Raw genomic sequence first — 56014 nt, 5'->3', positions numbered from 1 at the left:
AGGTGCGTCACCAAGACGAGGCGAAATCCACGCTTGGCGTGATCGTGGTGTGGATTTGAAAACGCGACCTGCGCAAACACGGCTGCAAATCCACACCACGCACCAACACATGTGGTTTTGCGGCACAGGGCCTGCCCCACCAGTGCTGAGCGAAGGCCGGCAAAACGCCTGCTGTCGTTCCCACCGGGGAGATGCCGGCCTTCGCAGCCCATAGTGAACCAAGCAGCCCCTGAAGCAGGGGTGTGCCGCACCCGCGTCGGGCAACACCCTCGCCTACCCGCGAAGCCTCTGTCAGTTGCTATCGGGACGCTTTTGCTCCGGGGTACCAATCCGCTCTAGCGAGACGCTGTGCAGAACCCGTGCAGCTATAGGGACGTTTATCGAGACGGTGTCTCGCAAAAAGAAAACCTGGCCAGAGGAAATATCCTCTGGCCAGGCACTTAGTAGCGGGGGCTGGATTCGAACCAACGACCTCTGGGTTATGAGCCCAGCGAGCTACCGAGCTGCTCCACCCCGCGTCGGGCGTTTATGTGATTATCGCCTGTCGCCGTAACCGGCAACGTGGAATTACTATACATACACCAACTAATAGCGCCAAACCTCCTGTTCAAAGGCGGTTTGGCGCTATCGTTTTTGTGATCGAGTGGCGCGCTGGCGCGAGCCGTGCTTAGTCCTCGTTACTGGGCCCGCTGGTACTCGGCCACGGCGCGGTCCAGCTGGTCCAGGGCGCGGCCGTACTCCTCGAAGGAGCCGTCGCGTGCACTCTCCAGGTTTCGCAGGGCGTCGTTGATGTTGTTCATCGCCTCGTCCTTGTTCACCTGCGGAGCGTCCTGGTTCTCCTCCGGCTGGGCCTCGCCCTCCGGCGTCGCCTCCTGGCTGTCACCCTCCGGCTTGGCGTCCTGGTTCTCATCCACAACCTCGATGTCCTGGGCGGCCGAGGAGTGGATGCCCACCTGGTCAAGCGCCTGGGAGATCGTCGGCGCGTAGCCCACCTGGCCGCGGTAGAACACCAGCACACGAAGCAGCTTCGGGAAGGCCGAGGCCTGGTCCTTACGCTGCGAGTAGATCGGCTCCACGTAGAGGATCTCGCCGCCGCCCACCGGCAGGGTAAGCAGGTTGCCATTCTTCAGATCGTTGGTGCCCTCCCACAGGGTGCGGTCGCGGGCCACCTGGTCGGAAGACATCAGGGCGTCCTGCGCCTGCTTCGGGCCCTGGGTTTGCTTGTTCGTCGGCAGCACGCGCACGGTGATGTCGCCGTAGGTCTCCGGGTCGGAGGACACCGCCATGTGCGCGGACAGGAACTCGCGGTTCAGGCCGCGGAACGGGGTGATCAGCTGGAAGGAGGCCTTGTCGGTCTCCGGGTCGGCCGCCACCACGTAGTACGGCGGCTGGTTCAGCTGGCCGCGGCCCTCAGGCGCGGTCGGGTCGTTCGGCACGGACCAGAAGGCGTCGTTGTTGAAGAACACGCCCGGGTCGTCCACGTGGTAGCGCGCCAGCAGGTCGCGCTGGACCTTGAACAGGTCCTCCGGGTAGCGCAGGTGCTCGCGAAGCGACTCCGAGATGTCGGACGCCGGGCGCACCGTGTCCGGGAACACACCCTGCCATGCCTTGAGCACCGGGTCGGACTCGTCGAAGGCGTACAGCTCCACGGAACCGTCGTAGGCGTCCACGGTGGCCTTGACGGAGTTGCGGATGTAGCCGACGTTGTCGGTGATCAGGCGCTGGGTGGTGCCGTCCGGGTTCAGCGCGTCCTGGGTGGTGTCCTGCAGGGATTTGCGCGTGGAGTACGGCATCTGCGACAGCGTGGTGTAGCCGTCCACGATCCACTTCACGCGGCCGTCCACCACGGCCGGGTAGGTCTTGGAGTCCGTGGTCAGCCACGGGGCGACCTTCTCCACACGCGTGCGCGGGTCGCGGTCGTAGAGCACCTTGGAATCGCCGCCGACGCGGTCGGACAGCAGGAAGTTCAGCTCCTGGTACTTCACCGTGTAGGCGAGGCGGTTGAACATGTTGCCGATGTCCACGCCGCCCTTGCCGTCGTAGGTGTAGGTGGAGTTATCCGTGTCGTACTCCACTGGGCCCTGGCCGGTCTCGCCCACAATGGCGTAGTCCAGGCCGTCCTTGGCGGAGGCGATGACGGGTCCGTAGTAGATGCGCGGCTCGTCGACCTTGATGCCCAGCTCTTCTGCGTCCTCGGAGGCCTTGGCTGCGGCGTTGGACTGCAGGTCGGACACCGTGAAGATGGGCAGGCCGCCGCGGGTGGAGCCGGCGTCCTGCGCCGCCTCGTCCACGGTGTTGGCCTGGGCTGCGATGAAGCCGTTGCCGTGGGTGTACACGGTGTGGCGGTTAATCCAGTCGCGCTGGTTCTCACTCAGCGAGTTCGGGTCCATCTCGCGGGCGGCGACCACGTAGTCGCGCAGCTCGCCGTCCACGTCGTAGCGGTCCATGGCCAGCTGGTCCGGGAATCCGTAGAAGTTACGCAGCTGCTGGTTCTGGGTGAACGTCGGGGAGATGATCTCTGGGTCCAGAAGTCGCAGGTTGGAAATCGTGGCCGCGTCGGAGGCGACGTCCGAGTTGGAGGTGTTGCCTGCGCCCCAGTCCTCCAGGTAGGTCACGTTGTCGTCGGTAAGCCCGTACGCCTCGCGGGTGGCCTCGATGTTGCGGCCGATGTACTCGTACTCCTTGGCCTGGCGGTTCGGCTTGACGGAGAACTGCTCCATCAGCGCCGGCCACACGTTGCCCACCACCAAAGAGGACAACAGCATCAGCACAGTGGCCAGCACCGGCACGCGGAAGTCGCGGTAGACAATGGAGGCGAAGAACGCCGCCGCGACCAGCACGGCGATGACGGTGAGGATGATCTTCGCCGGCAGCATCGCGTTGACGGTGGTGTAGGAGGCACCGGTGAAGATGTCGTTTTCGCCGTAGAGCAGGTAGTAGCGCTCCAGCCAGTAGCTCACGGCCTTCAGCAGCATCCACAGGCCAGCGGTGACGGCGAGCTGGATGCGCGCGTCCTTGCTAATAAAGCCGGAGATGCCGGAGACCTTGTTGCCGATGCGGATGCCGCCCAGCAGGTAGTGGCCCACCGCGGCGACCAAAAACGCCACCAGCAGCAGCATGGAAAGCGTGTCCACCACCGCGGAGATGCCGGGCAGCGTAAACGCGTAGAAGCCCAAGTCCTTGCCAAACTGCGCGTCGGTGGAGCCGAACTCGCCGCCGTTGAACCAGAGCATGAACACGCGCCACATGCGCTGGCCAGCCAGGCCGGACAGGATGGCGACGACAACCGGCACCCACACCAGCATGCCGCGAACGGACCGCTGCACCTGCTGGCGGTACTGGGCGGCCTGGTCGAACGGCGCGGCCTGCTCCTGGGGCCTGCCGCGCCACGCCAGGCGCGCGGCGATCCAGGTGATCGCACCGCCGATCAGGGCGAAGATGACAAACAGCACCACGCGGACCAGGATCACGCGGTTGAACACGCCTCTAAAGTCCACCTCCCCGAACCACAGGAAGTCGGTGTACAGCCCGACTGCCATAGGCAAGAGGAAAAGAATGATGGCCAAGACACCGATGGTGGTCATCAACCCCGTATTCGGTTTCTTGGCGCGTGGTTGTGGCCGATTGAGGCGGGTAGCCAAGCCTGCTCCTTAGGAATTAGTGTGTGCAACGCAGTTAAGCTTCAAGCTTAAATAATCCAACGTCAAACTTGCCCGGAGGGTTCCCGTGCGCGAACAGCAAGCATTAAATAAGGCCATGATGGAGGCCGTCGAGTTCGTCCACGCGGAGGGGTGGGACGCTCCCCCAACCTTGTTCGGCCTGGTGCCGACGCAATTGCTTGTCGACGAGCTGGGCAACCTGGACGACTCTTCCCCGTTAACACTGGTGGTCCAGGACCTCCCAGAGCACATCCTGCCCGGCTCCGAGGAACTGGGCGAGTACGTCTCACGCATCGCCTGGCCGCGCGAGGTCCAAGGCGTGATCCTGGCCCAGGAGATCGTGTTCAAGGACGCCTCCGCCGGCGAGGACGCCGAGCCGCGCCCGGCGCGCCTGTTCTCCGGCGTGCTGCGCGAAGAAGACATTGAGCAGACGCTGTTGCAGCTGCGTCTGACCGATCAGGAGCTTGAGGAGCGCGGCGCGTTCACGCAGGACGACATCGAGCTGCGCGGCGGGCCCGGCGTGGCCCCGGGCGTTGTGGCGGCGCTGCGCTACGGCCTTGAGCAGGACCCGGACGAGCTGGTTTAGGATGTCGGTTGTGTCTACTTCCCGTTCCGTCTCCCTCATCGCCGCCGCCACGGCCGCGGCACTGACGCTTGCGGCGTGCTCCAACGATTCCGACTCCGAGGATCCCGATACCCGCGCGCCGGAGATCACCTCCACGGAAACACCGCCGAGCGAGCCAGAGCAGACCGATACTGAGCCAGACGCGGGCACCGAGACTGAATCAACGACGGCGACGTCGACGCGAAGCGAGACCGCTTCCACGTCGGCTACCTCTGGCACGTCCACGAAATCGTCGTCGAAGAAGACTGCTGCGGGCACGGCGGATGCGACGTCGACAAGCGGAAAGAAGCGGGAGGCTGACGCGCTGGCGGAAGTACGCGAGCGCTTCGCCACCTTGGCCCCTGAAGAGTTCTTCGACCAGTTCGACGACTGCGCCGCGGGCGGCTTGAGCGGCTCCTTCGACTGCTCCGGCGAGGGCATCGGCCAGTTCCAGTTCTTCGACTCCGACTCCAAGGCCGCCTCGACGACGCAGCTTTTAACGGAGCTGCGCTCCTCGCGCGTGGTGGAGGACAACGGCGACCGCGTGGTGGGCTGGTCCACGCTCGGCACCTCCGCGATCATCACCGTGGTGGACAACGAGGCCGGTCAGGTGATGCAGCAGCTGATCTCCACCGACCAGGATGATCCGCGCCAGCGCATCTACGACCTGGGGTTGGCCAAGCAGTAGCTACTCGCAGGCGGGCACGTCGCGGCCCGCGGCGAAATCCTCCATCGCCTCGACGGCCTCGGCGAGGTTGTCCACCTTTGCCACCGTCATGTGCTCAGTGTGCACGCGTTTCACCGCGTCGCAATTGCCGCCGGGCGCCAGGAAGAGCTCGGCGCCGTCGTCTTCGGCCGCGCGGATCTTGTGGGTGATGCCGCCGATGGGGCCGACCTGGCCGTCCTCGTTTATTGTGCCGGTGCCCGCGACGAACTTGCCGCCGTTGAGCGCGCCCGGGGTGAGCTTGTCGATGACGGCCAGTGAGAACATCATGCCCGCGCTCGGCCCGCCAATGTCGTTGAGGTTGTAGTTCACGGTGATGCCGCCGGCCGGTTCGGAAGTCATGAGTATGCCCAGCATGGGCTGGCCCTTCTCGTGCGGGTTCTCCCCCAGCTCCACCGACTCGGTGTGCTCGTTGCCGTCGCGCTCGACGGTGATCTCGATCGTCTCGCCGGGTGTCTTCGCGCGCACTGCGTCCTGGACCTCCTGCGGTGTTTCCACCTTCTCGCCGGCGACAGCGGTGATCTGGTCCTGCGGCTGCAGGAACCCCTCGGAGGCACTGTCTTCCATCACGTCGTGCACCACCACCGTGGTGGGACGGTGCAGGTAGTGCATGGCCGCCACCGTCGCAGATGCTTCGGAGGCGACAAACGCCTGCTGGTTGACCTCGCGCACCTGGTCCTCGTCCAAGTCCGGCGGCATGATCTGCTCCACCGGCACGATCGTGTCGTCGGTGGCGATCCAGCGCCCCAGTGCCTGGCCGAGCGTCATGTTTGTGCGCACGGACACGGTGGTCATGTTCAGCTTGCCGCCGGTGTCCAGCGTCTCCGCGCCCTCGATGTCAACGACGGGCTCGCCGCCGACCTCGCCGAGCGTGTCAAAGGTCGGCCCCGGCCCTTCCGCCGCGTACGGCACGGTCAGGCGGATATCGGTGCCCGGGATGTGGTCCGCGGTCAGTGCACCTGCCAACAGCACGACGGGGATGGACCCCCAGACCAGGGTCGACCACCGCCGGTTCCGTGCTTCACGTGCTTTGGACATGGGCGCAGATTCTAGCGCAGGAGGCGTGAAGTACTGGTGCTGGACCGTTGCTGGCTCTCAGCGAACCCATGCGTTCGCGGGCTGACTGTATTCTGGCTGGCATGACTAACGGATTCGGCTTTTCCTTTCCTAACGACTCGAACGATGACGGCGAAAACGACGGCAACAATCGGGGCGGCGACGGAAACGGCCGCGGCGACGCGAACAACCCGTTTGCTGCGTTCGGCTTCGGCGGGGGCCAGCCCGGCGGGGGCGGCTTAGGCGACGTGTTTAACCAGCTGGGCCAGATGCTCTCCGGCATGGGCTCGTCCATGAACGCCCAGGGCGCGGGCGACGCGGTGAACTTCGAGCTGGCCGCGCGCATGGCGCGCCAGCGCATTGCCGGAGCAAGCCCGGTCTCCGCGGCGGACACCCGCGCGGCGGAGGAATCCCTGCGCTTAGTGGAGCTGTGGCTGGACGAGGCCACGGACCTGCCAGCAAGCGGCGCGAAGGCGCAGGCGTGGAACGCCGAGCAGTGGCTGAACCAGACCATGCCGATGTGGAAGCGCCTGGTTAACCCCGTAGCCGAGCACATGAACCGCGCCCAGCTGGACTCCATGCCGGAGCAGGCCCGCGAGATGATGGGCCCGATGGCCGGGATGATGAACCAGATGAACGCCATGCAGTTCGGCATGAAGCTCGGCCACGCGCTGGGCGATTTGGCGCAGCAGGCTCTGACTGGCACCGACTTCGGCCTTCCCGTCGCCCCCGCCGGCACCGCCGCGGTGCTGCCGCGCAACATCGCCGAGATTTCTAAGGGTCTGGACCTGGCCGGGCAGGAAGTGATGGTCTACATCGCCGCCCGCGAGGCCGCCCGCCAGCGCCTGTTCCGCCACGTGCCGTGGCTGGTGGAGCGCATCGTCTCCTCCGTGGAGGAGTACGCCGCAGGTCTTGAGATTGACACCTCCCACATCGAGGAGGTCGCCCGCAACTTGAACCTGGAAGGCGGCGACCCGCAGCAGATCCAGGAGGCGCTACAGAACCTGCAGGGCGAGGACCTCTCCCCGCGCGTGGGCACCCGCAACGCCGGCGCCACCTCCCGCCTAGAGACGCTGATCGCACTGGTGGAAGGCTGGGTCGACGTGGTAGTCGCCGAGGCGCTCGGCGAGCGCATCCCGTCCACCCCGCAGCTGGCCGAGGCGTGGGCGCGCCGCCGCGCCACCGGCGGGTCCGCCGAGCAGGCCTTCGCCAACATCGTGGGCATCGAGCTGGGCGCCCCGCGCACCCGCGATGCCGCCGAGCTGTGGCGCCGAATCGACACCGCCGTGGGCACCGAGCGCCGCGACCAGGTGTGGAACCACCCGGACTTTATGCCGTCCGCGGAGCACCTGGACAACCCGGCGGCCTTCATTGACACGCTTCTCGATGATCAGCCCGACACCGATTTCGACGACGAATTTGCCAAGCTCGAGCAGGAGCTGCGCGACAACCCGGAGCTCAAGCGCGAGGACGGCGACGGTAAGGACGACGGCCGCGAGGACGGCACCGAGCTCTAGGCCCCTGAGCTCTAGCCGCCGAAGCGCTGGTAGGCCTCCAGGTAGCCGCGGGCGCGCTCCGCGTACGGCACCTTGTCCGCCCACTCGTAGAACTCGGCGCTGTGGTTGGGGATGAACGTGTGCGTCAGCTCGTGCACGATCACCGCGTCCAGTACGTAGTCCGGCACCTGCTTTAACCGGTCACTGATGCGGATGTCGCCGGTGGACACCGTGCAGGATCCCCACCGGGAGCGCTGGTTGGACACCCACCGGATTGAACCGATGCGCGCCTGACCGTCCAGGACGCTCGCGTTGAGGGAGTCGGCGCGCGTGCGCAGGGCATCGTCGTCAAGCGGGCGCGCTTTTGTCTTGCGGTCGAGCTTGGCCAGCATCTCGGTGACCGCCTCGCGCTCCTGCGCATCGGTGAAGTGCGCGGGGATGCGGATCTCCGCCACCCCGCCGACGAGCCGCGCCTGCACCGAGCGCGTCCTGCGCGCCGAGCGGATCACGCGGTACGGCGTCGAATTGTTCTGCGTTTGCCTGCCAGCCATGGCAATGCATTGTAGGATCCCGCATCGGGGGTGGATGCAGGGATGATCAACAACAACTCACGGGTGAAACTCGCCCAAGGCGCGCACCCGTTTCTGCGTGCAGACAACGTGATGCAATTCGGCACCGACGCCACGCGCACAGGGTTAGTGACCACCGAGCACGCCGAGGACGTCGCCGCTCTGTTGGGTGTGCTCATGCGGCCGCGGCGCCTGGGCTGGGTGGTCGAGCAACTCACCGAGCTCATCGGCGCCGAGGCCGCGCGCAGCCTGGTGGACGACCTGCTCAGCTACCGGGTGCTCGTGCCGGCTGTGAAACCGGAGGTGCTGCTGGTCGGCCACGGGCGTTTGGCCGCGGCGGTGACCGCCAGGCTTCGCGAGTGCGGTCTGGACGTGCGCACGCAAGCGCGCAACGAGGCGCTGTCGAAGTTCCTCCTGCGCGGCGACACGTGGGTGCCGGTGGCGGTGGTGAACACCACTGCCCTGCTCGGCGAGCTCGCCGCGCTGACCCGGCAGCGCCAGGGCGCGGTGCTGCCGGTGACGCAAGTAGACGCGCGGGTGGTGGTGGGCCCGGTGTGCGCGCGGCCTGGCCCGTGCCCGTTGTGCGTGCGCCTCTACCTTCTGGACCGGGACCCGAACTGGCCCGTGGTGGAACAGCGCGCGCCGCTGAGCGTGCAGGGCGAGCCCATCGCCGCCGCGGCAGGCGCTGCCTTCGCCGCGATGTCCCTGCGGCGTTTGGCGGGCGCGCCGGACCCGCCCGGGGTCTCCGCGCCGAAGCCGGGCGCTGGGCTGCTCACCGTGGTGGACCCGTTCGCACCGCACCCAGTGTCCACGGCGACGCTGCCGCCGCACCCGGACTGCGCCATGTGCTTCTAGGGGGCTTCTAGGGGTGCTTCTAGCGGAACTGCCCCAGCACCTCGAGCACGCCGGCGCCGTAGTTGTCCACCTTCACCGGGCCGACGCCGGAGACGCCGAGCAGCTCGCGCTCGTCTGCAGGCATGGCCTCCGCAATCGACATCAGCGTGGCATCGGTGAACACCACGAACGCCGGCTGGCCAGCGGCGCGTGAGACCTCCAGGCGCCAGCGCTTCAGCGCGGCGTAGACGGCCTCGTCGAAGTTCGGCTCACACTCCTCGTGCCGGCCCAGGGACTTCTCCGCGGGCGTGCCCAGCTGGTTGCCGCACACCCGGCAGCGCTTCGCGCGCTTGAGCCGCTGCGGAGATTTTTCCACCTCCAGCTCCGGCACCAGCCCGTCCAAGAAGCGCGAGCGGGTGCGGCTTTTGTGCCCGCCCTCCTGGCGCGCCAGCGACCACGACATGTGCAGATGCTCGCGCGCACGGGTAACGCCGACGTAGAACAGGCGGCGCTCCTCCTCGATCTGCTCGTCGCCGGCTTTCAGCGCGTGCGAGATCGGCAGCGTCTTTTCCACCAGGCCGACCAAGAACACCGCGTCCCACTCCAGGCCCTTCGCGGCGTGCAGGCTGGCCAGCGTCACCCCGTCCACGGCCGGGGGCTGCTTCGCCTCCGCGCGGCGGCGCAGCGAGCCCAGCACCTCCGCCATGTTCGACGCCTCGCGGGTGCGCACGATCTCCTCGATCAAATCCACCAGCGCGTTCAGCGACTGCCAGCGCTCGCGGGCCTTCGCACCCTCCGGCTCCTCCGGCGTCAGCCCCAGCGGGGCGAGCGCGGCACGCGCGATGCGCACCGGATCATCCGGCAGGTCCGTGCGCTTGGAGGCGCGCAGCAGCTGCGCGAACGCCTCGCGGATCTCCGCGCGCTGGAAAAACCCCTCGCCGCCGCGGACCTGGTAGACGATCCCTTCGTCCGCGAGTGCGGCTTCAAACGCGGCGGACTGCGCGTTGATGCGGTACAAGATGGCGATCTCGCGGGCGGGCACGCCGTCGTTGAGCAGCTTGCGCACCTTCTGCGCCACCGCGCGCGCCTCCGCAGGCTCGTCGTCGTAGCCGTTGAACTGTGGCTCCGGACCGTGCCCGCGCATGCCTTGCAGTTCCAGGCGGGTGCCGGCGATGCGGCCGGAGGCCTTGCCGATGACGGTGTTGGCCAGGTCCGTGATCTCCACGGTCGAGCGGTAGTCGCGCTGCAGCTTCACCACGGTCGCGTGCTCGTACGTCCTTGAGAAGTTCAGCAAATAATCCGGGGTCGCGCCGGTAAACGAGTAGATGGTCTGGTTGGCGTCGCCGACCACCGTCAGGTCGTCGCGGGTGCCCAGCCAAGCCTCCAGCACGCGCTGTTGTAAGGGGGTGACGTCCTGGTACTCGTCCACCACGAAGGACTGGTACTGCGCGCGGAACTCCTCCGCCACCGCCGGCGCGTTTTCCAGGGCGCCGGCGACGTGGATGAGCAGGTCGTCGTAGTCGATCAGCATGCCCTCCGGGCTGGTCTTCGCCTCCTCGTAGAAGCGGTAGACCTGGGCGACCTTCTGCGCGTCCGCCGGAGGGGTGCGCGGGGAATCGGCGATGCGCTGCACGTAGTCCTCCGGGCCGATAACAGAGGATTTGGCCCACTCGATCTCGCTGAGCAAGTCGCGCACCATTTCCTTGCCCGTGTCCAGGCCTGCGGCGCGGGTGGCGCGGGCGACGATGGGGAACTTGTTGTCCAGCACCCGCCACGGCAAATCGCCCGCGATCTGGGGCCAGAAGTACTGCAGCTGGCGCATCGCCGCGGAGTGGAACGTGCGCGCCTGCACCCCGCCGATGCCCATGGCGGTAAGCCGGTCGCGCATCTCGCCGGCGGCGCGCTTGGTAAACGTCACCGCCAGCACGCGGTTGGGGGCGACCTGGCCGCGGTCGATCAGGTTGGCGATGCGGTAGGTGATCGTGCGGGTTTTGCCCGTGCCCGCACCCGCGAGGATGCACACCGGCCCGCGCGGCGCTTCCGCCGCCACACGCTGGTCGTCGTCCAGCACGCTGAGGTCTATCGCCATGGGTGTGCTCCTTCCGGGTTCTTTGTTTGTGGTGTGTCAGCCCAGTCATCGATGAGTGCGCGGGCGATGGTGCCCTCCGCCGCGAGTGTGAGAGAGTCCAGTTCGCCGCGGCTCGCCCACACGGTGCGGGTCAGCTCGCCGTCGGTGGGCGCTTGCGCATCGACGTCCGCCGTGCGCGCCGCCATGCCGAGCATGAGCGCACCCGAAAGTGGCCACGGCTGGGAGCGCAGGTAGCGCACGCCTGTCACGCGGCGGCCGGTTTCCTCCCACACCTCGCGGGCGAACGCCGCCTCGAGGGTCTCGCCGACGTCCACATAGCCTGCCACCAGGGTGAGGTAGCCGGGACGGCGGGCGTTTTCCACCAGCAGGATCCGCTCGCCTGCCGGGTCCTCCACCAGGCCGATCACGCACGGGTCCAGCCGCGGGAAGATCGGCCGGCCGGTGGCGCCGCGGGCGACGATGCCGCCGTCGCCCCAGCGCACCTCGGAGCCGTCCGCAGGGTCGAAGCGGGTGCGCTCGCGGGCGTTGACCAAACCGACCGCGCGGGCCGCCAGCGGGTGGCTGGCGTGGGTGCGCGCGTCCCCGGTGGCCCCGCCTGGCCCGGCAAGGCCTGCCGCGTCGACGCCGTGCACCCGGGCCGCGGTGACCTCCCGGGTCACGTGCACGTGGGAGGTGATTTCGGTGGCCGCCGGAGGTGCGTCGAAAAGCTTGGGCTCCCCGTCGTCGCCGAGTGGGAAGCGCCCGGCAGCATCGATGAGCAACAACATCCGGCTAATCCCGGTTGTGAATCGCGCCGTTCATGCGCACGTACAGCAACCGGTCGCCCGGCTCGACCGTTTCCGCCTCGGGGGAATCGATGCGGTAGAGCTCGCCGGAGCGCACCACGCCCAGCACGATGTCTGCGAGGTGGCGGGGGTTCGCGCCGACCTCGTCGTCCGCGATCTGGCGCTCGGCGACGGCGAAGCCTTCGTCCGGGCTGAGAAGGTCCTCCATCATCTCCACCACCGGCGGAGTGACGGTGGCGATGCCGAGCAGGCGGCCCGCGGTTTCGGAGGAGACGATCACCGAATCCGCGCCGGACTGCATGAGCAGGTGCTGGTTCTCGCTTTCTCGCACGCTGGCCACGATCATCGCGCTCGGCGCCATCTCGCGCACCGACAGGGTGATCAGCACGGCCGTGTCGTCCGACGACGGCGCGACGATGACGGAGCGGGCGCGGCTGACCGCGGCCACGCGCAGCACGCCCGACTTCGTTCCGTTACCGTGCACGGTGATCAGGCCGCGCTGCTCCGCCACAGAGAGGGCGGCCGGGTTCGGGTCGATGACCACGATCGACGACGGCGCGGTGCCGCCCGCGATCAACGCGTCGATTGCGGAACGGCCCTTGGTGCCGTAGCCGATGACAATGGTGTGGTTGCGCACGCTATTCCTCCACTGTTGGATCTGGAGTGTCTTGCGGGAATCCTCCGTCAGCACCGACAAGGTGGTGCCGACGAGGACCATCAGGAAGGCCACACGGGCCGGGGTGATCAGAAAGATGTTAATCAGGCGGGCGGACTGCGTCACCGGGGTGATGTCGCCGTAGCCCGTGGTGGACAGCGTCACCGCGGAGTAATACAGCGCGTCGATGAACGTCAGCGGCTCGGAGTAGCCGTCCCTGTCCAAATACGCCACGAACGCGACGACAATGATGAGCAGCAGCGCGTAGCCGAAGCGGCGCGCTATCAACGACCACGGAGTCGCGCGCTCCGACGTGGGGATGTTCACCACGTCCAGCAGGCTGTGCACCGGGATCTCGGTGAGGTTGGTCGCGTCTGCGCGCAGCGACAACAGGCTCCGAAGCTTCATCCTTGCCGCTCCTCGCTTTCTCGTGCAATGTCTTCGCCGGGCGTGCCGGTGCCCGCGCCTCCGAGCATTGTCTCCAGCTGGTCAAGATCCGGCAAGGCGCGCGGCGCGAACGTCTCGCCCGTTCGCACGTAGAAAAATACCGCCCGCACCGGCTTGCCGTCACCTGCGATCCGGCGCCACGCCTCGCGGTAGACCGCGAGCTGCAGCTGCGCCGATTCCATCGCGTCGCGGCCGGGCTTTTCGCCGGTCTTCCAGTCCACCACGACCCAGCCGTCGTCGTCGGCGAACACGGCGTCCATGCGCCCGCGCACTACCGAATCGCCCAGTGCCAGCTCGAAGGGGTGCTCGACGTACTCGGGTGTACGACCGGCCCACTCGCTGGCCTCGAAGTTGCGCTTCAGCCGCTCCAGGACGGCGCGGTCCACCTCTGCCTCGTCGTTGCCTGGCAGCTCGTCTTCTGTCAGCAGCGGGCGCGCGCCGTAGAACTGCTCCAGCCACTCGTGGAACGCGGTGCCGCGCTTGGCGTAGGTGTTCGGCTTGAACGGCACGGGGCGGCGGGCACGGCGGGCGAACTGCTCCGGGTCCGCCTTCAGCGCCACTACGTCGGAGGCGGTGAGCTCGCCCGGCATGACCACCGGCACGTCCGCGGCCTGGGCGGCACCGTGTTCCTCGATCAAGGCTGTGGCGTCGCGCTCCCAGAGCGAGAACAGCTCGCCGTCGGCGTAGTCCGGCAGCCTGTCCATGGCGGCGCGGACCGCTTCGGCGGCCGCGAGGTCGCGCGGCGTGGGCGCGTAGTGGGGCCAGCGGCCGGACTCCGGCGCTGTCGCCTCCTGCGCGGCCTCTTCTGTGTCTTCCTCGGGTGCGGTGCCGTCGTCCCAGACCACCACGCACTCCTCGGGCACCCGCTCGCGCATGGCGGCGAAGTGCTCGTAGGGCTCCGCCTCGCGCCCAACACCTTCGCGGCGGCGCGAGCCGGTGACGATGAGTTTCTTCCCGGAACGGGTCACCGCCACGTAGAACAGCCGGGCGGCCTCCTCGGCCAGATCCCCGGCCACCTCCTTGAGCCAAGCCTTGCCGGCTTTTTCAAAGTCCGTGCGGTTTTCCACGTCCGCGAACACCGGGTAGACGTCCGGGTCGCCGAAGGTTTCCGTCGGAAGGTACCGCGGGAAGGTGAGGAAGGTTTCCGTCTTAGACTTGTACGTGGCCGCGTCCGCGTGCAGCACCGCCACGGTGTCCCACTCCAGGCCCTTGGCCTTGTGCGCGGTGAGGATCTGCACGCGGTCCTCCTTCACCGCCACCGAGCCCGGGGCCAAGCCGTCCTCGAAGTTGCGGGCGAGCTCAAAGAAGTGCAGCAGCCCGTCCAGGCTCGCGCCCGGGTACGCGGCGACCTCCTCGAGCAGCCGGTCCAGGTGCACGGCACCCGTGGCGGAGCCGCGGGCGAGCACTTCCGTGCGGATGCCGAAGACATGAATGATGTCGGCGAACAGGTCACTGAGTCTCTTGCCCAGGCTGTGGGTGCGCAGCCAGCGCAGCTTCGCCGCGGTGTCCCGCATGCGCGCGAGGCCTTCCTCGCTGTAGCGCCCCGGCTCGCCCAGGTCCGCCAAAGCGTCCGTGAGTCCTTCGGGTTTGTCGGAGCTGGCGGAGATCTCCTCGGCGCGGGCCACGAGCTCCTCCAGCTGGGCGTGCAGGTGCTCCGTCGCGTCCGCCGGGGCGGCCTGAGGCTGGGTATCAAGGCCCGAGCCGTGCAGGTTGTTCGCGCGCGACGCCAACGCCTTAAGGTCAGCCAGGCCCAGGCCGACTGCAGGTCCGCCGAGGACGCGCAGCGCGGCGGCGGTGTCGTCCGGGCGCACCAGCATCGTGGCGATGGCAACGGTGTCGGCGACCTCCGGGACGTCGAGAAGCCCTGCAAGTCCCACGATTTCGTAGGGCACCCCGCGCTCCTCCAGCGCCGCTGCCAACACCGGCGAGTGGCGGTTCTTGCGCACCAGCGCGGCCGCTGAAAGCGCGCGTCCTTCCTGCGACGCCGTCTGGTATTCCTGCGCGAGCGCGTCGGCCACGTAGGCGATCTCCGCGTCCTGGTCCGGGAAGAACCCCAGGGTCACATCACCCGCATCCGCGGCCGGCCGCGCCTGCAACGCAGCCACGGCCCTGTCCTCGGCGGTGCCCAGCACTGCGTCGGAGACGCCGTTAGCCAGGTCCAGCACCTCGGGCGGGTTGCGCCAGGAGGTGGTCAGCTGCTTCTTCGGCGCCGGGCCTGCAGGCGACGGGAAATCCTCCACAAACGCGGCCAGGTTGGCGGCGGTCGCGCCGCGCCAGCCGTAGATCGCCTGCATCGGATCGCCCACTGCGGTCACCGTCAGCGACGGGTCCGCGCCCTCGCCGAACAGGCTGCGCAACAGCACGCGTTGCGCGTGTGAGGTGTCCTGGTACTCGTCCAGCATGACCACGCGGTAGCGGGAGCGCTGCGATGCCCCCACCGTCTGGTGGTCGCGCGCCAGTTTCGCTGCCACGGACATCTGCTCGTTGAACGTGACCACGCCGCGGCGGCGCAGCTCCGCCGCCAGCTCCTCCACCAGCGGCAGCATGTTCACGCGCATTTCCTGCTTGGAACGCCATTTCGTGAGCACGTCGGTGAACTCCACGCGGGCGCGCGGAGCCATTGGGTATGACTCGGTTTCTGCGAGGAAGTCGTGCGCGTGCTCGCGCACCCACTCGGGCGAGGCCAGCTCGTTGCCCATCGCGGTGGCCAGCGCGAGCAAGTCCTCCACCACGGTGGACAGCGACGGGTTGGAGCCCAACTCCGTGATCAGCCCGCCGGAGTAGTTGACCACCACATCGGTCGCGATTGCGTGCAGCTCCGCATCCGTGATCAGCCGGGCGTCCGGCTCCACCGGCACCAAAAGGCCGTACTCGCGGATCAGCTCGCCGGCGTACGAGTCGTAGGTGGACACCGAAGGCGCGATCACCTCCAGGTTTTTCGCCAGCTCGCCGGACGGGTCCAGGCGGCGCACCAGGTCGGTGTTGGCTGCGAGCGAGCCCAACCGGTCCCGGATGCGCTTGCCCATCTCCTGGGCGGCCTTGCGGGTAAACGTCAGGCCCAAGACTTCGTCCGGCCGGGCGTAGCCGTTGGCCACCAGCCACACCACGCGCGCGGCCATGGTTTCGGTTTTGCCGGCACCGGCGCCGGCGACCACCAGCAGCGGGCCTGGCTCCGCGCCGATCACGGCCGCCTGCTGGTCTGTCGGCGGGTACTGCTGGCCCAGGTAGCGCGACAGCAGCACGGGAGACATTGGGGTGGGGTTAGACATGGTGGATCGTCGCTCCTTCCGGCTGGATCGGGCACAACGCTCGCACAGCGCAGCGGTCGCACTGCGGGCCGACCACGGCGAGCAACGTCGGTCCTGCGGTTTCCTCGGGCAGCCCGTCGAGTGCGGCGGCGAGCGCGTCCAGCTCTTCGCCGGTTTTCGCCGCCTGCTCACGGGTGCTTAGCGTCTTCTTCTTGGCGTTCGGGTACACCAGCACCGCCCCGCCCACCGAAAGCGCATTCGCGCCGTCGCGCGCGGTGACCACCTTGCCGCCGGCGAACTCACCGTGTGCCAGCGCCAGCTGGTAGGTGGCCAGCTGGGGGTTGTCCGCGGTGGCGTCCTTGGTCGGCGGGTACGCGCTCGTTTTCAGGTCCACAATGTGCACCGCACCGCTGCTGTCGCGCTCGAGGCGGTCCAGCCTGCCGCGGATGCGCACATTGTCGCTGACCTGGACGTTCACATCCGCCTCCACTGCAACCTGCTCAAACGCCCCGCGGCTGGCCTCAAGCCAGCCGTGGGTGCGCTCGAGCATGGCCCGAAAGTCGGCGATGTCGCGCTCAACCTTCCACTCCGGGGCGTTATCCGCGGCCCGGCGCGCCGCCACGGTGGCATCCAGCGCCTCGTCGGCGTCCATGCCGTTGCCCAACGCTTCGAAGTAGGCGTGCGCCATGGCGCCGTAGATCATGTCCAACGATTCATCCAGGCCCGACATCCGTTCCAGCACGGCCTGCATCGGGCATGCGAGCAGCTTTTCCACCCGCGACGGCGACAGCGCCGGCGAGACGTCGAGCGGCTCGCTTGTGGACGGCTCCGTGGTCGTCCACCACTGCTCCGGGTCCGCGCCCAGCACGCCGGCGGCCGCCAACCGCGCGAGTTGGCGCGACGCCTGGCTGCGCTGTGCCTCTGTGGATGCAGGGTCTGTCAGCACACGGCGGAACTCGGCGATCAGGTCGTCGTGCGCGAGCACGCGCACCACGGCGCTGTCGCCCTCGGCTCCAGCAGCGCCCGCACTCTGTCCAGCGACTCTGGCGGCGTCCGCAGACGTGCCCGCGATGCGCACCGAACGCGGCTGCACGTCATAGTCCCTACAGAACTCCTCTACGAACCGGGAGCGCTGCTCCACCTCCTCGCCGTCGTCGCTTTCCACGGCGGTGACCAACAGCTGCTCCGTGGCGCGGCTGGCCGCCACCGTGAACAGGCGGCGCTCCTCCACCAACCGCTCGTTGATATGGGAGACGGGCACACCGGGGTCCACGTCCTTGTCGATGAGGTCCACCAGGTCCTCCTGGCGGAACAGCGACCCGGTCTCCCCCAGGCTCGGCCAGGTCAGCTCCTGCACGCCCGCCACGACCACGCGGCGGAACTCGCGGCCCACCGCGCCGTGGGCGGTGAGCAGTGCCGCGGCGTCCGGGGTGGCGTTGCGGCGGTCGCGCACGCCGGTGGGCAGCTCCTGTTCGGTGATGGACGCGACGAAAGATTCGATGCCCGCGCTGGGCCTGCGCTCCGTGTGGTCGCCGGCCGCGTCGAACAGCGCCATCACGGCATCGAGGTCCCGATCCGCCTGCGAACCGGTCGCGCCGCCCCGCAGCGCTGATGCCAGCAGCCGGTTGGACAGGCCGGTGGCGTGCCAGAGTGCCCACAGCACTTCCTCCACCGTGCCACCGTCTGCAAGCGCGCTGCGCCCGGCGTCGAGCACGTCGCGCACGCGGTGCAGGATGTCCAGCTCGCGGTCCGTGAGCACGGTGCCAAAGTCCGGCAGCCCGGCCGGGGTGGCCAGCAGCTCGCGCAGGCTTTCCTCCGCGCGGGTCTCCGGCGACCAGCGGCGCAGTCCGCGCAACAGCCTGCGCAGCGTCACCGGGTCCGCGCCGCCGACGGGGCTAAGCAGCAGGTCGCGCCATTCAGTGGCCGAAAGTTCCTCGTACAGCGCGCGCACGCCGAGCAGTAGGGCCGAGACGATGCGCTGCTCCCCCAGCACCAGATCGGTGGGGTTGAGCGAGACCGGCACCCCGGCGCGCAGAAGCGCACGGCGCATCGGCTCCAACAGCGGCGTGGAGCGCACCACCACCGCCATATCGCGGTAGGCCACGCCCTCCTCCAGGTGTGCGCGGCGCAGCGTGTCCGCCACCAGAGAAAGCTCGGCAGCGCTGGAATCTGCGATCGCCGCGGACCGCGCAGGTGTTCTGCGGGTGGCGCCGAGGTCGATCACCTCGTGATCCAACCCGCCCAAGTCTTTGAAGAATGCCGGGGAGGCGCCGCGGAAGTGGAACACGGATTGCTCCAGGTCCCCGCCGACGACGCCGAGGTCCGCCTGCTCCAGCAGCCGTTGCACCAGCGCCGCGGATGCCGGCGCCAGGTGCTGCGCGTCGTCCACAATCACGGTGTGCCACGTGCGCGGCAGCTCCACCTCCAAGGCGGCCGCAATCAGCTCGGATGCCGAGAGGCGGTGCGCGCCGGACAGCGCCATCACCTGCTGGTACTCCCGCAAGAAATCGCCCGAGGCGGACCAGATGCCAATGCCGTGGCGCTGGCCCAGCTCCACCAGGTCCTCCGGGCCCAGGCCGCGCTCAATGGCGCGCAGCAAAAAGTCCCTCAACTGCCGCGCAAAACCGACCATGGGAAGCGCCGGGCGCAGCTCCGCGGGCCAGGTGTCGCCGCCGTCTTCAGCGTGGCCCTGCAGCAGCTGGCGGATCACCGCGTCCTGCTCCGCGCCGGAGATCAACCGCAGCTCCTCGTCCATTTGCTGTCGCACCAGCGCGAACGCGAGCGAGTGCACGGAGCGCACCACCGGTTCGTCGGAGACAAACCCGGAAGCGGCCAGCGTGTCCGCCAGCTCCGCGCGCAGCCTCGCGCCGGTCTCCTTCGAATCGGTAAGCACCAGTACCCCGCCCGGACCGTGTTCCGCCTCGCTGCCCGCGTGCCTGCGCATCGCGGCCGCGGCGGTGTCCAGCAGGAAGCTCGACACCCCGGAACCCGGCTCACCGGTGACCTTGTACAGGCCTTGCTGGGGCAGCTCAACCGGCCATTCGCGCCGCGTGTCCGGTCGTGTGCGTGGCACGAGGTAGGCCTTCGGCTCGAGTGCGGCCGGGGGCACGGGAGAGGGTCTGGTGGAAGTCATGCCGTTGATTGTGTCACTCACTCCGACACGAGCGCCCGACCAACCCCCTCAGCTATCGAACGTATGTCCGAACCTGCAGCTCTCGCGCAGGCCAGGCGGTACTCCAGCGCGCGCCGCGCCAGCCCCCGCAGCCCCGGCACGTGCGCCCACCGGTCCAGCACGGCAGCATCGCAGGCCTTCGCCAACAGCCCGTCCACAATCACCAGCGCCGCGGTAAAGCCGCGGGGGCGTTTGCCTGAAGACGGCACAAGGTCCGTCAACGTCGGCACCATATCCCCGGAAAAGAGCAGGCAGGACGCAAAATCCATGTGCGCCACAACGTCGTCTGGCTGCGGCGTGTAGTCGCGCCACACCGCGCGCTCTGCCGTAGCGAACGCGTCGCCGCGGTCCGCCGCCGGCGCCTCGACCCCGGCCATCGCCTCGTCGTAGCGCAGGGCGGCGGACACGGCCTCGTCGATACGCGCGCGCACCTGGCCCTCAACAAACTCGCTGGCCTTGAAGCCACCGACGACCAAGCGGCCGTCAGTGGCGCGCACCGGGCGCGACACCGCGATGCCCGCCCCGAACTCGCCGGCATGATCGCGGGCCTTGCCGGACCAGGCCGCAGTGTCGCTGGCCTCGGAGACCACCACCCGGCCGAAGCGCACACCGTTGTCCCACTCCGGGCCCAAAGGGATGCCTGCCCGGCCGTCGAGCTGGAACGCCGACAACACATGTCCGGGAATCTGCCGTGCCGTTTGCTCCGCCACCTACAGCCCCCTACAGCGCCGCGGGGCGCGGGTAGGGCCACGGGTTCGGTCGGCAGGTATCCGGGTTGTCCGGGTAATTGTCCTCCGGGCTCATCTCCCGCAGCTGCGCGTTGTTCAGGCTCAGGGTCTGCTGCATCATGATCGGCGCCAGCGCGTTCGGCTCCGGGCACGGCACGTGCTCCGCAAAGCCCACGGCGTGGCCCACCTCGTGGTTGATCAGGTACTGGCGGTAGCTGCCCAGATCGCCCTGGAACGGCACGGCGCCGCGCACCCAGCGCGACTCGTTGAGCAGCACCGTGTCCTCGCCCGTGATGCGGGTGCGGCAGCTGGTCTCGGTGCCGATCTGCACGCCGCACAGCTCCGCCGTGGTGTCCAAAGAGGTCAGACGGATTTTCAGCGACGGGTTGTCGTTGACGCTGACGTGCTCGAAGCGGAAGCGCGGGTCGTTGATCCAACCGCGCGGATCGCTCAACGTCGCGTCAACCATGTGCGCAAACGCCTCATCCCCGCCGTAGCCCGAGGTGTCGATGCCATGCTCGACCTCCACGGCGAAGCGCACCACCAACTCGGTACCTTCGCCTGCGGTCATGCCTGGAGCACCCACTTCGTAGAAGGTGCCGGCTCCGGTGGTGGTGTACGGCCCGCCCGGCGGCAAGTTGTGCGGATCAAACTCGCCTTCGGCGATCTTCGCCGGCTCCAACGGCTCCACACCGCCGTCCGGGTCTTCCTCGCGCTGCGCGGGCGAAGACGCTGCGGATTCCTCCTCCTCAGCAGAGGAAGCGGTGGAACCAACGGCCAGGTCCTCCGGGTTTTGGAACATGTTGATCAGCACAAAGACCGTGATCACGGCCAGCACGGGGATGGCGTAGGCACGCCAGCCGTACTCCTGCGCAAACGCGGCGAGCTTGCCATCACCAGCCTCGGCGTGCTTCGAGGAGGTTTTGGGCCCCCATGAGGCACCGTGAAGCTTGGCGCTTTTGCGCGTGCGCTTTTCGTCACTGCGACGGCGCGGGCGCGCGGGCTCCGAATCTTCGGATTCGAGATCCCAGCTATCGAACCAGTCGCCGAAATCATCGTCGCCGGTTTCACGGGCGCCGAATTCGCCATCGCCAGGGCGGCGGTGCGCCCCGTGGCCGCCCCCGGTGGAGCCGCCGCGGGCGTCCCGCTCATGTGCGCCGTGCCGTTGTGCCATAAATGCGTAATTTAGCGCATGAACCCGACGGATCGGGCTGCGGCAGTACCCTGCTCCACGTACACAATGCGGTCGGTGCGGATGAGGTAAACGCGGCCCTTGTCGTCCTCCACCTTTAGGGTGGCCTGGCCGCCGTCAATGGCCTGCTCCACGGTGGAGATGATGTCGTCTTGGCCCTCCGGCAGCTTGATCGTCAGTTCGCGGGGGCTGTCTGCAAGACCGATCTTGATATCCATGGCGCCATTGTAACGGCCTGTAGTTAAGATAAACGCGTGCCCTATTCAGCTGAGAGTGAACACAACCGCGCCTCAACTGGCGCCCCGGCTGGCGACAAATCGCTGCCGCCGACGTTTGTTCAGCTGGGCGTCGCCGCTGAAATCACCGATGCGCTGGCGCAGCGCGGCATAGTGCGCCCCTTTTCCATTCAGGAGCTCACGCTGCCCCGCGCGCTGGCGGGCCGGGACATCATCGGGCAAGCCCGCACCGGCATGGGCAAGACGTTCGGTTTCGGTGTCCCGCTCTTAGACCGCGTGTTTGACGACGCCGACATCGACGAGCTCGACGGCACCCCGCGCGCGCTGGTGATTGTGCCCACCCGCGAGCTCGCCGTGCAGGTCGGCGACGACCTCGCCTACGCCGCCTCCGAGACGCCGGTGCGCGTGACCACGATTTACGGCGGCCGCCCGTACGAGGACCAGATTGCGGCGCTGGAAGCGGGCGTGGACGTGGTCGTCGGCACGCCCGGGCGCCTGATTGACCTGCACGAGCGCGGCGACCTCACACTATCCACCGTGGCGATTCTGGTGCTCGACGAGGCGGACGAGATGCTGGACATGGGCTTTTTGCCCGACATTGAGAAACTTTGGGCGGCGGTGCGCGATGACGCGCAGACGATGCTGTTTTCCGCCACCATGCCGGGTCCGATTCTTTCGCTTGCGCGCGCGAAGATGAACACGCCGGTGCACATCCGCGCCGAGTCCGCCGACGCCCCGCGCACCCACGACACCACCCGCCAGGTGGCGCTGAAGTCCCACCGCATGGACAAGCCCGAAGTGGTCGCGCGCATCCTCCAGGCCCGCGGCCGCGGGCGCACCATCATCTTCGCCCGCACGAAGCGCTCCGCCGCGGAGCTTGCGGAAGACCTCGCGCAGCGCGGCTTTACCGTCGCCGCGGTCCACGGCGATCTTGGCCAGCGTGCGCGCGAGGCGGCGCTCGATGCTTTTCGACGCAGCTCGGCCGACATCCTCGTCGCCACCGACGTCGCCGCCCGCGGCATCGACGTCGAAGACGTCACCCACGTGATCAACTTCCAAACTCCGGATGACCCGATGACGTACGTGCACCGCATCGGCCGCACCGGCCGCGCCGGCAAGAACGGCACCGCTGTCACGCTGGTGGGCTACGACGAGGTGCGCAAGTGGGAAGCGATTAACGACGAGCTGTCGCTCGGTGCCCGCGAGCTGCCGGAGTGGTTCTCCACCTCGCCGGAGCTGCACGAGACCTTGGATATCCCGGACTCAGCTACAGCACGAGTGGGACGCCCGCGTAAAGTGCTCGGGGCACGCCCAGCACGAGCCTCAGGAAGGAAACGGCGATGAATTCTCCCCTGCGTCGCACCCGCGGCGACCTGATCGCTACCGGAGTGATCGCAGGTGTCTCAGCGCTGCTGCTGGGCACCGCCTTTTTCACCGCCCCCGCGCGCGACGCGCACCTGGATTCTGCCCAGGAAGAACACCAGGACTACGGGCAACTCGCCGTGGTGCCGAAGTCATTCAGCGAAGGCTTTTCCCTGCCGGACACGTCCGGCCGCGACCAGCCGCTGGTGGCCAGCGGCATGGTGATCACGTACAACGACCACACGCTCACCGCCACTACCCCGGAGGGTGAGACGGCGTGGACGTACGAGCGTCCCAACGAGCTGTGCCTGGTGGACCAGGCCTGGGGCAAGGTTGTGGCCACCTACCGCGACAACGCGGGCTGCGGCGACGTGGTTGCCATCGACGCGAAGACCGGCAAGTACGCCGGCACCCGCTCGGCTAGCGCGCCGGACAACGTGGTGCGCTTGGCGTCAAACGACCGGGTGGGCTACGCCAGCTCCCAGCGCGCCGAGGTGTGGCGCTCCGACCTGGTGCGCACCGTGGAATACGGCTATGTGGAGGCGAAGCAGGAGCCGGACATGCAGCCCAACGAGTGCACCATCACCTCTGCGCTGACCCGCACGGAGCTGGTCGCTGTCACGGAGATCTGCGACGACGGCGCGTATTTGCGCCTGCAGGAGGCCACGCCGGAGGATTCGCGCAAGCCGGAGGTTGTGGCCAACATCGAGATCAGCCCGGACGCGTACTTGGTGTCCATCTCGCAGGATGCCGCTGCGGTCTACGACCCGACGACCTCCGAGGTCCGCGGTTACGACAAGGAGGGCACCAACATCAGCTCCTCGTCAGTGCCGCAGATGGACAGCCCCGAGCTTGGCCCAGACGGCATTGTGAAGAATCTGCCTGTGGCTGACCTACCACACCACATGACGTACTGGGAGAACAACTCCCTGCTGCTGATGGAGCCCGCGGCGCTCGCCGTCACCGGTGTGTTCCAGGGCGCGCTGGGCACGGGCTTTTCCGCCGGTGAAAAGCTGCTCTACGCCTCCGACAGCGGCATTGCCGTGGTGGATTGGGATAAAAACGCCGTGGACAAGATCATCCCAGTCGACCGCGGCGACTACTCCGGCCCGGTGCACATCTCTTCCGCCGGTGCCACCGTGGTGGAAAAGCGCGGAGACGAAGTTGTTGTGTTGAAGGCCAACACCTAAACAAACGGCCTTACCCCCTCCCCCTAGCGCGGCGCTCTACTGGGTGCGCCGCGCTTTGCGTTGCGCGTAGCGCGCCTCGTTGTACTCGCGTGTGGCCGGGTGGAAGATGCCGATGAGCGCGAGCACCGCGGACGCCAGCGTCGCCGCGCCCAGCAGCGGCACGCCGCCGCGGAACATGTACACGGCCACGCCCGCCAGTATCGCTTCCACCAGCACGATCGCGCCGGTGGCGCGGGGGTTGCCTTTCAGCGTGCTCACCGCGGCGTAGGCGATGTAGCCGAAGATGATCGCAAGGAACGTCGCGGTGCCGATGTTGACGTAGTTCGCTGCGGGGGAGTCCGATTCCAGCGTCGATGTGTGCTCGGTGAACTGGGAGACGATCAAAGAGGCCGCGTAGATGAACATCGCGGCGCACTGCAGAAGCACCACCACTGCGCTGAAACGCATCACTGCGGGCACGGTTCCATGCGCAACTTCGGACCTATTCGGGGCGGGGTTGTTGTTGGTTTCCACATCGAAGCAGTCTAGGCCCCACCGGCTTGCGCTCCCACTTGCGTTGCGCGATTTGACGGTAGCCTATCTCGAAGGGTGCTAGCCTTTCTGCAGGTCACATTGCTTGTCGACGCCCTCCGGACGCACCCCGCACCCAACCCCGGCCGACGAAAGCAGTGTTAGATTCTATGATTCCCGTCACAATTTGGCACGCACCCCTAGCGCGGTGTAGGTGAACATGCCATTATTTCCGGGTAGCAAAAACAACGGGCTGGTTACACAGCCCTTAACCCTAAGCCACCACAGGGTTAACGCCCGGTAAACCGGAAGACGGGTCCCGCATCCAACGGGACACTCCGCCCGGCACCAGGAATCAAACTTCGTTTGCAACGCATCTGCCAAATGCGGGTGTTTGTGGTGCGCACGTAATTGCACATGGATTCAACCCACACCATTTAAAGGAGAGTCACCATCATGGATTGGCGCCACGAAGCTATTTGCCGCGACGAGGACCCGGAACTGTTCTTCCCCGTCGGTAACTCCGGCCCGGCCCTGAGCCAGATCGCGCAGGCCAAGCTGGTCTGCCACCGCTGCCCCGTCACCTCCCAGTGCCTGAAGTGGGCACTGGAGACCGGCCAGGACGCCGGCGTCTGGGGCGGCCTGTCCGAGGAGGAGCGCCGCGCGCTCAAGCGCCGCAACAAGGCCCGCGCCCGCAACCGCGCACGCCTGTCGGCGTAAAACTCCGCCGGATTACCTTGCCAGCAGTGCAGGGCTATACAGTGGAACATCTGTAACCGGTACCCATATTCAAAGGAGGCCCCCATGAGCAAGCGTGGTCGCAAGCGCAAGGACCGTCGTAAGAAGAGCGCGAACCGCGGTAAGCGCCCCAACTCTTAAAGCGCGGTAAAACGAAGTAGCAAGCGGGCCCTTCCCATTTCGGGAAGGGCCCGCTTGTTGGTTTCTACCTACCGGCCAGCCTTACTCTTAGCGCATTGCGAGGAATGCTGCGCCGATGCCCAGGGCTGCTAGGGCTGCGACGACACCGCCGATGATGGCCGCGACGTTGACCTGGCTGTCAGCCTGCTTGGGAGCCTCAGCCTTGGCGGGCTTGACCTCAACCTTGACCTTGGCCTCGGCTTTCGCTTCGACCTTCGGATCGTCCTTCACCGGCTGCTCCGCCTTAGCGGGGACGACACCCGGCTGAGCCTCGGCCTCGGCAGCCGGCTCGTCGGCGATTTCCTCGGCCGGGACCAGCTCGACCATCTCGTGCACGTCGGCAACCTCGACAGGCTCCGGCTTCTCAACCTCGACGACCTCCTCCGGCTGCTCGATCTCCTCGACCTCAGCCTTGTCGGCGATGTCAACGCGGGCGCCGATGGACTCGGCGTAGGCGCCGATACGGGTGTTGGCCAATTCCAGGCTGTCCCAGTCCGCCGGAACGAAGACCTTGCCTGTCGGGGTGTCGGCGAAGTAGCCCTGCTCGGAGTAGTTGAAGTAGTCAAACTGGTGGTCGTAGTTCATCACCGACTGGTAGCCGGCCTGCATCGGGGAACCTTCAGCGATGTCGGTGACGTACTGCTGAGCACCCCAGTGGCGCAGTCCCAGGGTGTGGCCGAACTCGTGGAGGATGGTGTTGCGCACCTGCTCGTCGTTGGCGCGGCCATCCGGGTTAGCCACGTAGAAGGAGCTGTCGCCCACCAGCGACAGGCCCGTGGCGTTGGAACCTGCACGCATCCGATCGCCCAGCACGCCGGGGCGGAAGATGTTCGCGCGATCACCAAGGTTGTTGATGGTGTTAATGAGCTGGAACGCCTCAAACTTGCTCGGGTCGAAGTAGAAATCGCGGTACTCCAGCGTCTCGCCGCCGTGGACGTCGGAGTAGTTGGGGATGTTGGTGTAGTGCTCGCCAGCGTCGATGTGCAGGGCAATGCCGTGGTCGGCAAACAGGTCCACTAAATCGTCCAGGCTCTGCTTCGACGGGGCGTAGGAGGTGCGGTTGGCGTTGGCGCACTCGCGGGCGGCAGAAGTGTCGCAGCCGAGGGTGTCGTATTCCGACGACATCCAGTTCAGCTGCATGAACAGATCCGGGCGTTCGGGGTCCGCGCCCCAATCCGGCAGGGGGATCTCCGTGCCGTCGGCAAGGACGACGCCTTGCTCTTCCCAGATGTCCGGCAGGCCGTCGCCGTCGGTGTCGGCGAGGGTGGCGGTGTTGGTCAGCACCGGTGCGAGCTCAACGTCCTGCTGGGCGTGTGCGACGTTCGCGCCGGACACCGCGATGGCGGCGGCAACTGCTGCGGCGATGGTGTTTCGGAATGCTGCTCGCATCTCGGTGACTCCTTGGTGTGCGTTTTTCTCTTTGTGACATCCCCGAGTTTATGCACCGAATATGCGCAGGTAAACCGCTCGCCGCCAGGCTGAAAAATACCCTAAATCGTTGAACATTCCGTCCGGATTGTTCAACGTTTCCACCCGTTCCTAGCTGCGGATTGTTCATCAATCTGCCCGCGTGATCCGCCGTTTCGTCAGCATTGTTCAACGATCAAACTGCAAACGCGCGCGGATGGTTGAACAATCCACTATCACTGCATTTTATACACGTTAAGGTGTTTTCCAGCATGGATTCCGGCAATTTTGCGTCTACCTGCATGTTTGGATTGCATACACAACTCACACACTCTTATTTTCCCCAGGTTTCCCTCAGAAATGTAGCAAACCCCCTGGATTGTTCAAAGATCCGCGGATTGTTCATCAATCCGGAAACCCCCACTACCCCCGTTTTTTACCCCCGCTGCGGCGGCAAGGGGCCGTCGCAAAGCAAAAAGCCCGCAACCTACAGGCTGCGGGCGAGAAACAGAGGCCTTATCTATAGCGGACTTCGGTGTAGCTCACCGTAGTAATGGAGGCGATGATGCGCTGGCGCAACGGCTCCGGGGCCTTCGCGGGGCCGCAGCACTCGCGCACCATCGCGCGGACGTCGCGCTCAGACTGGGCGACGGCCAGGCACTCCGGGCAGGACGCCAGGTCGTTCTTGATTTCCTCGCGGCGCTCAGGCGCAGTGTCGGCATCGAACAGCTCGCACAACAAACGGTGGGTGGCGTCGCAGCCGTGAGCGTCGGTGTGGGTGTGTCCGGTGGACATTACTTCTCCTTCGCGTCCTGTTTGCCGGCGGCATCCGCCATGTCAGCGTGGTCGAGGCCGATGCCGCGTTCCTTCGCCACGTCCTTCAACATCCCGCGGAGCTGTTTTCTTCCCCGGTGCAGCCGGCTCATCACGGTGCCGATGGGAATGTCCATCACATCCGCGATCTCCTTGTAGGCCATCCCCTCCACATCCGCGTAGTAGACCACCATGCGGTAGTCCTCGTTCAACGCGTTGAGCGCCTCGGAGATCCGCGAGTTCGGCATGGCTTTCAGCGCCTCCACCTCCGCGGACTCCAGGCCGGTGGAGTCGTGCGAGCTGGAGGTGTAGAGCTGGTTGTCCGTCACCTCGTCCGCGGAGGTTTCCAGCGGGCGACGCTGCTTCTTGCGGTAGGAGTTGATGTACGTGTTCGTCATAATCCGGTACAGCCACGCCTTGAGGTTGGTGCCGGGGGTGAAACTGCCGAAGTTTTTGTAGGCCTTTAAATAGGTCTCCTGCACCAGGTCCTCGGCGTCCTGCGGGTTGCGCGTCATGCGCAGCGCGCCGCCGTACAGCTGGTCCAAAAGCGGCATCGCTTCCTCGTTGAAGCGCGCCTTCAGGTCATCGCTCACGCCTGCGTCTGGCTCGGTTTCGGGCATGTGAGCCATTGTAGGGCCACCTTCTGCGCGCGCTACCCTGTGGCCATGGCCGAGAAAACCCGCGCATTGACGGCATTGAAAGGCACCGACCACGAGGTACTCACCTACTCCCCCAGCCAAGACCACTTCGGCGAGCATTCTGCGGCCGAGCTCGGTTTGGATCCGGCCGCGGTGTTAAAGACGTTGGTCGTCGCCCACGAGCGCGATCTTGCCATCTGCTGCGTGCCGGTGGCCGGGCACCTTTCCTTAAAGGCCGCGGCGAAAGCGCTCGGCTGGAAGCGCGCGGAGATGGCAGATCCGGCCAAAGCGCAGCGCGCTACCGGCTACGTCGTCGGCGGCATCTCTCCGCTTGGCACGATGCACAAGCTTGCAACGCTTATCGACGCCTCCGTGGCCGACCTGCCCGCCGTCACCGTCTCCGCCGGCCAGCGCGGCCTGTCCGCCCGCCTCGCACCGCGCGACTTGGCGGAGCTGACCAGGGCGGAGTTCGCGCCAATCAGTGCTCCGTAGCTTCGGCGCCCGCGGCCTTAGCGGGCGTCGCCCATCAGCTCGGCGTAGTCGTTTCTGGTGTTGCCCACTTCCTGGGCCGCCTCGTTCCACACCAGGGTCTCCGCCACGCGCGAAGGATGCACCAGCTCCAGCGCCTCGTCCGGGGTGCCGTCGACCCAGGTGCGGATCTCGTCTTCGCGCAAAAACAGCGGCAGGCGGTGGTGCAGCCACGCCATGTTCTCCGTGGCCTCGGTGGTGACCATGGTGGTGGAGAGGCGGTCCAGCCCCGTCTCCCACAGTGCGGCGGCGTAGAGCATGCCGTCTTCCGGGCGCACGAAGTACGGCTGCTTGCCGCTTTCCGTCTGCTTCCACTCGTAGTAGCCGTCCAGCACCATCAGCCCGCGCCGCGCCTTGAACGCGCTGCGGAAGGACGGCTTCTCGGCCACCGTTTCACCCCGGGCGTTGAACAGCGGCGGGCCGGTCTCGTCCTTCTTCCAGGTGGGCAGCAGACCCCACCGCGCGGCGTCGATACGCGCGGCACTTTCCGCAACCCTGATCAGCGGCACCTGCTGGGTGGGCGCGATGTTGTAGCGCGGCGGCGGGGTGCCGTCCGGGGCCTCAACTTCCGCGATGCCGGGCAAGCCCGCCACCTCCTGCACAAGGTCGTCGCCTGACGTGAAAAGAACGAATCGTCCGCACATGCCCTCCATTATCATGACTTCCATGACCGAAATGTGGCCTGCGCCGTTTCACCCCAGCCCGATCACCCACACGCAGAAGGTGCCCGGGTCCAAATCCATGACCAACCGCGCCTACATTTTGTCGGCGCTCGCGGCCGGCCCGTCCACCATCGTCGGGGCGCTGCGCTCGCGCGACACGGACCTGATGGAAGATGCGCTGCGCGCCATGGGCACCGCCATCGAGCGCGACGGCGAAACCATCCGCGTCTCCCCGGGCAAGCTGCGCTCCGCCGAGGTCGACTGCGGCCTGGCGGGCACCGTGATGCGGTTCGTGCCGCCCGTCGCGGCGTTCGCGGATGGGCCCGTGCTTTTCGACGGCGACGCCCACGCCCGCAAACGCCCCATGTCCACCATCCTGGACGCGTTGCGCGCCCTGGGGGTGTCCGTGGCGGGCGACGCGCTGCCGTTTACCGTCCACGGCACTGGCCGCGCCGAGGGCGGCCCGGTGGAGATCGACGCGTCCGGCTCCTCCCAGTTCGTCTCTGGCCTGCTGCTCGCCGCGCCCCGGTTCGAGCGCGGCGTGCAGATCCGCCACACCGGCGGCACCCTGCCGTCGATGCCGCACATCGAGATGACCGTGGCCATGCTGCAAGACGCGGGCGTGAAGGTGCAGGCCACCCCCAGCTCCTGGTCCGTGGAGCCGCAGGAAATCCGCGGCGCGTACTGGGAGATTGAGCCGGACCTGTCCAACGCCGCGCCGTTTTTGGCCGCCGCGGCGGTCACGGGCGGCGAGGTGCGCATCCCGAACTGGCCGGTGACCACCACCCAGCCGGGCGCGACCATGCAGTCCATCCTGGAGCGCATGGGCTGCGAGGTGGAGTTGGAGGCCGCCGGCGCCGGCCACACCCTGCGCGTGCGCGGCCCGGAGGCCGGCAACTTGCGCGGCATCCGCATCGACATGAGCGACATCGGCGAGCTCGCCCCCACCGTCGCCGCCATCGCCGCCTGCGCCACCACCCCGAGCAAGCTGACCGGCATCGCCCACCTGCGCGGCCACGAAACCGACCGGCTGGCCGCGCTCTCACGAGAAATCAACGGACTGGGCGGCAACTGCGAGGAGCTCGGCGACGGGCTGCGCATCACCCCGACCCGGATGCGCGGCGGGGCCTGGCACACCTACGACGACCACCGCATGGCCACCGCCGGCGCCATCATCGGCCTGGTGGTGAACGGTGTCGAGGTGGAAAACATCGGCACCACCTCCAAGACACTGCCCGGGTTCGCCGACATGTGGGCGGAGGTGGTGGCGCAGTAATGGGCCGCAGCTTCGCCGATTACGACGAGTCCGACGTGCGCGTGCGCCCCGGCAAGGGCTCGCGCCCGCGCTCGAAGAACCGCCCCACGCACGACGACGCCGAGTTCGGCCTCGTCGTGGCCAAGGACCGCGGCCGCTGGGGTGTGGTGCTCGATGATGCCGGCACCCGCCTGCAGTGCACCCGCGCCCGCGAGCTGAAGCGCACGTCCATCGAGGTGGGCGACCGCGTCGGTGTCGTCGGCGACACCTCGGGCGCGAAAGACACCCTCGCCCGCATCGTCAAACGCGAGGAGCGCACCTCGGTGCTGCGCCGCACCGCGGACGACACGGACCCGTATGAGCGCATCATCGTCGCCAACGCGCAGCTGATGCTCATCGTGGTCGCGGCCGCGGATCCGCCGCCGCGCACCGGCTTTGTCGAGCGCGCCCTGATCGCCGCCTTCGTCGGCGGCGTGACCCCTGTGGTGTGCGTGACCAAGACCGACCTCGCGGACCCCTCCGACTTCGAGCGCGAGCTCGAGGCCATGGGTGTGGAGGTGTTGCGCACCGGCGTCGAGGACGGCGTGGAGCAGCTGCGCGAGCTTATCGACGGCCACGTCTCCGCCCTTATCGGCCACTCCGGCGTGGGCAAGTCCACCTTGGTCAACCGCATCGTGCCGGACGCGGACCGCGAAACCGGCGAGGTTTCCGGCGTAGGCAAGGGTCGGCACACCTCCACCCAGTCCGTGGCCCTCGAGGTGCCCGGCGGCGGCTGGATCATCGACACCCCCGGCATCCGCTCCTTCGGCCTGGCGCACGTCTCCCCCGAAGAAATCGTGGACGTGTTCCCGGACTTGAAAGAGGCGGCGCAGCGCTGCCCCCGCGGCTGCACGCACCTGGGTCCCCCGGCGGATCCGGAGTGCGCCTGGGACGAGCTGGACCCGGCCTCCCCCGTCGGCCGCCGGGCCGCGGCAGTGCGTGGCCTGTTGGCTGCCCTGCACTCCAACAACGAGTGGGAGCTAAAGCAGCTCGACGAGCACCGGTAGCTCGCTCGGGTCGTAGAACGCCATGTAGTTGTCCTGGGCGTCGCCCACGGCAAGCTCAGCGTCCTCGTCGCCCAGGTCGGCGGCGTCGATGACCTCGATCGCCTTCGCGGTGGCCTCCTCGGCCTCCGCGATGTCCACGTGGATCGCGGCGATGTCCTCGAAGTTCACCGGCGCGGACAGCTTCACCACGGACTCGCCCATTTCCGGATCCGGGGTGGCCTGGGAATCCGGCACGTCCGCGGAGACCACCACGCGGCGGTGCGGTTGGCGCTCCTCATCGCCGATGGCCAACAGGCGGATGGACGCCATCGCCGCGTCGTCGAACGCCACGGCCTCGATCTCCTCCTGGTCGCCGGAGGTGAAAAACTCGTGCAGCGCCTCGGTGGCCGCGAACGCCCAGCCGTTGCGGGCGTGGATCAGGCGGTTGTCCTCCAGCGCCGCGAGCATGCCGAAGGTGGCGGGGATGTAGACGCGCACTAGAACTCGCCCTCGACATCGAACAGGGACTGGATCTCCACCGCGGTGCGGTCGATGGCGGTGTGCAGGATGCCGATCATGTTGTATTCGACCGCGGCGCGGACGTTCATGATGTCGTCGTCGATCATCACGCAATCGTTCAGGTCCACCCCGATCGCGTCGGCCGCGGCCTGGAACGCGGCGCGCTCCGGCTTTTCCGCCCCGATCTCGCCGGAGAGCACAACAGCGTCGACCACGCCGCCGAATTCCCACTCGCGGATCTTTTCCGCCATCTCGCCGTCGCCTTCCTCGTTGGAGAGGATGCCCACGGCGATGTCCTTCGCCTTCACCGCTTCAATGAGGGTCTTCCAGCGCTGCTCGTCCTCTGCACCGGTGTCCAGCACTCCTGCGTAATCGATGATCAAGCCCTGCAAGGGTTCCCTCTTTCGTTGGTTGCGTCGCGGATGCCTACTGTAGTGAGCACACCCTTTACACGGGCGGCTGCGAACGTGGACAATACTACCTACCCCGAGCCACGCCCGTCCCCCTCCGCTACGCATTCCCGCTCAGTTGAGGGAGGACACCCGCCATGTACTACACCGCCCCAGGGCACCGGCACGTGCAAGTGCTCGTGCCGCAGCTGAACCGGAGCCCAGCCGTGCTCGGCCGGCTCATCCAAGCGCGCAACTCCGGGTCCGCGGCTCCGCCGCCGAACGCTGCCGCCGAGGTCGAACCGGTCGTGGCGGAAGCGCTCAACGCCGCGCTGAGCAAACACCGCGCCACGTCCATGATGGCCTGGCGCTTCGCGCCTGCGGTGCGCGCCCACATCCGCGCCCGCCAGCACGCGGCGGCGCTAACAAACGCACCGACAAGTACCGCCCCCGCGGCGGGCAGGCTCCAAGTGGTTACCTGCCACGCCCGCGAGGGCGGGGAATTCTTCGGCACCGTCGAAACCACGGACGGCACCAGGCGGGCCTACGCCGCGAAAATCCGCGACGGCAAGCTGGTTGCCTTCAAGGTGCTGTAGGCGACAGTACGTCGATAAGCAATTAGCTAGACGACGGTGGAGCCGCCCGCTTCAGCCTGCTCAGCATCCTGGGTCTCGAACTGCTTGCGCATCGTGAACAGCTGGCGCACCGTCTCCTCCTGGACGGCCTCGTTCATCGCGTTGAACATGTCGCCACCTTCCTTCTGGTACTCCACCAGCGGGTCGCGCTGCGCCATCGCGCGCAGGCCGATGCCCTCCTTGAGGTAGTCCATCTCGTAGAGGTGCTCGCGCCACTTCGTGTCGATGATCGGCAGGATCACCATGCGCTCCAAGTTGCGCATCTGCTCCTCGCCGCCAATCGACGCGACGTTTTCCTCCAGCTTGTCGTACTGGGCGTTCGCGTCGTCGACAAGCGCCTGGCGCAGCTGCTCCGAGGTGAGCTCGCCGGCGCGGCCGTACTCGTCGCCGTCGATGAGCTCCTGCGCGCTGACCGTCGGGCCGTACAGGGAATCCAGCGCGTTCCACAGGCCGTCGAGGTCCCAGTCCTCCACGTAGCCATCGGCGGTCGCGCCGTCGACGTACGCGCCGATGGTGGAATCGATCATGCGGCGCACCTGGCCGGCAATGTCCTTCGAGGCCAGGATCTCCTGGCGCTCGCGGTAGACCACCTTGCGCTGCTCGTTGAGCACCTCGTCGTACTTCAGCACGTTCTTGCGCATCTCGAAGTTCTGGTTCTCCACCTGGGACTGCGCGCCCTTAATCGCGTTGGAGACCATCTTCGCCTCAATCGGCACATCGTCCGGCACGTTGAGGCGGTTCATCATGTTCTCCATGGACTGGCCCACAAAGCGCACCATGAGCTCGTCGCGCATGGACAGGTAGAAGCGGGACTCGCCCGGGTCGCCCTGACGGCCGGAACGGCCGCGCAGCTGGTTGTCAATACGGCGCGACTCGTGGCGCTCGGTGCCGATGACGTACAGGCCGCCGGCCTCGCGCACCTCGTCGCCAAGCTGCTGCGAGCGCTCCTTGGCAGCCGGGAGCTGCTCGTCCCACGCCTCCTGGTAGCGCTCCGAATCCTCCAGCGGGTCCAGGCCCTGCGCCTGCAGCTTCGCGTCCAGGAGAATCTCCGGGTTGCCGCCGAGCACGATGTCGGTGCCGCGGCCAGCCATGTTGGTGGACACGGTCACCTTGCCCGGCAGGCCGGCCTCGGCGATGATGCGGCCCTCCTCCTCGTGGTACTTCGCGTTGAGCACGTTGTGCTGCACGCCCTTGCGGGTGAGCAGCTGCGACAGGTACTCGGAGCGCTCCACCGAGGTGGTGCCCACCAGCACCGGCTGGCCCTTGGCCGCGTGCTCCGCGATATCCTCCGCCACGGCCGCGAACTTCGCTTCCTGGGTCTTGTAGATCAAGTCGTCGCGGTCCGTGCGCTGATTCGGGCGGTTCGGCGGGATCTGGACAACGTCCATCTTGTAAATCTGGTGCAGCTCCGCCGCCTCAGTCTCGGCGGTACCGGTCATGCCGGACAGCTTCTCGTAGAGGCGGAAGTAGTTCTGCAGGGTCACCGTGGCCAGGGTCTGGTTCTCGTTTTTGATCTCCACCTGCTCCTTGGCCTCAATGGCCTGGTGCATGCCCTCGTTGTAGCGGCGGCCCGCCAGCACGCGGCCGGTGAAGCCGTCCACGATCATCACCTCGCCCTGGCGGATGATGTAGTCCTTGTCGCGCTCGAACAGCTCCTTCGCCTTGATGGCGTTGTTGAGGTAGCTGACCAGCTGCGAGTGCTCCGGGGCGTACAGGTTGTCAATGCCCAGCTGGTCCTCGACGAACTCCACGCCCTCCTCGGAGATGCCCACGGTGCGCTTGCGCTGGTCCACCTCGTAGTGGATTCCCTCGCGCATACGCGGCGCGAGCTGCGCGAACACGGTGTAGAACTGGCTGGAGCCGTCCACCGGGCCGGAGATGATCAGCGGGGTACGTGCCTCGTCGATAAGGATGGAGTCCACCTCATCCACGATGGCGTAGTTGTGGCCGCGCTGGACAATGTCGTCGACGGAGCGCGTCATGTTGTCGCGCAGGTAGTCGAAGCCGAGCTCGTTGTTGGTGCCGTAGGTGATGTCCGCCGCGTACGCCTTCTTACGCTCAGCCGGACGCATCTCGGAAAGGATCACGCCCACCTCCAGGCCCAGGAAGTGGTGCACACGGCCCATCATCTCGGCGTCGCGCTTAGCCAGGTAGTCGTTGACGGTGACCACGTGCACGCCCTTGCCGGACAGGGCGTTGAGGTACGCCGGCAGCACCGACGTCAGGGTCTTGCCTTCACCGGTTTTCATCTCGGCGACGTTGCCGAAGTGCAGGGCGGCGCCGCCCATGATCTGCACCTTGAAGTGCTTCTGCCCCAGCACGCGCCAGGAGGCTTCGCGGGCGGTGGCGAACGCGTCGAGCAGAATGTCGTCCAGGCTCGCGCCGTCTGCGAGCTTGTCCTTGAACTCGGCGGTTTTGGCCTTGAGCTCCTCGTCGGTCAGCGCGGCGTACTCGTCGTCGAGCGCGATTACCTGGTCGGCGATCTTGGCAAGGCGCTTTACGGTGCGCCCCTCACCGGCACGGAGCAGCTTTGACAGTCCAAACACGTGTGCAAAGTCCTTTACTGATGGGTTGACAGGGCCAAGGTGATACAACCTGCCATTGTACGCACGCCTCCCTGGGTATAGACAACCCCATAGGCACAATTGCCTATCGACGAACCCCGCCCCAGCCCAGAACCATAAACAGAACTGAGCCGGGGCGGGGTTTAGTAGCTTGAGCTGCGGTTACTCCGCGTCCCCTTCCGGGGCGAGCTCGATCAAGCCGTAGTCGAACGCGTGGCGGCGGTAGACCACTGCCGGGCGGTTGGTCTCCTCGTTGATGAAGAGGTAGAAATCGTGGCCCACCAGCTCCATCTCACTCAGCGCGTCGTCCACGCTGCGCGGCGCGTTGGGGTGCACCTTGGAGCGCACGATCTGGCCCGGGACGATGTCCTCGACCTGGTCGGCGTACGGATCCACGTCGTACTTGCCGGCCTCCTGGGCGGCGCGTTCCTGCTCCGCCTTGGCGTCCGCCTCCATCTCCGCGGCGAGCACGCCGGTGCTCTTCGGCGCGCGGTGGCCAGACAGGGCGATGTTGCGGCGCGCCTTGACCTTGCGCAGGGAGCGCTCCAGCTTGTCCACGGCGGCCTCGAGCGCGGCGTAGAAGTTCTCTTCCTTCGCCTCGGCGCGGGCCAGGTGGCCGGAGCCGGTGGCGGTGATCTGGATGCGCTCCGCCTCCGCCTCGCGGCGCGGGTTCTTCTCGTGCTGCAGCTCCACATGGAACGACTTCAGCGTCGGGTCAAGCTTTTCAATCTTGGCCAGCTTGCCGTTCACTCGTTCCTGGAAATGCTCTGGGACCTCGACGTTTCGCCCGGTGATGGTGACCTGGGCATCCGGGCTCAGCGTCTCTTGGATCGGGTTACGGTCTGCAGACGTCATCTGCGTCCTCCCTTGCGGTAGTAGGAACTGTGTCCACCACCACTATACAACTGGTTATGACCAATTCGGCCGGTTTTGACGAAAGCTCGCTACCCTGCCCGACACATCGCGGCGGAATCTGTCAGGCTGGCCCTTGAGGCCCAGGTCGGCGCAAACGGCCGCCGTAATCTGTCAGGAATCCCCGGGAATCCGCCGCCAAGCCCGCCGGGACCCCGCCACTACGCCGCGCACAGCGCCACGCACGCGGCGACGTCGGCCCCGCGCGAGAGCAAAAGAGCGGCACTGGCGTGCAGCGTCGCGCCGGTGGTGACTACGTCGTCGACAAGCACGACCCGGCCGGCAGGCACGCCGGAAATGCGCACGCGCCCCGAAAGGTTGGCCCGCCGCCCGGCTTCGTCCAGGCCGGACTGGTCCGCCGTCCGCGGGTCCAGCGTGAGCACCGGCGCCACCCGCCTGCCGGTGGCGCGGCAGACCTGTTCCACCGGGTCCCCGCCGCGCGCCCGTGCGGAGCGCGTGCGCGTGGGCGCCGGCACCAGCACCGCCCCGGCAGGGATCTCGCCGCGCACCTCCAGGTACTCCAGCGCGGCCGCGAGCACCGCGCCAACATGGCGGCGCACAGCCAGGTGATTTCGCTCCTTCATGGCCAGGATCACCCCGCGGTGCGGGTCGGCGTACGGCCCGAGCGCGAACACCGGCGCGTGCGGGGTGGTGTTGGGAAATACCCGCTGCGGTGGCGTCGCCAGGCCTTCGCGGCACGCAGGGCACAGCAGCGGCCCCGGCGCGCGACAGCCCGCGCATTTCCGCGGCAACAGCAGCTCGCCGACTTGACCGAATATCTCCCCCATGCGGGAAAGGCTAGCGCGAAGTGATCGGCAGCGCGCGCACGCCTTCCAGTCCCGGCACTTCGCGCCAGATCGGGTTGTCCGCACCGGAGGCCGGCACCTGCAGCAGCGCGTTAGCGTCGGTGACGTATAGCGTGCTCGGCGACGCCGCCACCGCCACCACCGGCGCCGAGATGTTGCCGGCGGACATCGCGGTCATGGAGGAGCCGTCCTGCTCCACGCGCATCACCGGGGTGGTGGAGGTCGTGCCTACCAAGAGGGATCCGTCCGGGCGCCAGTCTGCGGAGATCACGCTGCCTGAGAGCTCATGGGCGTACTCGTAGACGTTGACGATGGAACGCTCGCCGGAGGGTTGCCGGCGCACGATGCCGGTGTAGAGGCGGCCGTCGATCACCATGACCACCCGGGTGCCGGTGCGCGACAGCCGCAGCACGGAAATGTTGCCGTCCACGCCGTCGGGCAGTTCCACCTTGACCTCGCCGGTGGTCAGGCTGCCGGTGGCGGCGGACTGCACCGTGCGCAGGATCCGCTTGCCGTCGGCTACCGTCCACACCGCCGCCGCGTCCGGTTCAATGGCGGGGCGGGTGAACGTGCCCGCGCGCATGACCTCGGCCTCGGATCCGTCGAACTTGCCCACGCGGAAGATATCGTCCTCGGCGTCGCCGGGTTTGCCAAAGATGGCGGCCCACTCCCCGTCCTTGGCGATGTCGGCGAAGATGACGTCGCTCGCGGCGCCGAGTGAGCCTTCCACCGGCTGCGTGGATCGCTCGTCCACGCGGACGACCTTGCCGCCCGCCAGGGCGTACAGCTTGGTTTCGCCGACGGTTTCCACCAGCGGGCTCGCGTCGATGAAGTCGTCGGTGTCGAGGCTGTCGGTGCCGTCGATAAGCGGTTGCCCGTCGGCCTTGAGCTCGTAGGGCCCGGTGACACCCGCGGTGGCGAGCGTCCACACCACCTGGGCCGCGAAGCGGGCGCGTTCGTCCTCGCTCACGCCGGCGAAGCCGGTGAAAGTGTAGGCACCGTCCTGTTCTCCCGTGTAGGACACGCTCGAGGGCAGCGATCCGGTGAGCGCGGGCCGCAGCCGCTCCGAGGGGCCTTCCATGAGCAGCCCGATCAGGTCGCTCGCCAGCGTTTCGCGGCGCGAGTGCACCCAGCGGCGGTCGGTGACCAGCTCCCGGTCGTCCTGGTCGAAGAAGTACAGGTTGTACGGCTGGTACTGGTTGCGCAGCTCCGTGCGCTCGAACACGACGCCTTCCGGCAGCGAGGAGATGCGCCATTGCCCGTCCACCATTTCCATGTCGATGGTGGCCTCATAGTCTCCGCGCTCCGGCGAGTATGAGCCGCCGGAGCGCACCACGCCGACGACTTCGCCGTGCACCGAGTAGCTGCGCTGCCCTACTGAGGACCCCGGCAGGGTGGTCATGCCGATGCTGTCCACCACGAGTTTCTGCCTGCTCGGGTCCCACGCGGCGGAAGCACCCTCGGTGAGGTAGGCGCGCGCCGCCTCGTAGTCGCTGTCGGGGGTGGCAGAGGCATGGTAGAAGTCGCGCAGCAGAAGGTCCGATTCCTGGCCGTCCTTCGGCCCCGCGGCCTGCGTTTCCGTCTCCTCGGGCGCGAAGGAGCGGATCACATGCGGCGCCGAGTTCGTGGGCAGCGAGGCGCAGCCGGCGGCCAGGGTCGTTAGCGCCACCGTGAGGCAGGCGAGTGTTTTACGCATCGGTGTCCTCCTGGAGCCTTCGCTTATCGACGTCCAAAGGTGTCCCTCCATCAGCTCCCCCGTCGCCGCCGCCGGCTGCCGCGTCACCGGTGCCTTCGGTGTCTTCCGGGGCGTCGAGCGCTTCGGGGGCGATAGCGCGCGGCGCCTCGAGCGGGAGCGGCGATTCTGTGAAACCGGCCTCGACGTCGCGCGGCAGCACGAGGCGGAACTGCGAGCCCACCCCGTACTCGCCGATCGCATCGAGCACGCCGCCGTGCAGCTGCGCGTCCTCGCGGGCGATGGCCAGGCCCAGCCCGGTGCCGCCGGAGTGGCGCTTGCGGGACTTGTCGGCGCGCCAGAAGCGGTTGAACACCAGGTCCTCTTCGCCTGTCTTCAGGCCCACGCCGCCGTCGGTGACGGTGATCGCCACCGCCTCGTCGTTGGAACGCATGCGCACGGTGACCGGGTTGCCTTCCGAGTGGTCGATGGCGTTGGCGATGAGGTTGCGCACCACGCGCTCGATGCGGCGGGCGTCGCCTTCCAGCGTCTGCGGCTCGTCCGGGATGTCGAAGATGACGTCCACGTCCAGCTCCTCGGCCAGGTGCTGGGTTTGCTGCCAGGCGGACTCCACCGGCTGGCGCGCATCCACGTTCGCGGACGACAGCTCGGCCACGCCGGCGTCGTGGCGGGAAATCTCCAACAGGTCGTTGAGTAGCGCCTCGAAGCGGTCCAGCTCGCTGATCATCAGCTGCGAGGCGCGCTTCGTCGCCGGTTCCAGCGAGTCCTCGTTCGCCGCGATCAGATCCGCCGCCATGCGCACCGTGGTCAGCGGGGTGCGCAGCTCGTGTGAGACGTCGGAGGTGAACTGGCGCTGCAGCGAGCCGTATTCCTCCAGGTTGGCAATCTGCTTGCTCAAGGTGTCCGCCATGTCGTTGAAGGACATGGCCAGCACGGCCATCTCGTCCTCGCCGTCGACAGGCATTCGCTCCCGCAAGTGGCCGGACGCGAAACGCTGCGCGGTGCGGGAGGCGGAGCGCACCGGCGCCACAATCTGCTGCGACGCCAGCCAGGAAATGCCCATCAGCAGCACCACGACGATCACCGCGGCGGACGCCAAGATGCCGCGCATCAGCGCGACGGTGGAGACTTCGCTTTCCATGTTCATCACCAGGTACAAGCGAAGGTTGGGGATGTCGGCGTTGGTCGGGGTGCCCACAATCAGCGCGTCGTAGGCCGAGCCGTCCGGGCGCTCCACGGTGGCGAACTGGTAGGCCACGTTGCCGTCCCTGACGTAGTCGCCCAGCCGCTTCGGAATTTGGTAGGCCTCCGGCGACGACGTCACAGCACCGTTCGGCGCCTCCACCACCAGCACAGGCTCGTAGAAGCTGGCGGAGTCGCCGCTTTCCTGCGCGCGCTGCGTCAACCCGGCGCGCGCCGAATTCAGGCGCGCCTGCAACGAGGCGGAGGAGCCGGAGTTGGCCAGCTGGTATTCCACGGTCGAACGCGCGCGCTCGATTTCCACAGTGGCGGTTTCGATCTTGGCTGCGGTGATGCGGTCGGTGACAACGGACGCCAGCGCGAAGCCAAGCATAGACATCACGACCGTGGACACGAGCAGCACCGTGCCCACGAAGCGGACCTGCAGCTTCGTGGACCAGGCGTGCCGCACCCGGTCGCCGACACGACGTATGGCGTCCAGGTGCTACACCTCCGACTTACCGGTCTTGTAGCCCACGCCGCGGACGGTGAGGATGATCTCCGGGTTTTCCGGGTCGTGCTCAATCTTGGAGCGCAGGCGCTGCACGTGCACGTTGACCAGGCGTGTGTCGGAGGCGTTGCGGTAGCCCCACACGGACTCCAGCAGCTCCTCGCGCGAGTGCACCTGGTTCGGCTTGCGTGCCATCTCCACCAGCAGGTCGAACTCCAGCGGGGTCAGCTGGATCTCCTCGTCGCCGCGGGTGACGGTGTGCTGCGGCACGTCCACGGTCAGGTCGCCGACCTCGAAGACGTCCGCCGGAGTCTCGTCCGTGCGGCGCAGGCGCGCGCGGATACGGGCGACAAGCTCCTTCGGCTTAAAGGGTTTGGTGATGTAGTCGTCCGCGCCGGACTCCAGACCCAGCACAACGTCCACCGTGTCCGTCTTGGCGGTGAGCATGACCACCGGCACCGCGGACTCCTTGCGGATCTCGCGGCAAATGTCGATGCCGTTCATCCCCGGCAGCATCAGATCCAGAAGGATCAAATCCGGGTCGAACGAGCGGAAGGCGGGCACCGCCTCGGCACCGTCCGTCACGGAGCTGGTCTGGAACCCCTCGGCCTCCAGCACGATTGTCAGCATCTCGTTGATCGCCGGGTCGTCGTCCACCACGAGGATCTTCGGTGCCATGCGTCCTCCTCTATCCTTTTCGCGCTGAGCTGGCCTTACTGCGCCAGCTCGCTCACTGCCTGCATGATAACCGCCGGTTCCGATGTGCGAAGCCACCGGCTCGCCCAGTTGCGCTCCGCAAGCTCGGCGTACGCCTGAAACGTCGCCACCTGCAGCGCCACGTCGCGCTCGTAGCGGTCCCGGGTGCGCGTCGCGTCCTGTTCCTCGCGCGCCTCCGCGCGCTCGCGCGCAACGTCCGGGGTGGTGTCCACCAGCACCTGCAAGTCGGGCTTGGGCAGCCCCAACTTTCCAAACTCCAGGTCGTGGACCCACTTCACGGCGGCCGGATCGCCCGTGCGCGCGCTCGTGTACGCCGCGTTGGAGGCGACATAACGATCCAGGACGATGACGCTGTGCGGGTCGCCAGCGAAGCCGTCGAGAAGCTGCTTCGCCCCATGCCTGTCCAGGGCGAACAGGGTGGCCATACCGAACGCCGAATCCGTCAGGTCGCCCATGCGCCCATGCAAGGCGTCGTGCGCCAGCTGCGCATGCACGGACGTTTCATAGCGCGGAAACGCCAGCGTCTCAGCGCCGAAGCGCTCCTTCACCGCAGTGACTAGCGTGTTCTTGCCCGCGCCGTCGATGCCTTCAACTGCAACAATCATTCAGCTACGCCAGCGCCTCGAGGAACTGCTCCAAGTCCTCCTCAGTGTCCGCCTCCTCGAGCACGGAAGCGGCAGACTCCACCAACTGCTCGTCCATCTCGTCCGGGCGCAGGCGGATAAACGGGTACGTCTCCGCAATCTCGCCGGCGGAAAACGGCGCGCCCGCCCAGATCGCCGCGATGGTGGCTGCGGCCTGGCCGTTGAGCAGCTCTTCCTCAGAAGAATCCTGCTTCGCGGCGAGGAGCACCGCGTCACGGACCGCCTCAAAAACATCCTCGAAATCAAGATCGACTAGCTCGTCCAGGAAGTCCGTGTTGGCATCGACCGTGAAAATCTGCTCGTCCCAAGTACTCACTGCGGCGCTCCTTCCGTAGATGGTGCGCGAGCGGGCGCCCGCACAACGTGTCGCACCCATTTGTATACGGCAAAACGACGCTCCGGGGCACACAAACGCAAAACAACTCGCCGCGCAGGGGTTCCCCATTTCACGATGACGTGCTATAAACAGTGCTACGAAGCCAAACGTTACCAAGTTGTAACCAATGCGCGGGCCGGAAACGCCCGCGGGAGGAGTCACCGTGGAAGGGACAGCACGCCGGGTAGCCGTGTTCATCGGCGCAGGTGCACTGCTTGCTGCCGTCGTCGGTTTCACGGTGTGGGCGACCTCCGCACCCGGCCAGAACAACCGCGCCGGGTTTACCGCGGAAGCCGCGGGCACCACTGGCAACAGCGCCGCTTCCACCACCTCGAGCCCGACAACGGAGACGGTGACGGAGAACCTCACGCACACCCGCACTGTGCGCAGCTCCACCAACTCCCCCGACAACGGCCCCGCCGCGCACCACGGCGCGGATGCGGGCGCGGCGGGAGCGGCAGGCTCCGGCGCTGGGCGCGCAGGCGCTTCCATGCCCACCGGCTACAACGCGGCGCACGACCCCTACCTGCCGCCGCACGCGGTAGTCGCTCCGGCGCAGGAGTCCACGCAGCCGTCGCGCGTGTACCGCCCGTCCAACATCGTGCCGTCTCCGGCCCGGCCCATGGCCGCCCCTCAGGGTGCCAACCCGGCGGCGGAGCCCACTCCGGCCTCCGCGGACAACCGCACCACCTCCCAGCAGACGCCGGGCAGCACCCCGCCGCGCGAGCCGGGCGACGGCGGCGCCGCGCAGACGAGCACCGCCGCCACCCCGGCACCGGGTGGATCCGAGGTGCAGCCGTCGAAGCGCCCGGATCAGCCGCAGACCACGCAGCAGCCGGAGCAGTCTGAGCCAGCGGCACAGCCGGGTCACGGCTCTGGTCCGTCGCACGTGCCGGACGGAATCCAAGAGGGCACCCCGTCCGAGCCTGGATCCCCCGCCGCGCAGGAAGACCAGCGCCCGGAGATGCGGATGCAGGGCGCAGGAGCCGCAGCGCAATCGGTTCCCGGCACCGAAAGCGCGGCAGACGCCGCACCGCAGGGCAGCGCTCAGCCGAGCGAGGCGCCGCAGACCCCGGATGCCGCCACGGGAGGCAATAAGGCGCCGGCACCCGTCGCGGGCAAGGAAGACGTCGCAGGCTACCCGCGCGAGAAAGAAGGCGTGACAGCCCGCGACGTGATTGACAAGATCACCGGCCGCTAGACCGTCGCCACAAACACCTGGGATTTGCCGGCTGCGGTGATTTCCGTCGCCGCCTCGCTCGCCGGGACCCAGGCGCCGTTGCCCTGCGTTAAGACGAACCCGTCGGCGCCGCGCACCTCGCCGGCGGTGCACAGCACGATCGCGGGGCCGTCTTCGTCGACGGCCAACGTGTCGCCGTCGTCAAGCGCATGCATGCGCACCGCGAAACTGTCCACAGGAAGCTGGAACTCCACACCGCCGTGCGACGGGGCCGCCTCCGCCCGCGGGTTTTCCAGGGTGCTGAAGTCCAGCACCTTCACCAGCTCCGGCACATCCACGTGCTTGGTGGTCAACCCGCCGCGCAGCACGTTGTCGGAGTTGGCCATGACCTCCACGCCCAGACCGGACAGGTAGGCGTGGAGCTGGCCGGCGCGCAGAAACGCCGCCTCGCCCGGCGCAAGCGTGAGCACGTTGAGCAGCAGCGCCGCCAGCACGCCCACATCGCCCGGGTAGGTCTGGTTGAGCTCGAGGTAAACCTCGGCGGCCTCCACCATCCACGCAGGGGCTGTGCGCTTATCGACGAGCTCCGCCGCAGCACGCTTCACCGATTCGATCAGCTCCACCCGCGGCTGGTGCGGCAGGGAAATCAACGTGGTGAACAGCGCGCGCAGATCCCCTTCGCCGTCCGTGGGCAGCAAGGTGGCGTAGCGGTCCAGCTCCGGACTGCTCAGCTCGGCGAAAAACGCCGCGGTGTCCTGCACCGGGCGGAACCCGGCCAGCGCGCGGAACTCGGTCAGCGCGACGATGAGCTCCGGTTTGTGGTTCGGGTCCTTGTAGTTGCGGTTCGGGCTGTTCAGCTCGATGCCCTCGGCGTTTTCGCGCGCGAAGCCTTCCTTGGCCTGCTCCAGCGAGGGGTGAGCCTGGATGCTCAAGGGTGCGGCCGCGGCGAGCAGCTTGACCAGAAACGGCAGCTGGTCGCCGTGCGCGTCCTGCACGCGCTTGCCCAACGCGGCGGCCGGGTCGGCGGCGATGGCGTCGTCCAGGCCCTGCCCGTTCACCGTCGCCGGGGCCGCCGGGTGGGCGCCGAACCAGAGTTCCGCCTGGGGCTGCGGGCTCGGCGAAGGCTCGCCACGCAGCTGGGCGATCAACGTGTGGGAGCCCCAGGGGTAGGGGCGCAGAGCTCCTTCGAGGTGCTCCATGGTTCTCCTTCTACTCCTCCGTGGCGGCGACTGCGCCGGTGGCGTCGGCGGCAAGCGCCGTCGCCGCGTAGGCCCGGGCAACCAGGCGCGCCGCACGGGCCGCCGGATCATCCACGTCCGTCTCCACGGACTCGACCCGGCTGCCCGCCGGGACCACCGGGCTGGCGGTCCCGCACGACCAAACAACGGTTGTTAAACCTACCAGCTTCGCGGGACCGTCGATGTAGGGGTCGTGGAACAAATCGTCCGCGCCAGCCGTGGAATTGCCCTCCTGAGCACGCTCGACGGCGAAGGGAAGTTCCTCCGCGCCCACGGCGGAAGCAGGGATGCCGTGCGTGGACCACAATGCCGCCACCAGCTCTGCCACCGCGCTTCCTGCCCGCCCGACGCCGGTGTGGAGCACACGGGCGCCCTCGGCCTGCGCGCGCAGCTTTCGCGCGGCGTTGACCGCCACGTCGCGCCTTGGGGAAACAGACTCCAGCTCGGCGTCCACCTCCGAGGCCAAGAGCTCGAAGCGCTCCGCCACCACTTCGGCCGGCTGGCGCAGCGCGAGCAGCACCGCGCCGACCACGGCGCAGGTGCGAAGCGGGGAGGCCCCGGCGGTGTCGGGCAGGGCGGGGATGACGGCGGCGGCCTGTGGTGCGTCGTCAAGCAAGGGCCCCTTGTTCGGGCCCGCGAGGATGATCTCGGCGCCGCGGCTGGCCGCGGTGGTCAAACCGCGCAGGTCCTCCTCGCGGCCGGCGTTGTCGCCCACAACTACCACGACGTCGAGCGCGCCGACGTACGCCGGAAGCTGGTCGGCGACCACCACCGGCACCTCGAGCGGGGCGGCGAACGCCGCCACCGCCCGCGCCGCGGCGGCCGCGACCTGGTCGGTGGCCAGCACAACCACGCTGCGGGGTGCAAGCCCGCGCAGCCCCGCAAGCAGGTGCGCCGCCTGGCCCACGGCGCGGAGCTGGGCGCCCTCGTGGGCGATGTCGAAAAACAGGGCGTCTTCCCTGGAAAATCCGCTCATACCCCGCGAGCGTACGCGGGGAAGCTTATGCGCGGATGATGCCGAGGATTTCCTCGGTCAGCGCGTCCACTTCCTCGCGCGTCGGCGCCTCGGCGTTGAGCCGCAGCAGCGGCTCGGTGTTGGAGGCGCGCACGTTGAACCACGCCTTGGAGTCCTTCAACTGCACCGTCACGCCGTCGAGGGTGTCCACGGATTCCGCGCGGTCCGCAAACGCGTCCACCACACGCTGCGTGGCGGCTGCCTGGTCGGCGACCTCGGAGTTGATCTCGCCGGAGGCGGTGTAGCGCTCGTAGGCGCCCATCAGCTCGCTCAGCGGCGCGTCCTGCTCCGCCAGCGCGGCCAGCACGTGCAGCGCGGCCACCAGGCCGGAGTCGGCGTTGAAGAATTCCGAGAAGTAGTAGTGCGCGGAGTGCTCGCCGCCGAACAGCGCGGAGTGCTCCGCCATCTGCGCCTTGATGTAGGAGTGGCCCACGCGGGTGCGCACCGCCTTGCCGCCGTGCTCTTCGATCAGCTCCGGCACCGCGCGGGAGGTGATCAGGTTGTGGATGATCGTCGCACCCGGGTGCTTCTCGAGCGTGCGGGTGGCAATCAGCGCGGTGATCGCGGACGGCGAGACGGCCTCACCCCGCTCGTCAACCACGAAGCAGCGGTCCGCGTCGCCGTCGAAGGCCAGGCCGATGTCTGCGCCCTGCTCCACGGTGAACTTCTGCAGGTCCACCAGGTTCTTCGGGTCCAGCGGGTTCGCCTCGTGGTTGGGGAACGTGCCGTCGAGCTCGAAGTACAGCGGGCGGATGTCCATATCGCCCAGCACCGCCGGCACCGTCATGCCGGCCATGCCGTTGGCCGCGTCCACCGCGACAACAAGCTTGCGGCGCGTGGGCACCGGCACAAGTTCGCGCAGGTAGGAGGCGTACTCCTCCAGGGCGTCATGCTTATCGACGACTCCCGCTTCCCCCTCGTACCCCGGCACGCCCTCGAGGATCATGCGGCCAATCTCGCCCAGGCCGGTGTCCGTGGACACCGGGGTCGCGCCCGCGCGGCAGAGCTTGATGCCGTTGTACTGCGCCGGGTTGTGCGAGGCGGTGAACATCGCGCCGGCGCAGCGCTGGGTGCCGGCGACGAAGTAGAGCTCGTCGGTGGACGTCAGGCCCAGCAGGGTCACGTTGATCCCCTGGCTGGCAGCGCCCTCGGCGAAGGCATCTGCAAGCGCCGGCGAGGAAGGGCGCATGTCGTGGCCGACCGCGATGCGGGTCTCCCCTTCCCCGCGCAGGATGTGCGCGAACGCCGCGCCAGCGGTGCGGACGAATTCCTCGTCGATGGTCTCGCCGACGACGCCGCGGACGTCGTACGCCTTGATAACGCTTTTCAGCGTTGCTTCTGTGTGCTCAATAGCCATGCGCGGTATCTTATCGCGCGCCCCCGACACGGGCCTGCGCAGACCGCTGTTGCTACTGCTCTACCTCCGGGTCCGGCACGATGCGCAAGTGCGAGCGACGCGCCGCCTTGGCCGCCGCGATCTGCTCCTCCACCCGCTTCGTGCGGTGCACCGGGTGGTTGGAGGTGTCCGGGTTGTTGAAGTCTTTCTCCGCCGAGTACTCGATCGGGTCCTGGCCGGTTTCCACCAGACCGGTGGTCACCCGTCCTGCTTCGCGCACCGCCTCCGCGAGTGCGGTGATGTCGGTGTTCTCCTCGTCCAGTTCGTCGTCATCGAGTTCGACGTGCTCGACGCGGACTAGCTCCCAGCCCACCGGGGCAGTGATGTGCGCGGAATGGCGCTCACACAAATCCCAGGCGTGCGGGTCCGGGGCGGGCGCGAGCGGTCCGATAACTGCCGTCGAATCCGCGTACGCGTAGATCAGCGTGGCCACGGCGGGCCGGCCGCATCCGGGGCGGCAACAACGGCGGTAGATATTCACGGCGCCAAGTCTAAACCCCGCGTTGAGATTTCGACAGTGCAACGCGGCGCGCCCGCGACACCTTCGCCGCGCGGCGCAATAGCATTGCCAGCTATGAGCTCCACCGGCCCCTCCCACGTGCAACCGGCCCGCAACCGCCACGGCCACGGTGTGCGCGGGCCCCTCCTGCCGATCGGCGTGCCGCGCTACCGCACCCGCGCAGACAGCTTCGACCAGCTGGTCATCGACGCCTACGCACCGCTGCACAACCAGTACTTCAACGAGCTGGCCGGCGTGGACCTAGCCGTGGACACTATTCCCCGGATGCGTCTCAGCCCCGACATGACGGTGTTTCCGGACGAGATCATCGCCGACGGCCCGGTGCCGCTCGGGCGCGTGCTGCAGGCCGGGGTGGACAAGCAGGGCAACCCCACCCGCGCACGCTTCGTGGTGTTCCGCATGCCCATCGAGCACCGGGCAGCGCAAACACAAGAGCGGTCAGAACTCATCACCTGGGTTCTGACCGCTCTTGTGGCCAATTACCTCAACTTGGATCCGAGGACTATCTCCCCAGACTTCCCCTGGTAGGGCTTAGCCGATCTGCTTTTTCAGGCGGCGGCGCTCACGGTCGGAGAGCCCGCCCCAAATGCCAAAACGCTCGTCGTGCTCGAGCGCGTATTCCAAGCACTCGTCGCGCACTGCGCACGCTTTGCAGATCCGCTTCGCCTCGCGGGTGGAGCCGCCCTTCTCCGGGAAAAACGCCTCCGGGTCGGTCTGGGCGCACAGCGCCTGATCCTGCCACTCCTGCTCGACGGCGCCGAACAACTCGTCGAGGGTCATCCCTCCTGCGGCCGCGCCGCGGAGGGTGGCGTCTGCCTGGTTTTCCACGCCATTACCTTCCTTAGTTGCTTGTCGGTCGTATAAGAGTGGTGACCGCAGTTCCCGACTGGCGGGCACTGCGGATAACACTGCTGTGATTACACACCGGGACACTAAATAGCCGCAACCAGAATTCTGCAGTTTCGGTCCCCCGCCCCCCATTTCCCACGTCGCTCGTCACACGAGTCACATTAGTCACACGCGCCAGGAGATGGGGGTGCGCATCGGGGGTACTACATATGGTAGCGGCGCCGATTTGAGCAACTATTTTTCAGTTTTGGCGTGTCGCTTACGCGTCCGGGGAGAAACGCACTCCCGAATCCGGGATTTCCACGCCCGGCCACACGCGCATGCCCGCCTGCAGCTCGCAACGCGCGCCAATCGTTGCGCCCTCGCCGATCACGCAGTCCGTGATCCGCGCGTTCGCGCCGATCCGCGCACCAGCGGCGATAATCGAGTTGCGCACCATCGCGCCAGGCTCGATGGTCACGCCGTCGAAAATCACCGAGTCGTCCACACGCGAGCCGGCCCCGATCTCGCAGCCGCGGCCCACAGCCGTGCCGCCGATGAGTATGACGCCGTGCGCGACGCCAGCGGAGTCGTCCACAAGCGACTCGCCCGTACGCCCCTCGAGCAACGGCGAGTACGCGATGCCGCGCACCACATCGGAAGACCCCTGGACGAAATCGTCCGGGCGGCCCATGTCGCGCCAGTAGGACGAATCCACGTGGCCGACCACCTTCGCGCCCGCCTCCAGCAGACCCGGGAACGTGTCACGCTCCACCGACACCACGCGCCCGGCCGGGATCTGCTCGATCACAGAGCGCTTGAACACGTAGCAGCCGGCGTTGATCTGGTCGGTCGGCGGATCCTCCGTCTTCTCCAAAAACGCCAGCACGTTGCCGTCCTCGTCGGTGGGCACCGAGCCGAACGCGCGCGGATCCGGCACGCGCACCAGGTGCAGCGTCACGTCGGCGTCCTTGTCCACGTGGGTGGTGGCGATGGCGGACAGGTCCGCACCGGAGAGCACGTCGCCGTTGAACACCATGGCGTTGTCGTAGCGCAGCTTGTCGTACACGTTGCGGATGCCGCCGCCGGTGCCGAGGGCCTCTTCCTCCACCACGTACTCGATTTCCAAGCCGAACTCGGAGCCGTCGCCGAAGTACTCCTCGAACACCTCAGCCTTGTACGACGTGCCCAGCACCACGTGGTTCATGCCTGCTGCCTTGATGCGGGCGAGCAGGTGCGCCAAAAACGGGTAGCCCGCGGTGGGCAGCATCGGCTTCGGGGTGGACACCGTCAGCGGGCGCAGACGCGTGCCACGCCCGCCCACCAGGATCACCGCGTCCATCTCAGTGACTGCCCCGTCGGGCGCCTGTGCGGCGCCAATGTGCTCCGAAGTTGCCATTGCTTGTCCTTTTCTTCCTGGTGTTTGTGGTCTAACTAAGTATCGGTGCGCCGCCGCGGTTTGCGCAGGCCAAGTTGGAACGCCCCGCGCACCTTCAGCCCGAGCCACAACGCCCACCGCAGCGGTGCCTGCCACGGGTGCGGGTGCCTGTCGCGCTGGAAGCGGTAGGCCGAACCGTGATGGGCGGGCACCGTGACCTTGCGGAACTTGCCCGCCACGTGGCCTTGGTCGTGCAGGATCACCGACGATGGGCAGTACAGGTTGTCCCACCCTGCGCGCGAGAGCCTGTCGCCGAAGTCGATGTCTTCGAGGTACATGAAGTAGCGCTCGTCGAAGCCGCCGATGGCATCGAACGCGTCCCACCGCACCAGCAGGCACGCGCCCGAGAGCCACCCTGCGGTGCGCTGGACGTGCATGTTCGCGTCCGCCTTGTAGGCGCGGGAAAACGGGTTGCGCGGCCAGACGTCGTAAAGCAATGCATGCCCGATGCCTGTGGCAAGCCCGGGCACCTCGCGGGCGCTCGGGTACGCGGAGCCGTCCGCTTCCTCGATGCGCGGGCCCGCCGCCCCCGCCTTTGGAGCAGCGTCGATGCAGCGGATCAGCTCGTCGATACTGCCCGGACCAAACTCGACGTCGGGGTTGACGATGAGGAAGTAGTCGTTTCGGATCGCATTCGCTTCTCGACGCTCCGCAAGTGCCGCGGCTGCGACATTAATCGCCGCCCCGTAGCCGATGTTTCCGCCGGTGGGGAGGAATTCCACGTGCTCGTGCTGAGCGGCGGCGCGCTGGGGCGCGCCGTCTGTGGAGCCGTTGTCCGCGCAGACCAAATGCACCTCGCCGCGCGTCGCCGCGTCGAGCGACGCAATCAGGTGCGACAAATGCTCGCCCGGCGAGTACGTCACCGTGATCACCGCGAGCGGCGCGTCAGTCGGATGGAGAGAGTCAGCGTTCACAATGGCTGGAATCATACCCACCAGTGGGGCCGGAATTGGTGTACGGCACAGGCACAGCCGAGGGTATTCGGGAGGGAATGTCGTATACTTCCCCGCGTGACTGACCCCAATCGGCGTGCCCGCGACATTCAGGCGGCACCATCGCGAACGCGAGACGTGTCCCAGTCCGGCCACCCTGTGGTCAAAGGAGTGCTGGCTGTAGTCTCCGCCCTGGCGATCACCCTGTCCGGCGTCGGCTACTTCGCCGTCGGTCGCCTGGGCGGGCAGCTGTCCGCCTCAGAGCTGGACGTGAGCTCCCAGAGCAAATCCAAGGGCAAGGGCAACAAGGACGACGCGGTGCTCGACGGCGCGGTGGATATCCTGCTCGTCGGCTCCGACTCGCGCACGGACGCGCAGGGCAACCCCTTAAGCGAGGACGAGCTCGCCCGCCTCAACGCCGGTGTGGCCGATGGCGAGATCAACACCGACACCATCATGGTTGTCCGCATCCCGGAGGATGGCTCGAAGGCGACGGCCGTTTCCATCCCGCGCGACACCTACGTCCACGACTCCACCTACGGCAACCTCAAGATCAACGGCGTTTACGGCGCCTACGCTGCCGACAAGCGCGAAGAGCTGGTCGAGGAAGAGGGCATGTCCGAAGGCCCCGAGCTGGAGCAGCGGGTCGCGCGCGCGGGCCAAGAGGGGCTGATCGACGCGGTGGCCGACCTCACCGGCGTGGAGGTGGACCACTTCGCGCAGGTGGGCCTGCTCGGCTTCGTCTTGCTCACCGACGCCGTCGGCGGCGTGACCGTGTGCCTGAACAACGCGGTGGACGAGCCGCTGTCCGGCGCCCACTTCCCCGCCGGCGTGCAGACGCTCAACGGCACGCAGGCGTTGTCGTTCGTGCGCCAGCGCCACGACCTGCCGCGCGGCGACCTCGACCGCATTGTCCGCCAGCAGACGTTCATGGCGTCGCTGGTGCGCACCATGCTCTCCGCCGGCACCCTGACCAATCCGGCGCGCCTGCGCGAACTGGCCAACGCCGCCGAACGCTCCGTCACGCTGGACAAGGGCTGGGACGTGGTCCGCTTCGCCCAGCAGCTGTCCGGCCTGGCCGGCGACAACGTCACGTTCACCACCATTCCGGTGACCTCCGTCAACGGTGTGGGCGACTACGGCGAATCTATCGTCACCGTCGACGTGGCCCAGGTGCACCGGTTCATGGAAGACGCGGTGGAGCCCGATCAGGAAGAGGACACCACCGAGACCTCCGACTCCGCAGACTCTTCCGACTCCGCGGCGTCGTCGACGCTTAGCTCCCAGGACGTCATCGTGCTCAATGCCGGGGCTGTGCCGGGCCAGGCGGGCCGCGTCGGCGAGGAGCTGGGCAAACAGGGCATCCAAGTTTCCGAGGTGGCCAACGCAATGGACGGCCTGTACTACCAGAGCCAGGTTGTGGCGCCCGACGCGGACGACCCTGCCGCCCAGGAGCTCGCCCGGATCCTCGGCGGTGTGCCGGTGGTGGCCAACGCCACGCTCGAGCCGGGCACGATGGTGGCGGTCGTGGCCGACGATTACGCAGGCCCGGGTCTCATGACTGAGGAGGAAGCGCAGCAGGAGGCGCCTGTGGGCACGCCGGGCGAGGATTTCGGCGCCACCGAGATCGGCCCCGAGATCAAGGCGGACGGCGACAGCCCGCGCTGCGTGAACTAGCCCCGCCCCACCAGACCTTGTCCCACATTCCGGGAATGAAGTTCCAGGCATTTTCCTGAAACTGGAGAAAACCCTGCTCGCGGTTTGGTAGAACCAGATTGCATGACTCGCACACCACGGCCCGAGCCATCGCCAGAGACCACAACAACCACCGGAACGAGTGGCGCGCCCGAAAAGCAGGGCGCGACCGACCGCGTCCTCAACACCATCGAGAAGGTGGGCAACAAGCTCCCCGAGCCGTTCACCCTCTTTCTGCTCCTGTTTTTGATCACCGCCGTCATCTCCACGGTGATGGCCTGGTCCGGGGCCCAAGTCCAGGTCCCAGGCTCCGACGAGGTCCGCCCGATCCACGGGTTCTTCACCAAGGAAGGCCTGGCCTGGTTCACCGTGAACCTGGGCGAAAACTACGTCGGGTTCCCGCCACTTGTCTACGTGATGCCCATCATCTTGGCAGTCGGCATCGCGGAGCGCTCCGGCATGCTCTCGGCGCTGATCCGCCGCTTGTTCGGCTCCGCCAACAAGACCGTTCTGCCTTACGCGGTGGGCCTGATCGGTGTGTCCGCCTCCCTGATCGCGGACCCGGCCTTCATTGTCATCCCGCCGCTGGCCGCCATGGTGTTCAAGGCCGCAGGCCGCCACCCCGTCGCCGGCCTGCTGGGTGGTTTCGCCTCCGTGGGTGCCGGCTACGCAACGTCGATCCTGCCCGGCTCCCTAGACGCGCTGTTTGCCGGCATCACCAACTCCGTCATGGAGGCGCTGCCCAGCCTGGAGGCAAACGAGGTCACGGTGATGTCCAACTACTGGTTCAACATCGCCTCCGCCTCGATCCTGGGTTTCATCGCCGGCCTGATCATCGACAAGGTGCTAGAACCTCGCCTGAACAAAATGGGCGTGCCAACCGAGGTCGCCGAAGGCGAGGACGCCCCGGACCTGGACCGCGACGGCAACGAGATCACCGCCGAGCTCACCGCCGAAGAAAAGCGCGGCCTGACCGCCACGCTGTGGGTCACGCTCCTGCTCACCATTGTCGGCACCGTCGCCGTGCTCGTGCCGGGCTCCCCGTGGCGCAACGAGGAAGGCACGTTTCTGCCGGATTCGCCCCTGATGGAGTCTTCCGTGTTCATCGTGGTGCTCTACTTCGTGGTGATGGGCTTGGTGTACGGCAAGGTCTCCGGCACGGTGAAAAACGTCACCGACGTCACCGACATGATGGGCTCGTCCATCAAAGAAATGACCGGCTTCTTGGTGCTGGCGTTCATCCTCGGCCAGTTCATCGCGCTGTTTAACTGGTCCGGCATCGGCACCTGGACCGCCGTAAAGGGCGCGGAAGCCCTCGAGTCCGCGGGCATCGGCGGCTTCGGCGCGATCATCACCTTCGTCATCCTCGCCTCCTGCCTGAACCTGCTCATCACTTCCGGGTCTGCGCTGTGGACGCTCATGGCCGCTGTGTTCGTGCCCATGTTCGCGCTGCTGGGCTTCGACCCGGCGTTCATCCAGGCCGCCTACCGCGTCGGCGATTCCGCAACGCAGATCATCACCCCGCTCAACCCGTACATCATCGTCATCCTCACCCAGCTGCGCCGCTACGAGCCGAAGGCCGGCATCGGCACCCTGATGTCGCGCCTGATCGTGTTCACCGTGGTGTTCTGGATGTTCTGGCTGGTGCTGCTGTTCATCTGGTACCAGTTCGATCTTCCGTTGGGGCCGGGCGCGTCGATCATGTTGGCGTCGTAAAGCAATTGCACCTTACGATGGGCGGGCATGAGCATGCTCGCACCGCTAATGCAGACCGACCCGTCGACGCCGCGCCTGACCGTCTACGACGACTCGCGCGGCGTGCGCATGGATTTTTCGGCGCAGACGCTGGACAACTGGGCCAGCAAGGTCGCCAACATGCTCGACGAGGAATTCGACGCCGGCGACAACGTCGCCATCGACCTGCCGGTGTCGTGGCAAGCGGCGGTCATCGCCATCGGCGCGTACAACTCCTCGCGCACCCCGCTTATCGACGCCTCCGCTGCCCCCGCCCCAGAGCTCATCTTCACCACCCTGGACGGCGCCGCGCGGTGGAGCGAAGTGCCCGATTGCGTGGTGGTTTCCGACGACCCGTTCGGCCGCGGCGTGGTGGAAGCCGGCGGCGAACTGCCCGTGGGCACCGTGGACTTCGGGCCCACCGTGCGCTTCTACGGCGACGACTATTTCGGCCAATCCCCTTCGCTGAGCTCGTTCGCCGTGCCCGGCATCGAGGCGGAGCGCTACCTGGTGCAGGACTGGCACACCACCGACGAGTTCGCCGCGAACGTGCTCGGCCCCATCGCCGCCGGCGGCTCCGTCGTGGTGGTCACCGGGCTGGTCTCCGCGGAGCGGCTGCAGGAGATCGCCGAGGCGGAGAAGGTCACACGCTTCATCGACGGGCAGTAACGCGGCGGGGCTGTGGCTGGTTACCCTGGCCCGGTCGGTTATTCTGTGGCGGATACACTCACGCCCATGAAGGGACCGCCCATGCTCACCAGCTCCATCTCCCGCCGCGCCATCGCCCCCGCGCTCGCCGTCGCCCTCGTCGCCGGCGCCGCCCCGGTGGCCACCGCCGCCCCGGCAACCGACACTGCCGCAGCCACCGACCAGACCTCTGACCAGGCCGACCAGGGCAAGCAGTCCAGCGGCCCGGGCAGCTCCGAGTACACCCAGGACGAAATCGACAACGCAAAGCGTTTCGCCGGCCTGCTCGCCGGCATCCTCGCCATCGTGGCCACCATCGGCGCCGCCGGCCTGTACTTCGCCGGCCCGCACCTGGGCCTGAACCTGCCGGGTCTGCAGAAGTAGCGCTTCCGGGCGCGCGGCCCCTCCCCGCCCCGGCGCCAGTGACGGATATGACCAGGCCGTTCCGCGCGACCTGGGCATAGTGCCAAATGTGACATCGCGCGCTTTGTGTCAAGTGGTTGTGAACGGGTTTAGGTGTTAGATCGTGATGGGTTGTGGGGTTGGGGCGGTTTGGGTGGTGGTGCGGATGATGCTGACTTCTGCCGGGAGGCCTGTGCCAGCT

The 56014-nt window shown here is 67.4% G+C and carries 51 protein-coding genes and 1 tRNA gene; 18 read left to right on the top strand and 34 right to left on the bottom strand.

Going from position 1 to position 56014, the window contains the following annotated elements; translation table 11 throughout:
• Positions 1-444 precede the first annotated feature (444 nt).
• A tRNA-Met gene (locus MHY23_RS05560) sits at positions 445-518 on the bottom strand.
• Between the two features lie 159 nt (positions 519-677).
• Complete coding sequence (locus tag MHY23_RS05555) at positions 678-3584, bottom strand: UPF0182 family protein (RefSeq protein WP_239306755.1); 2907 nt, start codon at positions 3582-3584, stop codon at positions 678-680.
• Positions 3585-3756: 172 nt separating this feature from the next.
• On the opposite strand from MHY23_RS05555, the gene MHY23_RS05550 reads away from it, so the two are divergent.
• Complete coding sequence (locus tag MHY23_RS05550) at positions 3757-4245, top strand: PPA1309 family protein (RefSeq protein ID WP_239306754.1); 489 nt, start codon at positions 3757-3759, stop codon at positions 4243-4245.
• Between the two features lies 1 nt (position 4246).
• A complete protein-coding gene (locus tag MHY23_RS05545; protein ID WP_370645823.1) occupies positions 4247-4951 on the top strand; it encodes a hypothetical protein in 705 nt (234 codons plus the stop codon).
• Here the strand turns inward: MHY23_RS05545 and MHY23_RS05540 are convergent, their stop codons facing one another.
• Entirely contained in the window at positions 4952-6025 is a 1074-nt protein-coding gene (locus MHY23_RS05540) for a PDZ domain-containing protein (RefSeq protein ID WP_239306736.1), read from the bottom strand.
• A 101-nt stretch (positions 6026-6126) separates the two neighbouring features.
• Between MHY23_RS05540 and MHY23_RS05535 the strand changes: the two genes are divergently transcribed.
• Entirely contained in the window at positions 6127-7560 is a 1434-nt protein-coding gene (locus MHY23_RS05535; RefSeq protein WP_239306735.1) for a zinc-dependent metalloprotease, read from the top strand.
• A gap of 11 nt (positions 7561-7571) precedes the next feature.
• Here the strand turns inward: MHY23_RS05535 and MHY23_RS05530 are convergent, their stop codons facing one another.
• Positions 7572-8090, bottom strand: a complete 519-nt coding sequence (locus tag MHY23_RS05530) for a M48 family metallopeptidase (RefSeq protein ID WP_239306734.1) — start codon at positions 8088-8090, stop codon at positions 7572-7574.
• A gap of 42 nt (positions 8091-8132) precedes the next feature.
• Between MHY23_RS05530 and MHY23_RS05525 the strand changes: the two genes are divergently transcribed.
• Complete coding sequence (locus tag MHY23_RS05525) at positions 8133-8963, top strand: hypothetical protein (protein WP_239306733.1); 831 nt, start codon at positions 8133-8135, stop codon at positions 8961-8963.
• 19 nt (positions 8964-8982) lie between these two features.
• Here the strand turns inward: MHY23_RS05525 and MHY23_RS05520 are convergent, their stop codons facing one another.
• The 8 genes from MHY23_RS05520 to MHY23_RS05485 are packed head-to-tail and all read right to left on the bottom strand — an operon-like array spanning position 8983 to position 21476.
• Entirely contained in the window at positions 8983-11031 is a 2049-nt protein-coding gene (locus tag MHY23_RS05520) for an ATP-dependent DNA helicase UvrD2 (protein ID WP_239306732.1), read from the bottom strand.
• Complete coding sequence (locus MHY23_RS05515) at positions 11022-11798, bottom strand: NAD(+) diphosphatase (RefSeq protein WP_239306731.1); 777 nt, start codon at positions 11796-11798, stop codon at positions 11022-11024. Before MHY23_RS05515 ends, MHY23_RS05520 begins: the two co-directional genes overlap by 10 nt.
• A gap of 4 nt (positions 11799-11802) precedes the next feature.
• Positions 11803-12879, bottom strand: a complete 1077-nt coding sequence (locus MHY23_RS05510) for a TrkA family potassium uptake protein (RefSeq protein ID WP_239306730.1) — start codon at positions 12877-12879, stop codon at positions 11803-11805.
• Complete coding sequence (locus tag MHY23_RS05505; protein ID WP_239306729.1) at positions 12876-16187, bottom strand: ATP-dependent helicase; 3312 nt, start codon at positions 16185-16187, stop codon at positions 12876-12878. The genes MHY23_RS05510 and MHY23_RS05505 overlap by 4 nt, the downstream gene beginning before the upstream one ends.
• Entirely contained in the window at positions 16180-19299 is a 3120-nt protein-coding gene (locus MHY23_RS05500; protein WP_239306728.1) for an ATP-dependent DNA helicase, read from the bottom strand. Before MHY23_RS05500 ends, MHY23_RS05505 begins: the two co-directional genes overlap by 8 nt.
• Before the next feature lie 17 nt (positions 19300-19316).
• On the bottom strand, positions 19317-20048 hold the full coding sequence (locus MHY23_RS05495; protein WP_239306727.1) for a hypothetical protein: 732 nt from the start codon (positions 20046-20048) through the stop codon (positions 19317-19319).
• A 10-nt stretch (positions 20049-20058) separates the two neighbouring features.
• Positions 20059-21240 carry a DUF3152 domain-containing protein gene (locus MHY23_RS05490; protein ID WP_239306726.1) on the bottom strand — a complete coding sequence of 394 codons (1182 nt, stop codon included), beginning with the start codon at positions 21238-21240 and terminating at the stop codon, positions 20059-20061.
• 11 nt (positions 21241-21251) lie between these two features.
• Positions 21252-21476: a DUF3107 domain-containing protein gene (locus tag MHY23_RS05485; RefSeq protein WP_181889964.1), complete on the bottom strand. Its 225-nt coding sequence runs from the start codon at positions 21474-21476 to the stop codon at positions 21252-21254.
• 102 nt (positions 21477-21578) lie between these two features.
• On the opposite strand from MHY23_RS05485, the gene MHY23_RS05480 reads away from it, so the two are divergent.
• Both MHY23_RS05480 and MHY23_RS05475 read left to right on the top strand, forming a co-directional pair.
• A complete protein-coding gene (locus MHY23_RS05480) occupies positions 21579-22838 on the top strand; it encodes a DEAD/DEAH box helicase (RefSeq protein WP_202032306.1) in 1260 nt (419 codons plus the stop codon).
• Positions 22835-24046 carry a hypothetical protein gene (locus tag MHY23_RS05475; protein ID WP_239306725.1) on the top strand — a complete coding sequence of 404 codons (1212 nt, stop codon included), beginning with the start codon at positions 22835-22837 and terminating at the stop codon, positions 24044-24046. Before MHY23_RS05480 ends, MHY23_RS05475 begins: the two co-directional genes overlap by 4 nt.
• 36 nt (positions 24047-24082) lie before the next feature.
• Here the strand turns inward: MHY23_RS05475 and MHY23_RS05470 are convergent, their stop codons facing one another.
• Positions 24083-24493: a hypothetical protein gene (locus tag MHY23_RS05470; protein WP_202032305.1), complete on the bottom strand. Its 411-nt coding sequence runs from the start codon at positions 24491-24493 to the stop codon at positions 24083-24085.
• A gap of 519 nt (positions 24494-25012) precedes the next feature.
• On the opposite strand from MHY23_RS05470, the gene MHY23_RS05465 reads away from it, so the two are divergent.
• Both MHY23_RS05465 and MHY23_RS11990 read left to right on the top strand, forming a co-directional pair.
• Positions 25013-25276: a WhiB family transcriptional regulator gene (locus MHY23_RS05465; protein ID WP_034997533.1), complete on the top strand. Its 264-nt coding sequence runs from the start codon at positions 25013-25015 to the stop codon at positions 25274-25276.
• Between the two features lie 84 nt (positions 25277-25360).
• Positions 25361-25435: a 50S ribosomal protein bL37 gene (locus tag MHY23_RS11990; RefSeq protein ID WP_095066802.1), complete on the top strand. Its 75-nt coding sequence runs from the start codon at positions 25361-25363 to the stop codon at positions 25433-25435.
• Between the two features lie 87 nt (positions 25436-25522).
• Here the strand turns inward: MHY23_RS11990 and MHY23_RS05460 are convergent, their stop codons facing one another.
• From MHY23_RS05460 to MHY23_RS05450, 3 genes are all read right to left on the bottom strand, one after another.
• Positions 25523-26863 carry a hypothetical protein gene (locus MHY23_RS05460; protein WP_239306724.1) on the bottom strand — a complete coding sequence of 447 codons (1341 nt, stop codon included), beginning with the start codon at positions 26861-26863 and terminating at the stop codon, positions 25523-25525.
• A 534-nt stretch (positions 26864-27397) separates the two neighbouring features.
• Complete coding sequence (locus tag MHY23_RS05455) at positions 27398-27676, bottom strand: mycothiol system anti-sigma-R factor (protein ID WP_181889960.1); 279 nt, start codon at positions 27674-27676, stop codon at positions 27398-27400.
• Entirely contained in the window at positions 27676-28314 is a 639-nt protein-coding gene (locus tag MHY23_RS05450) for a sigma-70 family RNA polymerase sigma factor (RefSeq protein ID WP_181889959.1), read from the bottom strand. Before MHY23_RS05450 ends, MHY23_RS05455 begins: the two co-directional genes overlap by 1 nt.
• A 45-nt stretch (positions 28315-28359) precedes the next feature.
• On the opposite strand from MHY23_RS05450, the gene ybaK reads away from it, so the two are divergent.
• Positions 28360-28824, top strand: coding sequence for a Cys-tRNA(Pro) deacylase (ybaK, locus tag MHY23_RS05445; RefSeq protein ID WP_181889958.1), 465 nt, complete (start codon positions 28360-28362; stop codon positions 28822-28824).
• A 17-nt stretch (positions 28825-28841) separates the two neighbouring features.
• Here ybaK and MHY23_RS05440 read toward each other — a convergent pair whose 3' ends face one another.
• A complete protein-coding gene (locus tag MHY23_RS05440; protein ID WP_239306753.1) occupies positions 28842-29504 on the bottom strand; it encodes an SOS response-associated peptidase in 663 nt (220 codons plus the stop codon).
• Between the two features lie 22 nt (positions 29505-29526).
• On the opposite strand from MHY23_RS05440, the gene aroA reads away from it, so the two are divergent.
• Both aroA and rsgA read left to right on the top strand, forming a co-directional pair.
• The gene (gene aroA / locus MHY23_RS05435; RefSeq protein ID WP_239306723.1) at positions 29527-30798 is read left to right on the top strand and encodes a 3-phosphoshikimate 1-carboxyvinyltransferase; all 1272 of its coding nucleotides are present in this window, start codon (positions 29527-29529) and stop codon (positions 30796-30798) included.
• The gene (rsgA, locus tag MHY23_RS05430; protein WP_239306722.1) at positions 30798-31823 is read left to right on the top strand and encodes a ribosome small subunit-dependent GTPase A; all 1026 of its coding nucleotides are present in this window, start codon (positions 30798-30800) and stop codon (positions 31821-31823) included. Before aroA ends, rsgA begins: the two co-directional genes overlap by 1 nt.
• Here the strand turns inward: rsgA and MHY23_RS05425 are convergent.
• Together MHY23_RS05425 and MHY23_RS05420 are read right to left on the bottom strand one after the other, a co-directional pair.
• Entirely contained in the window at positions 31797-32300 is a 504-nt protein-coding gene (locus tag MHY23_RS05425; protein ID WP_239306721.1) for a hypothetical protein, read from the bottom strand. The genes rsgA and MHY23_RS05425 overlap by 27 nt on opposite strands.
• On the bottom strand, positions 32300-32713 hold the full coding sequence (locus MHY23_RS05420; RefSeq protein WP_239306720.1) for an HAD family hydrolase: 414 nt from the start codon (positions 32711-32713) through the stop codon (positions 32300-32302). Before MHY23_RS05420 ends, MHY23_RS05425 begins: the two co-directional genes overlap by 1 nt.
• A gap of 155 nt (positions 32714-32868) precedes the next feature.
• On the opposite strand from MHY23_RS05420, the gene MHY23_RS05415 reads away from it, so the two are divergent.
• Positions 32869-33306 (top strand): hypothetical protein, encoded by a 438-nt coding sequence (locus MHY23_RS05415; protein WP_239306719.1) that lies wholly within the window; start codon positions 32869-32871, stop codon positions 33304-33306.
• A gap of 26 nt (positions 33307-33332) precedes the next feature.
• On the opposite strand, the gene secA is transcribed toward MHY23_RS05415, so the two are convergent.
• From secA to MHY23_RS05375, 8 genes are all read right to left on the bottom strand, one after another.
• Entirely contained in the window at positions 33333-35891 is a 2559-nt protein-coding gene (gene secA, locus MHY23_RS05410) for a preprotein translocase subunit SecA (protein WP_239306718.1), read from the bottom strand.
• Between the two features lie 180 nt (positions 35892-36071).
• A complete protein-coding gene (gene hpf, locus MHY23_RS05405; protein WP_239306717.1) occupies positions 36072-36764 on the bottom strand; it encodes a ribosome hibernation-promoting factor, HPF/YfiA family in 693 nt (230 codons plus the stop codon).
• A 218-nt stretch (positions 36765-36982) separates the two neighbouring features.
• A complete protein-coding gene (locus MHY23_RS05400) occupies positions 36983-37609 on the bottom strand; it encodes a ComF family protein (RefSeq protein WP_239306716.1) in 627 nt (208 codons plus the stop codon).
• Between the two features lie 10 nt (positions 37610-37619).
• Complete coding sequence (gene lpqB / locus MHY23_RS05395; protein ID WP_239306715.1) at positions 37620-39323, bottom strand: MtrAB system accessory lipoprotein LpqB; 1704 nt, start codon at positions 39321-39323, stop codon at positions 37620-37622.
• A complete protein-coding gene (gene mtrB, locus MHY23_RS05390; RefSeq protein ID WP_239306714.1) occupies positions 39316-40971 on the bottom strand; it encodes an MtrAB system histidine kinase MtrB in 1656 nt (551 codons plus the stop codon). The genes lpqB and mtrB overlap by 8 nt, the downstream gene beginning before the upstream one ends.
• Before the next feature lie 33 nt (positions 40972-41004).
• Positions 41005-41688, bottom strand: a complete 684-nt coding sequence (gene mtrA, locus MHY23_RS05385; protein ID WP_070476151.1) for an MtrAB system response regulator MtrA — start codon at positions 41686-41688, stop codon at positions 41005-41007.
• A 35-nt stretch (positions 41689-41723) separates the two neighbouring features.
• The gene (locus MHY23_RS05380; protein WP_181889949.1) at positions 41724-42332 is read right to left on the bottom strand and encodes a dTMP kinase; all 609 of its coding nucleotides are present in this window, start codon (positions 42330-42332) and stop codon (positions 41724-41726) included.
• 4 nt (positions 42333-42336) lie between these two features.
• Entirely contained in the window at positions 42337-42687 is a 351-nt protein-coding gene (locus MHY23_RS05375; RefSeq protein ID WP_070476145.1) for a hypothetical protein, read from the bottom strand.
• 223 nt (positions 42688-42910) lie between these two features.
• On the opposite strand from MHY23_RS05375, the gene MHY23_RS05370 reads away from it, so the two are divergent.
• Entirely contained in the window at positions 42911-43948 is a 1038-nt protein-coding gene (locus tag MHY23_RS05370) for a hypothetical protein (protein WP_239306713.1), read from the top strand.
• On the opposite strand, the gene manA is transcribed toward MHY23_RS05370, so the two are convergent.
• The 4 genes from manA to MHY23_RS05350 are packed head-to-tail and all read right to left on the bottom strand — an operon-like array spanning position 43945 to position 48057.
• On the bottom strand, positions 43945-45126 hold the full coding sequence (manA, locus tag MHY23_RS05365) for a mannose-6-phosphate isomerase, class I (protein ID WP_239306712.1): 1182 nt from the start codon (positions 45124-45126) through the stop codon (positions 43945-43947). The genes MHY23_RS05370 and manA overlap by 4 nt on opposite strands.
• 10 nt (positions 45127-45136) lie before the next feature.
• Positions 45137-46141 carry a hypothetical protein gene (locus tag MHY23_RS05360; protein WP_239306711.1) on the bottom strand — a complete coding sequence of 335 codons (1005 nt, stop codon included), beginning with the start codon at positions 46139-46141 and terminating at the stop codon, positions 45137-45139.
• A 25-nt stretch (positions 46142-46166) separates the two neighbouring features.
• A complete protein-coding gene (locus tag MHY23_RS05355; protein ID WP_239306710.1) occupies positions 46167-47537 on the bottom strand; it encodes a phosphomannomutase/phosphoglucomutase in 1371 nt (456 codons plus the stop codon).
• Positions 47538-47589: 52 nt separating this feature from the next.
• On the bottom strand, positions 47590-48057 hold the full coding sequence (locus tag MHY23_RS05350; protein WP_239306709.1) for a DUF3499 domain-containing protein: 468 nt from the start codon (positions 48055-48057) through the stop codon (positions 47590-47592).
• 93 nt (positions 48058-48150) lie between these two features.
• Here MHY23_RS05350 and MHY23_RS05345 point away from each other — a divergent pair, with 93 nt between their 5' ends.
• Positions 48151-48624, top strand: coding sequence for a metallopeptidase family protein (locus MHY23_RS05345; protein WP_239306708.1), 474 nt, complete (start codon positions 48151-48153; stop codon positions 48622-48624).
• Positions 48625-48627: 3 nt separating this feature from the next.
• On the opposite strand, the gene MHY23_RS05340 is transcribed toward MHY23_RS05345, so the two are convergent.
• The 3 genes from MHY23_RS05340 to MHY23_RS05330 all read right to left on the bottom strand — a co-directional run bounded on the left by MHY23_RS05340 (position 48628) and on the right by MHY23_RS05330 (position 51291).
• Positions 48628-48876 (bottom strand): WhiB family transcriptional regulator, encoded by a 249-nt coding sequence (locus MHY23_RS05340; RefSeq protein ID WP_171194374.1) that lies wholly within the window; start codon positions 48874-48876, stop codon positions 48628-48630.
• A gap of 328 nt (positions 48877-49204) precedes the next feature.
• Positions 49205-50323, bottom strand: coding sequence for a sugar phosphate nucleotidyltransferase (locus MHY23_RS05335; protein WP_070844803.1), 1119 nt, complete (start codon positions 50321-50323; stop codon positions 49205-49207).
• 35 nt (positions 50324-50358) lie between these two features.
• Positions 50359-51291, bottom strand: coding sequence for a glycosyltransferase family 2 protein (locus MHY23_RS05330; RefSeq protein WP_370645822.1), 933 nt, complete (start codon positions 51289-51291; stop codon positions 50359-50361).
• Positions 51292-51372: 81 nt separating this feature from the next.
• On the opposite strand from MHY23_RS05330, the gene MHY23_RS05325 reads away from it, so the two are divergent.
• From MHY23_RS05325 to MHY23_RS05310, 4 genes are all read left to right on the top strand, one after another.
• Positions 51373-52971 carry an LCP family protein gene (locus MHY23_RS05325; protein WP_239306706.1) on the top strand — a complete coding sequence of 533 codons (1599 nt, stop codon included), beginning with the start codon at positions 51373-51375 and terminating at the stop codon, positions 52969-52971.
• Between the two features lie 102 nt (positions 52972-53073).
• Positions 53074-54705, top strand: coding sequence for an AbgT family transporter (locus MHY23_RS05320; RefSeq protein ID WP_239306705.1), 1632 nt, complete (start codon positions 53074-53076; stop codon positions 54703-54705).
• A 27-nt stretch (positions 54706-54732) separates the two neighbouring features.
• Positions 54733-55392 (top strand): TIGR03089 family protein, encoded by a 660-nt coding sequence (locus tag MHY23_RS05315; protein WP_239306704.1) that lies wholly within the window; start codon positions 54733-54735, stop codon positions 55390-55392.
• A 66-nt stretch (positions 55393-55458) separates the two neighbouring features.
• Entirely contained in the window at positions 55459-55794 is a 336-nt protein-coding gene (locus tag MHY23_RS05310; RefSeq protein WP_239306703.1) for a hypothetical protein, read from the top strand.
• Positions 55795-56014: the final 220 nt, after the last annotated feature.

It is taken from the genome of Corynebacterium sp. ACRQP (genome assembly GCF_022345915.1).
Taxonomy (GTDB): Bacteria; Actinomycetota; Actinomycetes; order Mycobacteriales; family Mycobacteriaceae; genus Corynebacterium; species Corynebacterium lehmanniae.
The sequence above is the reverse complement of the archived record's forward strand: the minus strand, read 5'-3'. Positions and strand labels throughout refer to the sequence as shown.

Bases quoted from the DNA above. Each gene is read 5' to 3' on its own strand.
- MHY23_RS05490 (WP_239306726.1), bottom strand. From the start codon at position 21,240: ATGGCACAACGGCACGGCGCACATGAGCGGGACGCCCGCGGCGGCTCC.
- MHY23_RS05510 (WP_239306730.1), bottom strand. From the start codon at position 12,879: ATGAAGCTTCGGAGCCTGTTGTCGCTGCGCGCAGACGCGACCAACCTC.
- MHY23_RS05335 (WP_070844803.1), bottom strand. From the start codon at position 50,323: ATGGCAACTTCGGAGCACATTGGCGCCGCACAGGCGCCCGACGGGGCA.
- manA (WP_239306712.1), bottom strand. From the start codon at position 45,126: ATGGAGCACCTCGAAGGAGCTCTGCGCCCCTACCCCTGGGGCTCCCAC.
- MHY23_RS05315 (WP_239306704.1), top strand. From the start codon at position 54,733: ATGAGCATGCTCGCACCGCTAATGCAGACCGACCCGTCGACGCCGCGC.
- MHY23_RS05455 (WP_181889960.1), bottom strand. From the start codon at position 27,676: ATGTCCACCGGACACACCCACACCGACGCTCACGGCTGCGACGCCACC.
- MHY23_RS05320 (WP_239306705.1), top strand. From the start codon at position 53,074: ATGACTCGCACACCACGGCCCGAGCCATCGCCAGAGACCACAACAACC.
- aroA (WP_239306723.1), top strand. From the start codon at position 29,527: ATGACCGAAATGTGGCCTGCGCCGTTTCACCCCAGCCCGATCACCCAC.
- MHY23_RS05330 (WP_370645822.1), bottom strand. From the start codon at position 51,291: ATGATTCCAGCCATTGTGAACGCTGACTCTCTCCATCCGACTGACGCG.
- MHY23_RS05505 (WP_239306729.1), bottom strand. From the start codon at position 16,187: ATGTCTAACCCCACCCCAATGTCTCCCGTGCTGCTGTCGCGCTACCTG.
- MHY23_RS05400 (WP_239306716.1), bottom strand. From the start codon at position 37,609: ATGGGGGAGATATTCGGTCAAGTCGGCGAGCTGCTGTTGCCGCGGAAA.
- MHY23_RS05515 (WP_239306731.1), bottom strand. From the start codon at position 11,798: ATGTTGTTGCTCATCGATGCTGCCGGGCGCTTCCCACTCGGCGACGAC.
- MHY23_RS05535 (WP_239306735.1), top strand. From the start codon at position 6,127: ATGACTAACGGATTCGGCTTTTCCTTTCCTAACGACTCGAACGATGAC.
- MHY23_RS05475 (WP_239306725.1), top strand. From the start codon at position 22,835: ATGAATTCTCCCCTGCGTCGCACCCGCGGCGACCTGATCGCTACCGGA.
- MHY23_RS05380 (WP_181889949.1), bottom strand. From the start codon at position 42,332: ATGATTGTTGCAGTTGAAGGCATCGACGGCGCGGGCAAGAACACGCTA.
- rsgA (WP_239306722.1), top strand. From the start codon at position 30,798: ATGGGCCGCAGCTTCGCCGATTACGACGAGTCCGACGTGCGCGTGCGC.
- MHY23_RS05440 (WP_239306753.1), bottom strand. From the start codon at position 29,504: ATGTGCGGACGATTCGTTCTTTTCACGTCAGGCGACGACCTTGTGCAG.
- MHY23_RS05555 (WP_239306755.1), bottom strand. From the start codon at position 3,584: ATGACCACCATCGGTGTCTTGGCCATCATTCTTTTCCTCTTGCCTATG.
- MHY23_RS05340 (WP_171194374.1), bottom strand. From the start codon at position 48,876: ATGACCCTCGACGAGTTGTTCGGCGCCGTCGAGCAGGAGTGGCAGGAT.
- lpqB (WP_239306715.1), bottom strand. From the start codon at position 39,323: ATGCGTAAAACACTCGCCTGCCTCACGGTGGCGCTAACGACCCTGGCC.
- MHY23_RS05450 (WP_181889959.1), bottom strand. From the start codon at position 28,314: ATGCCCGAAACCGAGCCAGACGCAGGCGTGAGCGATGACCTGAAGGCG.
- MHY23_RS05355 (WP_239306710.1), bottom strand. From the start codon at position 47,537: ATGGCTATTGAGCACACAGAAGCAACGCTGAAAAGCGTTATCAAGGCG.
- MHY23_RS05345 (WP_239306708.1), top strand. From the start codon at position 48,151: ATGAGCTCCACCGGCCCCTCCCACGTGCAACCGGCCCGCAACCGCCAC.
- MHY23_RS05530 (WP_239306734.1), bottom strand. From the start codon at position 8,090: ATGGCTGGCAGGCAAACGCAGAACAATTCGACGCCGTACCGCGTGATC.
- ybaK (WP_181889958.1), top strand. From the start codon at position 28,360: ATGGCCGAGAAAACCCGCGCATTGACGGCATTGAAAGGCACCGACCAC.
- MHY23_RS05500 (WP_239306728.1), bottom strand. From the start codon at position 19,299: ATGACTTCCACCAGACCCTCTCCCGTGCCCCCGGCCGCACTCGAGCCG.
- MHY23_RS05525 (WP_239306733.1), top strand. From the start codon at position 8,133: ATGATCAACAACAACTCACGGGTGAAACTCGCCCAAGGCGCGCACCCG.
- MHY23_RS05540 (WP_239306736.1), bottom strand. From the start codon at position 6,025: ATGTCCAAAGCACGTGAAGCACGGAACCGGCGGTGGTCGACCCTGGTC.
- MHY23_RS05310 (WP_239306703.1), top strand. From the start codon at position 55,459: ATGAAGGGACCGCCCATGCTCACCAGCTCCATCTCCCGCCGCGCCATC.
- MHY23_RS05520 (WP_239306732.1), bottom strand. From the start codon at position 11,031: ATGGCGATAGACCTCAGCGTGCTGGACGACGACCAGCGTGTGGCGGCG.
- MHY23_RS05545 (WP_370645823.1), top strand. From the start codon at position 4,247: ATGTCGGTTGTGTCTACTTCCCGTTCCGTCTCCCTCATCGCCGCCGCC.
- hpf (WP_239306717.1), bottom strand. From the start codon at position 36,764: ATGACGTCTGCAGACCGTAACCCGATCCAAGAGACGCTGAGCCCGGAT.
- MHY23_RS05415 (WP_239306719.1), top strand. From the start codon at position 32,869: ATGTACTACACCGCCCCAGGGCACCGGCACGTGCAAGTGCTCGTGCCG.
- MHY23_RS05360 (WP_239306711.1), bottom strand. From the start codon at position 46,141: ATGAGCGGATTTTCCAGGGAAGACGCCCTGTTTTTCGACATCGCCCAC.
- MHY23_RS05465 (WP_034997533.1), top strand. From the start codon at position 25,013: ATGGATTGGCGCCACGAAGCTATTTGCCGCGACGAGGACCCGGAACTG.
- MHY23_RS05460 (WP_239306724.1), bottom strand. From the start codon at position 26,863: ATGCGAGCAGCATTCCGAAACACCATCGCCGCAGCAGTTGCCGCCGCC.
- MHY23_RS05485 (WP_181889964.1), bottom strand. From the start codon at position 21,476: ATGGATATCAAGATCGGTCTTGCAGACAGCCCCCGCGAACTGACGATC.
- MHY23_RS05470 (WP_202032305.1), bottom strand. From the start codon at position 24,493: ATGCGTTTCAGCGCAGTGGTGGTGCTTCTGCAGTGCGCCGCGATGTTC.
- MHY23_RS05550 (WP_239306754.1), top strand. From the start codon at position 3,757: ATGATGGAGGCCGTCGAGTTCGTCCACGCGGAGGGGTGGGACGCTCCC.
- mtrA (WP_070476151.1), bottom strand. From the start codon at position 41,688: ATGGCACCGAAGATCCTCGTGGTGGACGACGACCCGGCGATCAACGAG.